This is a genomic window from Streptomyces abikoensis (assembly GCF_014648775.1).
GTDB classification, from domain to species: domain Bacteria; phylum Actinomycetota; class Actinomycetes; order Streptomycetales; family Streptomycetaceae; genus Streptomyces; species Streptomyces abikoensis.
The window spans coordinates 1,031,643-1,088,165 of sequence record NZ_BMRT01000001.1; the positions used below are offsets into that span (position 1 = coordinate 1,031,643).

50 protein-coding genes (1 of these 50 cut by a window edge) are annotated in these 56,523 nt (G+C 73.4%); 23 read left to right on the forward strand and 27 right to left on the reverse strand.

The window, feature by feature from the left end; all coding sequences use genetic code 11:
* Positions 1-188: 188 nt before the first annotated feature.
* Positions 189-845, forward strand: coding sequence for a phosphatidylserine decarboxylase (locus IE096_RS04440; RefSeq protein ID WP_126916711.1), 657 nt, complete (start codon positions 189-191; stop codon positions 843-845).
* A complete protein-coding gene (pssA, locus tag IE096_RS04445; protein WP_189448556.1) occupies positions 832-1,692 on the forward strand; it encodes a CDP-diacylglycerol--serine O-phosphatidyltransferase in 861 nt (286 codons plus the stop codon). The genes IE096_RS04440 and pssA overlap by 14 nt, the downstream gene beginning before the upstream one ends.
* Before the next feature lie 161 nt (positions 1,693-1,853).
* On the opposite strand, the gene IE096_RS04450 is transcribed toward pssA, so the two are convergent.
* From IE096_RS04450 to uppS, 4 genes are all read right to left on the reverse strand, one after another.
* On the reverse strand, positions 1,854-2,975 hold the full coding sequence (locus IE096_RS04450) for a glycerate kinase (RefSeq protein WP_189448558.1): 1,122 nt from the start codon (positions 2,973-2,975) through the stop codon (positions 1,854-1,856).
* Positions 2,976-3,042: 67 nt separating this feature from the next.
* A complete protein-coding gene (locus IE096_RS04455) occupies positions 3,043-4,062 on the reverse strand; it encodes an aromatic ring-hydroxylating oxygenase subunit alpha (RefSeq protein ID WP_189448559.1) in 1,020 nt (339 codons plus the stop codon).
* Between the two features lie 46 nt (positions 4,063-4,108).
* Positions 4,109-5,149, reverse strand: coding sequence for a terpene synthase family protein (locus IE096_RS04460; protein WP_189448561.1), 1,041 nt, complete (start codon positions 5,147-5,149; stop codon positions 4,109-4,111).
* 216 nt (positions 5,150-5,365) lie between these two features.
* Positions 5,366-6,100, reverse strand: a complete 735-nt coding sequence (gene uppS, locus IE096_RS04465; RefSeq protein ID WP_189448563.1) for a polyprenyl diphosphate synthase — start codon at positions 6,098-6,100, stop codon at positions 5,366-5,368.
* A gap of 255 nt (positions 6,101-6,355) precedes the next feature.
* Here uppS and IE096_RS04470 point away from each other — a divergent pair, with 255 nt between their 5' ends.
* Together IE096_RS04470 and IE096_RS04475 are read left to right on the forward strand one after the other, a co-directional pair.
* Positions 6,356-8,038 carry a BCCT family transporter gene (locus tag IE096_RS04470; RefSeq protein ID WP_189448564.1) on the forward strand — a complete coding sequence of 561 codons (1,683 nt, stop codon included), beginning with the start codon at positions 6,356-6,358 and terminating at the stop codon, positions 8,036-8,038.
* A gap of 72 nt (positions 8,039-8,110) precedes the next feature.
* The gene (locus IE096_RS04475; protein ID WP_189448566.1) at positions 8,111-8,851 is read left to right on the forward strand and encodes an SIR2 family NAD-dependent protein deacylase; all 741 of its coding nucleotides are present in this window, start codon (positions 8,111-8,113) and stop codon (positions 8,849-8,851) included.
* Positions 8,852-8,948: 97 nt separating this feature from the next.
* On the opposite strand, the gene IE096_RS04480 is transcribed toward IE096_RS04475, so the two are convergent.
* Positions 8,949-9,461, reverse strand: a complete 513-nt coding sequence (locus tag IE096_RS04480) for a methylated-DNA--[protein]-cysteine S-methyltransferase (protein ID WP_189448568.1) — start codon at positions 9,459-9,461, stop codon at positions 8,949-8,951.
* A 25-nt stretch (positions 9,462-9,486) separates the two neighbouring features.
* Positions 9,487-10,968: a DNA-3-methyladenine glycosylase 2 family protein gene (locus tag IE096_RS04485; protein WP_189448569.1), complete on the reverse strand. Its 1,482-nt coding sequence runs from the start codon at positions 10,966-10,968 to the stop codon at positions 9,487-9,489.
* A 125-nt stretch (positions 10,969-11,093) separates the two neighbouring features.
* Here IE096_RS04485 and IE096_RS04490 point away from each other — a divergent pair, with 125 nt between their 5' ends.
* The 5 genes from IE096_RS04490 to IE096_RS04510 all read left to right on the forward strand — a co-directional run bounded on the left by IE096_RS04490 (position 11,094) and on the right by IE096_RS04510 (position 14,947).
* The gene (locus IE096_RS04490) at positions 11,094-11,327 is read left to right on the forward strand and encodes a helix-turn-helix domain-containing protein (RefSeq protein ID WP_189449723.1); all 234 of its coding nucleotides are present in this window, start codon (positions 11,094-11,096) and stop codon (positions 11,325-11,327) included.
* 6 nt (positions 11,328-11,333) lie between these two features.
* Positions 11,334-11,939, forward strand: a complete 606-nt coding sequence (locus IE096_RS04495; protein ID WP_189448571.1) for a Clp protease N-terminal domain-containing protein — start codon at positions 11,334-11,336, stop codon at positions 11,937-11,939.
* 84 nt (positions 11,940-12,023) lie between these two features.
* Positions 12,024-12,614 carry a hypothetical protein gene (locus IE096_RS04500; protein WP_189448573.1) on the forward strand — a complete coding sequence of 197 codons (591 nt, stop codon included), beginning with the start codon at positions 12,024-12,026 and terminating at the stop codon, positions 12,612-12,614.
* Position 12,615: 1 nt separating this feature from the next.
* Positions 12,616-14,139: a class I adenylate-forming enzyme family protein gene (locus tag IE096_RS04505; protein WP_189448574.1), complete on the forward strand. Its 1,524-nt coding sequence runs from the start codon at positions 12,616-12,618 to the stop codon at positions 14,137-14,139.
* A complete protein-coding gene (locus tag IE096_RS04510; protein ID WP_189448576.1) occupies positions 14,126-14,947 on the forward strand; it encodes an SDR family NAD(P)-dependent oxidoreductase in 822 nt (273 codons plus the stop codon). Before IE096_RS04505 ends, IE096_RS04510 begins: the two co-directional genes overlap by 14 nt.
* Positions 14,948-14,994: 47 nt before the next feature.
* Here IE096_RS04510 and IE096_RS04515 read toward each other — a convergent pair whose 3' ends face one another.
* From IE096_RS04515 to IE096_RS04525, 3 genes are all read right to left on the reverse strand, one after another.
* The gene (locus IE096_RS04515; protein WP_189449590.1) at positions 14,995-16,401 is read right to left on the reverse strand and encodes a phytoene desaturase family protein; all 1,407 of its coding nucleotides are present in this window, start codon (positions 16,399-16,401) and stop codon (positions 14,995-14,997) included.
* A 34-nt stretch (positions 16,402-16,435) separates the two neighbouring features.
* On the reverse strand, positions 16,436-17,284 hold the full coding sequence (locus IE096_RS04520; protein WP_189448577.1) for an inositol monophosphatase family protein: 849 nt from the start codon (positions 17,282-17,284) through the stop codon (positions 16,436-16,438).
* Positions 17,285-17,361: 77 nt separating this feature from the next.
* A complete protein-coding gene (locus IE096_RS04525) occupies positions 17,362-19,110 on the reverse strand; it encodes a gamma-glutamyltransferase family protein (RefSeq protein WP_189449591.1) in 1,749 nt (582 codons plus the stop codon).
* Between the two features lie 159 nt (positions 19,111-19,269).
* Between IE096_RS04525 and lplAB the strand changes: the two genes are divergently transcribed.
* On the forward strand, positions 19,270-20,325 hold the full coding sequence (lplAB, locus tag IE096_RS04530) for a lipoate-protein ligase LplAB (RefSeq protein ID WP_189449592.1): 1,056 nt from the start codon (positions 19,270-19,272) through the stop codon (positions 20,323-20,325).
* 42 nt (positions 20,326-20,367) lie between these two features.
* Here lplAB and IE096_RS04535 read toward each other — a convergent pair whose 3' ends face one another.
* From IE096_RS04535 to IE096_RS04555, 5 genes are all read right to left on the reverse strand, one after another.
* Positions 20,368-21,918: an RICIN domain-containing protein gene (locus IE096_RS04535; RefSeq protein ID WP_189448579.1), complete on the reverse strand. Its 1,551-nt coding sequence runs from the start codon at positions 21,916-21,918 to the stop codon at positions 20,368-20,370.
* A gap of 175 nt (positions 21,919-22,093) precedes the next feature.
* Positions 22,094-23,095 (reverse strand): TIGR03842 family LLM class F420-dependent oxidoreductase, encoded by a 1,002-nt coding sequence (locus tag IE096_RS04540; protein WP_189448581.1) that lies wholly within the window; start codon positions 23,093-23,095, stop codon positions 22,094-22,096.
* A gap of 21 nt (positions 23,096-23,116) precedes the next feature.
* Complete coding sequence (hydA, locus tag IE096_RS04545; RefSeq protein WP_189448583.1) at positions 23,117-24,517, reverse strand: dihydropyrimidinase; 1,401 nt, start codon at positions 24,515-24,517, stop codon at positions 23,117-23,119.
* Positions 24,514-25,830, reverse strand: a complete 1,317-nt coding sequence (locus IE096_RS04550) for an aspartate aminotransferase family protein (RefSeq protein WP_189448584.1) — start codon at positions 25,828-25,830, stop codon at positions 24,514-24,516. The genes hydA and IE096_RS04550 overlap by 4 nt, the downstream gene beginning before the upstream one ends.
* Positions 25,827-26,669, reverse strand: a complete 843-nt coding sequence (locus IE096_RS04555) for a nitrilase-related carbon-nitrogen hydrolase (RefSeq protein WP_189448586.1) — start codon at positions 26,667-26,669, stop codon at positions 25,827-25,829. The genes IE096_RS04550 and IE096_RS04555 overlap by 4 nt, the downstream gene beginning before the upstream one ends.
* 173 nt (positions 26,670-26,842) lie before the next feature.
* Here IE096_RS04555 and IE096_RS04560 point away from each other — a divergent pair, with 173 nt between their 5' ends.
* A complete protein-coding gene (locus tag IE096_RS04560; RefSeq protein WP_189448587.1) occupies positions 26,843-27,406 on the forward strand; it encodes an isochorismatase family protein in 564 nt (187 codons plus the stop codon).
* 21 nt (positions 27,407-27,427) lie between these two features.
* On the opposite strand, the gene IE096_RS04565 is transcribed toward IE096_RS04560, so the two are convergent.
* The 7 genes from IE096_RS04565 to IE096_RS04595 all read right to left on the reverse strand — a co-directional run bounded on the left by IE096_RS04565 (position 27,428) and on the right by IE096_RS04595 (position 36,523).
* The gene (locus IE096_RS04565) at positions 27,428-28,501 is read right to left on the reverse strand and encodes a ligand-gated ion channel (protein WP_189448589.1); all 1,074 of its coding nucleotides are present in this window, start codon (positions 28,499-28,501) and stop codon (positions 27,428-27,430) included.
* A 78-nt stretch (positions 28,502-28,579) separates the two neighbouring features.
* Positions 28,580-30,439, reverse strand: coding sequence for a gamma-glutamyltransferase (ggt, locus tag IE096_RS04570; RefSeq protein WP_189448591.1), 1,860 nt, complete (start codon positions 30,437-30,439; stop codon positions 28,580-28,582).
* A gap of 358 nt (positions 30,440-30,797) precedes the next feature.
* The gene (locus IE096_RS04575) at positions 30,798-31,694 is read right to left on the reverse strand and encodes an SGNH/GDSL hydrolase family protein (RefSeq protein WP_189448592.1); all 897 of its coding nucleotides are present in this window, start codon (positions 31,692-31,694) and stop codon (positions 30,798-30,800) included.
* Between the two features lie 98 nt (positions 31,695-31,792).
* The gene (locus IE096_RS04580; protein WP_308430314.1) at positions 31,793-33,265 is read right to left on the reverse strand and encodes an ABC transporter ATP-binding protein; all 1,473 of its coding nucleotides are present in this window, start codon (positions 33,263-33,265) and stop codon (positions 31,793-31,795) included.
* Positions 33,262-34,062 (reverse strand): ABC transporter permease, encoded by an 801-nt coding sequence (locus tag IE096_RS04585; protein ID WP_189448594.1) that lies wholly within the window; start codon positions 34,060-34,062, stop codon positions 33,262-33,264. The genes IE096_RS04580 and IE096_RS04585 overlap by 4 nt, the downstream gene beginning before the upstream one ends.
* Complete coding sequence (locus IE096_RS04590; RefSeq protein WP_229819907.1) at positions 34,059-35,000, reverse strand: ABC transporter permease; 942 nt, start codon at positions 34,998-35,000, stop codon at positions 34,059-34,061. The genes IE096_RS04585 and IE096_RS04590 overlap by 4 nt, the downstream gene beginning before the upstream one ends.
* Complete coding sequence (locus IE096_RS04595; RefSeq protein WP_189449595.1) at positions 34,997-36,523, reverse strand: ABC transporter substrate-binding protein; 1,527 nt, start codon at positions 36,521-36,523, stop codon at positions 34,997-34,999. Before IE096_RS04595 ends, IE096_RS04590 begins: the two co-directional genes overlap by 4 nt.
* A 379-nt stretch (positions 36,524-36,902) precedes the next feature.
* On the opposite strand from IE096_RS04595, the gene IE096_RS04600 reads away from it, so the two are divergent.
* Genes IE096_RS04600 through IE096_RS04620 form a run of 5 tightly spaced genes read left to right on the forward strand, consistent with a single transcriptional unit; the run spans position 36,903 to position 42,906 of the window.
* Complete coding sequence (locus IE096_RS04600; protein ID WP_189448596.1) at positions 36,903-37,934, forward strand: TauD/TfdA family dioxygenase; 1,032 nt, start codon at positions 36,903-36,905, stop codon at positions 37,932-37,934.
* 33 nt (positions 37,935-37,967) lie between these two features.
* On the forward strand, positions 37,968-38,990 hold the full coding sequence (locus tag IE096_RS04605; protein WP_189448598.1) for an ornithine cyclodeaminase family protein: 1,023 nt from the start codon (positions 37,968-37,970) through the stop codon (positions 38,988-38,990).
* 11 nt (positions 38,991-39,001) lie between these two features.
* Positions 39,002-40,369 (forward strand): type III PLP-dependent enzyme domain-containing protein, encoded by a 1,368-nt coding sequence (locus IE096_RS04610; RefSeq protein WP_189449596.1) that lies wholly within the window; start codon positions 39,002-39,004, stop codon positions 40,367-40,369.
* Positions 40,370-40,414: 45 nt separating this feature from the next.
* Complete coding sequence (locus tag IE096_RS04615) at positions 40,415-41,479, forward strand: cysteine synthase family protein (RefSeq protein ID WP_189448599.1); 1,065 nt, start codon at positions 40,415-40,417, stop codon at positions 41,477-41,479.
* On the forward strand, positions 41,479-42,906 hold the full coding sequence (locus IE096_RS04620) for an MATE family efflux transporter (protein WP_189448601.1): 1,428 nt from the start codon (positions 41,479-41,481) through the stop codon (positions 42,904-42,906). Before IE096_RS04615 ends, IE096_RS04620 begins: the two co-directional genes overlap by 1 nt.
* A gap of 55 nt (positions 42,907-42,961) precedes the next feature.
* On the opposite strand, the gene IE096_RS04625 is transcribed toward IE096_RS04620, so the two are convergent.
* The gene (locus IE096_RS04625) at positions 42,962-43,891 is read right to left on the reverse strand and encodes a ScbA/BarX family gamma-butyrolactone biosynthesis protein (protein ID WP_229819909.1); all 930 of its coding nucleotides are present in this window, start codon (positions 43,889-43,891) and stop codon (positions 42,962-42,964) included.
* Between the two features lie 139 nt (positions 43,892-44,030).
* Between IE096_RS04625 and IE096_RS04630 the strand changes: the two genes are divergently transcribed.
* Both IE096_RS04630 and IE096_RS04635 read left to right on the forward strand, forming a co-directional pair.
* Entirely contained in the window at positions 44,031-44,660 is a 630-nt protein-coding gene (locus IE096_RS04630; RefSeq protein WP_189448604.1) for a ScbR family autoregulator-binding transcription factor, read from the forward strand.
* Positions 44,657-45,586 carry an NAD-dependent epimerase/dehydratase family protein gene (locus tag IE096_RS04635; protein ID WP_189448606.1) on the forward strand — a complete coding sequence of 310 codons (930 nt, stop codon included), beginning with the start codon at positions 44,657-44,659 and terminating at the stop codon, positions 45,584-45,586. The genes IE096_RS04630 and IE096_RS04635 overlap by 4 nt, the downstream gene beginning before the upstream one ends.
* A 155-nt stretch (positions 45,587-45,741) precedes the next feature.
* Here IE096_RS04635 and IE096_RS31765 read toward each other — a convergent pair whose 3' ends face one another.
* Positions 45,742-46,323, reverse strand: a complete 582-nt coding sequence (locus IE096_RS31765; RefSeq protein WP_189448608.1) for a TetR family transcriptional regulator — start codon at positions 46,321-46,323, stop codon at positions 45,742-45,744.
* Between the two features lie 240 nt (positions 46,324-46,563).
* On the opposite strand from IE096_RS31765, the gene IE096_RS04645 reads away from it, so the two are divergent.
* On the forward strand, positions 46,564-47,790 hold the full coding sequence (locus IE096_RS04645) for an IS701 family transposase (RefSeq protein ID WP_229819910.1): 1,227 nt from the start codon (positions 46,564-46,566) through the stop codon (positions 47,788-47,790).
* Between the two features lie 136 nt (positions 47,791-47,926).
* Here the strand turns inward: IE096_RS04645 and IE096_RS04650 are convergent, their stop codons facing one another.
* From IE096_RS04650 to IE096_RS04665, 4 genes are read right to left on the reverse strand one after another with little or no spacing between them, the layout of a single operon-like run.
* Positions 47,927-49,159: an ATP-grasp domain-containing protein gene (locus IE096_RS04650; RefSeq protein ID WP_189448609.1), complete on the reverse strand. Its 1,233-nt coding sequence runs from the start codon at positions 49,157-49,159 to the stop codon at positions 47,927-47,929.
* Positions 49,160-49,192: 33 nt separating this feature from the next.
* The gene (locus IE096_RS04655; RefSeq protein WP_189448611.1) at positions 49,193-50,161 is read right to left on the reverse strand and encodes a PLP-dependent cysteine synthase family protein; all 969 of its coding nucleotides are present in this window, start codon (positions 50,159-50,161) and stop codon (positions 49,193-49,195) included.
* A gap of 49 nt (positions 50,162-50,210) precedes the next feature.
* On the reverse strand, positions 50,211-50,819 hold the full coding sequence (epsC, locus tag IE096_RS04660; protein WP_189448612.1) for a serine O-acetyltransferase EpsC: 609 nt from the start codon (positions 50,817-50,819) through the stop codon (positions 50,211-50,213).
* A gap of 5 nt (positions 50,820-50,824) precedes the next feature.
* Positions 50,825-52,165 carry an MFS transporter gene (locus IE096_RS04665; protein WP_189448615.1) on the reverse strand — a complete coding sequence of 447 codons (1,341 nt, stop codon included), beginning with the start codon at positions 52,163-52,165 and terminating at the stop codon, positions 50,825-50,827.
* Between the two features lie 452 nt (positions 52,166-52,617).
* Between IE096_RS04665 and IE096_RS04670 the strand changes: the two genes are divergently transcribed.
* The 4 genes from IE096_RS04670 to asnB all read left to right on the forward strand — a co-directional run.
* Positions 52,618-53,496, forward strand: a complete 879-nt coding sequence (locus IE096_RS04670; RefSeq protein ID WP_189448616.1) for a TauD/TfdA dioxygenase family protein — start codon at positions 52,618-52,620, stop codon at positions 53,494-53,496.
* Positions 53,493-54,281 carry an HpcH/HpaI aldolase family protein gene (locus IE096_RS04675; protein WP_189448618.1) on the forward strand — a complete coding sequence of 263 codons (789 nt, stop codon included), beginning with the start codon at positions 53,493-53,495 and terminating at the stop codon, positions 54,279-54,281. Before IE096_RS04670 ends, IE096_RS04675 begins: the two co-directional genes overlap by 4 nt.
* A gap of 76 nt (positions 54,282-54,357) precedes the next feature.
* On the forward strand, positions 54,358-55,323 hold the full coding sequence (locus IE096_RS04680; protein WP_189448619.1) for a PLP-dependent cysteine synthase family protein: 966 nt from the start codon (positions 54,358-54,360) through the stop codon (positions 55,321-55,323).
* A gap of 90 nt (positions 55,324-55,413) precedes the next feature.
* Positions 55,414-56,523, forward strand: the 5' portion of a protein-coding gene (gene asnB, locus IE096_RS04685) for an asparagine synthase (glutamine-hydrolyzing) (protein WP_189448621.1). Its footprint extends 714 nt past the window's final position; only the first 1,110 of its 1,824 coding nucleotides appear in the window; the start codon lies at positions 55,414-55,416; the stop codon falls past the right edge of the window.

Here is a 56,523-nt window from a genome sequence, read left to right on the forward strand (position 1 = left end):
CGGGGATTAAGTCCCATTTACGGTGAGATGGCGGTGATGGTGCAGAGAAGAAGATCACACCCTGTAGTCGCGGTTCGGCCATCGACTGGCCCTGGCGCTTAGCCAGTTGCCGCCCGCAACCGATAGCATCCCCGGAAAGCCGCCGTCCCCCGATCGTTATGCGGCACCCTCCGCTACGAAGGTCACCCATGCCCCACAGCTCTTCCTCTGCACCTCGCGACAGCCTCCGCGGTGTTCGCCTCGCGCGCGGAGCATCGCCGTGGCTCCTGCCGACCGTCGCCACGGCGGCCGTCAGCCTCACCAAGGCCCGCCGCTCCGGACGCTGGGCTGCGCTGGCCGTACCCACCACTGCTCTCGCGGCCGGCATGCTGTGGTTCTTCCGCGACCCCGATCGTGAGATCGGCCAGGGCCGGGTGATCTCCCCGGCCGACGGCGTGGTGCAGAGCATCATGCCCTGGAAGGACGGACGAACCCGCGTCGCGATCTTCATGAGCCCGCTCAACGTCCACGTCAACCGCGCGCCGCTGGCCGGCACGGTGACGTCGGTCGAGCACATCCCGGGCGGATTCGTGCCGGCCTTCAACAAGGAGAGCGAGAACAACGAGCGTGTCGTCTGGCACTTCGACACGGAGCTCGGTGACATCGAGATGGTCCAGATCGCCGGTGCCGTGGCCCGCCGCATCGTCCCCTACGTGGGGGCGGACACCAAGGTGGAGCAGGGCGATCGGATCGGCCTGATCCGCTTCGGTTCGCGCGTCGACGTCTACCTCCCCGAGGGCGTCGAGGTCGCGGTCGAGGTCGGCCAGGCGACCACGGCAGGGGTGACACGTCTTGACCGTGATTGATCCGGACACACAGGCCGCCTGGGTTCCCGAGGCGGAGGCCGAGGACACGGACCCCATGCCGCTGTCCACCCGGCTGTCGATAGCGGACACCCTCACCCTGGGCAACGCGATCTGCGGCTTCATGGCGGTGTACTTCACCACCACCGGCGTCCTCATCCCCCACCTCACGGGGAACGAGGACGGCGGCATGGCCCGCCACAGCGCGGCCACGGCCGTGATACTGATGCTGCTGGCGTCCGTCTTCGACCTCTTCGACGGGCTCGTGGCGCGCAAGCTGCGCAGCTCGGCGATGGGCGCGGAGCTGGACAACCTGTCCGACCTGATCAGCTTCGGCCTGGCGCCCGCGTACTTCGTGGTCGTCTGGGGCATGGTCGCCGACGACGCCCACCAGCGGGTCTCGGCGGTCGCCGCGATCGTGGTGCTGCTCGCGGTCGTCCTGCGGCTGGCGCGCTTCTCGTGCGTGCCGATGCGAGACGGCATCTTCCAGGGCATGCCGAGCCCCTTCGGGGCGCTCACGGTCGTCTCGATCGTGCTGCTGGAGCTGCCCTTCGTGCCGACGCTGCTCGCGATCATGGGTGTGGCGTGGCTGATGGTCAGCCGGGTCGAGTACCCCAAGCCGCGCGGGCCGCTGGCGGTGGCCATGCTCAGCTGGATCGTGCTCAGCATGGGCCTGCTGGCCGCGTGGGCGTTCGACGCGCCCGGCGGTGAGCTCCTCCTCCAGACGGGCTGCGCGCTCCAGGTGGTCCTGGGTGCGGTGATCCCGCTGTTCGCGACGGCGCGGCGGGTGAACACGTTCCGCGACAACCGGCGCGAGGCGCGCGAGGCGGAAGCCACTCAGCTCCGCTGAGTGGAAATGGAACGACGGCGGTGGGGCCGGGCGATCTGCCCGGCCCCACCGCCGTTTCGGCGTTCCCGGCCCCGCTGCGCGGGGCCATCTCCCACCCGCCCACCCGTTGCCCCGCAAAGCGATGCTGGGCAACGGGTGGGCGGGTGGGAAGGGCTCTGGCCTCAGCCGAGGTAGTCGCGGGTGACGCGCTCGGCCAGGCGCTCCAGCAGCGGCCCCGCATGGGCCACGCACCGAGCCGGGTCCGGCTCCAGCTCGGTGAGCGCATAGGCCCGCTGGATGCCCACGCCCGCGAGGGCGGCGGCATCCAAAGAGAGCCGCCCGCACACGGCCACCACCGGCGTCCCGGCCGCCGCCCGTGCCACCCCCACCGGCGCCTTGCCGTGCAGCGTCTGCTCGTCGAGCGAACCCTCCCCCGTGATGACGAGGTCCGCTTCCGCCACCGCCGCGCGGAACCCCAGCACGTCGAGCATCACCTGGATGCCGGGCCGGAAGGCCGCCCCCAGCCCGGCCAGGGCGCCGTAGCCGAGCCCGCCGGCCGCCCCGGCGCCCGGCGCGGCCGCGTGGCGGCCGCCGTCCAGCAGCCGCGCGTAGCGGGCGAGGGCCGCGTCCAGCGCGGCGACGTCCGCCGCGCTCGCCCCCTTCTGGGGTCCGTACACCGCCGCCGCCCCGCGCGGGCCGGTGAGCGGGTTGTCGACGTCGCTCGCGAGCACGATCCGGGTCGCGGCCAGGCGGGGGTCCAGCCCGGACAGGTCGGCGCGGTCGAGCGCGGCGAGGGCGCCGCCCCCGGGGCCGAGGGGGCGCCCGTCCGCGTCGAGGAAGCGCGCCCCGAGCGCGGCGAGCATGCCCGCCCCGCCGTCGGTGGTGGCGCTTCCGCCGACCCCGAGCACGACGGTGCGGGCGCCTGCGTCGAGGGCGGCCCGGACGAGCTCGCCCGTGCCGTACGTGGTCGCGGTGAGCGGCGCGAGGCGCCCGGGCGGCAGCAGTCGCAGCCCGGACGCCTCGGCCATCTCGACCACGGCGGTGCCGCCGTCGCCGCTCAGGGCGTACGCGGCCGTGACCGGCCGCCCCGAGGGCCCGGTCACCGTCGCCTCGCGGCGCCCGTAGCCGGCCGCCAGGGCGGCGGCGACCGTCCCGTCGCCGCCGTCCGCGACCGGCAGCGCCACGGGCACCACCCCCGGCGCCGCCCGCCGCAGCCCGGCGGCCACGTGCCGGGCCACCTCCACGGCGGTCAGCGATCCCTTGAACTTGTCCGCGGCGATCAGTACACGTGTCGGTTCCGCCACCGTGCCGTCCTCGCTTCCCCGGCCCGGAGGCCGTACGGGTCGTCGCGCCGCGGCGACCCTACCGGGGTCAGGAGGTGGCGGGAATCTCCTGGGGATAGAACTGGCGCGCCCAGTGCCGGAAGGAGCCGATGGGGCCGTCGGCGTCGTTCAGCTTGGGGTGGCGCACATACCTCTTGTGGTGCCAGACGGGCAGGTCGACCTCCACATCGTGGACGGTCCACCAGTTCATGCCCACGCTCAGGGCCCGCTCGAGGAAGCGGTGCAGCGGCGCGGGAAGGTGGGGGACCGGATCGGTGGCGACGTACGCCGCCGACCAGAAACGCATGCGCCCCGGTGCGAGCGGAGTGGCCAGCACCCATGCGTACGCGTTCATCCTCAGGCGCGCGAACTCGAACGTGACGAGCGCGCCGCCCACCCCCAGGAGTTGGCACGTGGCCTCCTGCTGCATGGGATAGCGGAGGAGATCCCGCCCGAAGCGGAACGTAAGGGAGTAGAAAGGGCCGTCGCTCTTGGGCTCGGACACCACGTCGACGTAATGGAGGCCGTGGAGTTCGCGCAGATGGCCGTAGTCGACAAGGTTCTCCAGGACGTCCTGCGGCTGGCCCGCCACGTCGATCGTCCGGAACGTGCAGGGTGTCGAGGAGGCGGGGAATTCAGGGAGCTCCCAGGTCGGTGGCGTACCGTCCGGGGAATGCCAGAGCCACACGATGCCTTGTTTCTCGCAGACCGGCAGGAGGTTCAGGGACAGCCTCGGCGGCGTCCCGTAAGGCGTGCGGGCGCAGGTCCCGTCCGGCGCGAAGCCGAATCGGTGGAACGGGCACACCAGGAGATCGTCCTCGACGGTGCTGCCGGCCCCCAGGTGGGCACCGAGGTGCGGGCAGTACGGGTTGGTCGCCTTCAGCGCACCGGAGCGGGTCCGGTACACCACCACGTCGGCTCCCATGAACCGGCAGGTGCGGACGTCTCCCGGCCGCCATTCGCTGGAGAATCCCACACAGAACCATCCCGACGGGTACGGGAGGGACTCCTCGTGATTCTCGTTCGCCGCGAGTGCCGGGTATTTCGACTTGTAGTTGCGCACACGCATGACCAGCTCCATCCACTCGATGTCTGGCGATTTCGGTACCGGCGGTTCAGGGGGTGATGAAACCGGATGTGCGCCGGTAGCGGAGAGTGGTCTCCTGCCAGCGGAAATATCCGGAGGTGCCCTCCTTCAGCATCCGCACGCCACGCAGAACGGGCTCCTTCGCCCGGGAATGCGGGTCCTCCGGCAGATCCACCAGTTCCTGCAGGCGCTCCGCGACTCTCACGAAGTCCCGCATGCGTTGCTCGACCATGTGCGCCGCCTGATAGGCGGCATCCTGCAATGACAGGCCGCGGGCCTCGCGCAGCACCAGGACCAGATTGTGGGGGTTCCGGTAGAGCAGATCCTTGCGGACGGTGAACGTGTCGTTGGACCACAGCCACAGTTCGCTGGCGAAAGCCCGCAATTCGCCGTAGAGACCGTGTCGCAGTGAGTCGGGGACATCCACGCCCTGCAGTCCCTCCAACATGTCGATGGAGCACCGCGTGGCCCCGTTCACCCGGCGCAGCCGCAGATAGGAATTCAGGTCGGGGATCGCCTCGGCGGCCCGGTTCCTCGTCTCGTCCGACATGGCGCGCAGGTATATGCGGACCGACACCGGGAATCGGCGGCGCACGCTCTCGGGGGCACGCGCGTGGAGCTCCCGCCAGATGTCCGCCAGGGCACGCGCCAACGGAAGGGTGAAGGAGTCGTCGGGCGGCCCGGGCGGCTCCGTCAGGGCCCGGTCGACCTGGACGAGGGCCGCGCGGAACGCGATGGGGTCACGGCCCAGCGGTCCGTCGTCGAAGATGTCGTCCCAGAGGAACAGCCAAATGATCCATTTCGCCAGGATGACCGCTCCTTCGCGGTCCAGGCGCGGGCACCAGAGCGCGGAGAACATGCCGCACTGCATGTCGGTCAGGCGCTGGACAGCCGCCGGCGTACGGTCCAGACCGTACTCGTGCGCCCACTGGACGGCCGCCTTTTCCGCGTACTCGTGATGAGGGCTGAGCACGACGGGAAATGGGATCTCGTATCGAGGGACCCGATATTCCTTGAGGGCCAGTTGATCGCTCTCAAACGATTCGGAAAACAGCAGGGACTTGCTCACACGTCTCCCCTTCCGACCGAAATCCGAACTCCGTTGACCGGCTTGGCGCATGATTCTTTGCTGCCCTCACCGTGCGCCTCACAAACGACGAGCAGTCACGTCCGAGCGCGCACTGGGGCGCGGAGCGCATCCGTGACGGACCAGCAAGATCAATGACCGGGGACGCGCCCCTTCGCATCACTCAGGCGCCTTTGCGCCGTCCACCGTGGCGAGACCTCACAACCCGTGCCGTCGATCCCTGTCCGCATAGGCCGCGATTGCCTCGCCGAAATGACGATGGTCGAAATCCGGCCAGTAGACCGGCGTGAAGTAGAACTCCGCGTATGCCGTCTGCCACGGCATGAATCCGGACAGCCGGCTCTCCCCGGACGTCCGGATCAAAAGATCGACATCCGGCTGTCCCGCGGTGGACAGGAAGTCCGCCAGCCGCTGCTCAGTGAGCCTCCCGACGAGCGAGCCCTCGGCGTAGGCGCTGATGAGCGCCTGAGCCGCAGCGACGATTTCCCGCCGCCCGTCGTACGCGACCGCCACCGTCAGCCGGGCTCCCGGCGCCATGGCGGAATCCCGCTCCACGGCCCGGAGCGCCGCCGCCTGCTCCTGGTGCGGGAGATGCTCAAGGGATCCGACGATCCTGATCGACCAGCGCCCCTCCGCGGCGATCCGTTCCAACCCCTCGGTGATCGCCTCCACGATCTGGTCGACGACCTTGGGCTCCCGGCAGAGGTTGTCCTGGGACAGCGCCCAGGTCGTGACGCACGGGATGCCCGCCTCCTCGCACCAGCCCAGCAGCTCGCGCACCCGGTCGGCCCCCGCCCGGTAGGCGTCGGCCAGAGGCAGACCGTGCCGCTCCGCCCAACGGCGGTTGCCGTCGAGGATGACCGCCAGATGCCGGGGCACCTTGCCCACGTGGCCGTGCGGGCGGGAAGACCAAGGATGCGTTTCGGGCAGCATGACCGCTCCCCCAGCTCGAACATCGGATGGCTTATTTCTCTTTTCATCCTGACATCGCACGAACAGGGCGCCAGGGCGCGGCAGCAGGGCGCATGGACGCAGGCCCGGCGTACCGCACACCCCGCTGGGAACCCGTAGGGGCCGGGGGGCTCACGCGCGTCGCACGCGCTCTTGGGGTAACCGCCGCACTCCCCCCGGGCCCGGGCGGCGTGCCAGCGTCACCGATCGGGGCGTTCCCGGCCATAGTGGGGCGTCATGAGCACCGAGCACACGGAGCGCGCGGAGGCCCCGGACGCGCCCCTCGTCGCCATCGGCATGGCCGCGGTCCTGGCCGTCGTGGCCTGGGCCGCGCTGGCCGGGAAATCCTTCGACCGGGTCTCGACCTCGGCCCTGGGCTGGGTGCTGTCCAATTTCGCCTGGCTGTTCGTGATCGCGGCCGATGTGTTCCTCGCGCTGTGCGTGGTGATCGCCTTCAGCCGCTATGGCCGGATCCGGCTGGGCGCGGACGACTCGACGCCCGAGTTCGGCAACCTGGCGTGGATCGCGATGATGTTCAGCGCCGGCATGGGCATCGGGCTGATGTTCTACGGCGTCGGCGAGCCGCTCCAGCACTTCGTCTCCCCGCCCCCGGGCAGCGGGGTGAGCACCGACTCCCCCGCCGCCGCGCGCACGGCCCTGGAGTACTCGTTCTTCCACTGGACGCTCCACCCGTGGGCCATCTACGGCACGGCCGGGCTCGCGCTCGCCTACGCCGGCTTCCGCAAAGGACGGGGCAACCGGCTCAGTTCGGTGTTCGTCCCCCTGCTCGGCAAGGAGCGGGCGGACGGCTGGCCGGGGCGGGTCGTCGACCTCCTCGCGGTCTTCGCGACCGTCTTCGGCACCGCGACCAGCCTGGGCCTGGGCGCCCTCCAGGTGTCCAAGGGGCTGAACATCACGGCCGGGGTGAAGGACACCACGGGCCTCGAACTCGTCATCATCGCGGTGCTGTCGGCCGCCTTCGTCCTCTCCGCCTTCTCCGGGCTCCACAAGGGCGTCAAATGGCTCAGCACGCTCAACATCGTGCTCGCCGCCGTCCTGATGCTCTTCGTCTTCCTGCTCGGGCCGACCGTGTTCGTCCTCAACACGGTCCCGGCCGCCACGGGCGGCTACCTCCACGACCTGCTCACGCTCGCCACCCGTACCGGCGCCTTCACCGACTCCCAGTGGCTGGGCGCCTGGACGATCTTCTACTGGGCGTGGTGGCTGTCGTGGGCGCCGTTCGTCGGCACGTTCATCGCCCGGATCTCCCACGGCCGGACGGTCCGCCAGTTCCTCGTCGGGGTACTGCTGGTGCCCAGCGGGGCGACGGTGGTGTGGTTCTGCGTCATGGGCGGCAGCGCGCTGCGCCTGGACCTGACCGGGGCCGCCGACATGGCGGGCACGGTCAAGGAGGGCGCGGAGGCCTCCCTGTTCGCCCTGCTGGACACCCTGCCGCTGGCCACGCTCACCTCGTGGATCGCGATGGCGCTGGTCATGACGTACTTCATCACCAGCGCGGACTCCGCGTCCCTGGTGATGGGCTCGCTCTCCAGCCGGGGCGCCCTCCATCCGCGCACCTGGCTGGTGGTGGTGTGGGGCGTGCTGATGGCCGCGGTGGCGGCGGTACTGCTGGTGGCGGGCGGGCTGAAGTCCCTCCAGTCGGCGACGATCCTGGTGGCGCTGCCCTTCGTGCTGGTGATGCTTGCCGTGTGCTGGGCGCTGCTGTCCGAACTACGGACGGACCCGGGCGCCGGACCCGCGCCGCACCACGCCCTCCACGGGCTGCGGGACGCCCTGCGGACGATGGTCGGCGAAGCCGTCACCGAGCGGGGCCCGGTGCGCCACCACCGGCTGCGCCGGCTCGCGGAGAGCACGCGGGACCGGGACGAGGAGGGGCCGGGCGGAACCGGGTCCTCCTGACCAGGGCGTCGGGGCGTCGCGGCACCGAAAAACCCGCGTGCCGCCGCGACCCGGCGCACGTACGCTCACGCCATGACAAACGCACGGCCTCTCGTGGCGATCCTCAGCGGCGCCGGCATCTCCACCGACTCCGGCATCCCCGACTACCGGGGACCGAACGGCCTGTGGCGGCGGGACCCGGAGGCCGAGAAGCTCGTCACGTACGAGTACTACATGGCGGATCCCGAGATCCGCCGCCGGTCCTGGCAGATGCGGCGGGACGCGCCGACGCTGACCGCCCGGCCGAACGCCGCGCACGAGGCGGTGGTCCGCCTGGAGCGGTCCGGCACCCCCGTGCGCGTCATCACGCAGAACGTCGACGGACTGCACCAGATGGCGGGCATGCCGGAGCGCAAGGTCCTCGAACTGCACGGCACGGCGCGGGCGGTGGTGTGCACCCGGTGCCACGCGCGGTCCGGCATGACGGAGGCGCTGGAACGGGTCGCGGCCGGCGACCCCGACCCGGCGTGCGAGGCATGCGGCGGGATCCTGAAGTCGGCGACGGTCATGTTCGGCGAGGGCCTGGACCCGGAGGTGCTGGGCCAGGCGGTGGCCGTCGCCAAGGCCTGCGAGGTGTTCATCGCGGTCGGTACGACCCTCAAGGTGCACCCCGCCGCCTCCCTCGCCGGTCTCGCGGCCGACCACGGTGCCCGGCTGATCATCGTCAACGCCGAGCCCACGCCGTACGACGACCGCGCCGACGAGATCGTGCGCGAGCCGATCGGCACCGCGTTGCCGGCGCTGCTGGCCCGGCTGGGCGGTACCGCCCCGTAGGGGGCGCGGGGCAGGGCTGATATGCGGCTACCGCCGCGCGGGCGCGACAAGCCCCCACCGGCCCGCGGGCATCCGGACCGTGATTCTGGCGGACCGCTCAAAACAGCCTTCCGGGGGCACCCTCGTGGGCCAACAGCCGCCGCTTGCGCTCCAGCCCACCGCCATACCCCGTCAGATCTCCGCTCGCGCCGACGACCCGATGGCAGGGGACGATGATGCCCACGGGGTTCTTCCCGTTGGCGAGGCCGACGGCCCGGGCGGCGCCCGGGGCGCCGAGGCGCTCGGCGAGCTCGCCGTAGGAGACGGTCCGCCCGTAGGGGATCCGCCGCAGCTCCTCCCAGACGCGGCGCTGGAAGGGCGTGCCCTCCAGGCGCAGGGGGAGGTCGAATCCGGTGCGTTCGCCCGCGAAGTACGCGGTCAGCTGGCGGATCGCCTCGGGGAACGGCCCGTCGGCGTCGAGGGGTTCGTCCTCCCGGTCGCCGAAGCTCTCCTGGGGAGGGCGGTGGCGCTGGCCGGTCATGTAGAGGCCGGAGAGGACGCCGTCGGTGGCGACGAGCGTCAGGGGGCCGTAGGGGCTGTCAATGACGGTGTGGACGCGGACGTAGGTCATGGGAGGTCTCCTCGCGGGCGGGGCGTCAGACGGGCATGCGGGTGGTGGCGTGGTCGTCGGCCGACCACAGGTACTGGACGGCGTAGGCGCGCCAGGGCCGCCAGGCCGCGGCGTGCCGGGTCAGCGCGGCGGGAGTCGCGGGCAGTCCGGTCCGGGCGGCCGCGCGGCGTACGCCGAGGTCGGTGGCGGGGAAGGCGTCGGGGTCGCCGAGGGCGCGCATCGCGATGATCTCCGCCGTCCAGGGCCCGATGCCCGGCAGCGCGGCGAGCCGCGCGCGGGCGCGCGAGCGGTCGCCGCCGACGCCGAGGGCGAGTTCGCCGTCGGCGAGCTCCCGGACGGTGCGGACGAGGCAGGCCCGGCGGCCGGCGGGCATGGCCAGGGCGGCGGGGTCGAGGGCGGCGAGCGCCTCGGTGGACGGGAAGAGGTGGGTGAGCCCGGCGCCGGGGCCGCCCTCGGGCGGGGTGACGGGTTCGCCGTGCGCGGCGACGAGCCGTGCGGCGAGGGTGCGGGCGGCGGCCGTCGACACCTGCTGGCCCAGCACGGCCCGTACGGCGAACTCCTCGCCGTCCACCGTGCGCGGGACGCGCCGGCCGGGGGCGGCGTCGACGAGGGGCGCGAGCGCCGGGTCGGCGCGCAGCCGTTCGTCGACGGCCTCGGGGTCGGCGTCGAGGTCGAGCAGTCCCCGGCAGCGGCTGATGGCGCCGGCCAGGTCGCGCAGGTCGGTGAGGGCGAGCCGGCAGTCGATGTGGCCGGACCGGGGGGCGAGCGCGACCGTGCCCGGCCCGTGGGGGAGGCGCAGGGTGCGGTGGTACGCGCCGTCGCGCCACTCCTCCACGCCGGGGACGGCGGTGGCGGCGAGCATCCCGAAGAGGTTGTCGGGGCACAGGGGCGCCCGGAAGGGCAGGCGCAGCGCCAGGGTGCCGGGGGTGGCGGGGCCCCGGCCGCGCGCGGCGCGGGCGCGCAGGTCGCTGGGGGTGAGCGCGAAGACCTCGCGGACGGTCTCGTTGAAGGTGCGCAGGGCGGAGAACCCGGCGGCGAAGGCGACGTCGGCCATGGGCAGGTCGCTGGTCTCGATCAGGACGCGTGCGGTCTGGGCGCGCTGGGCCCGGGCGAGGGCGAGGGGTCCGGCGCCGAGCTCGGCGAGCAGCCGTCGTTCTATCTGGCGGGTGCTGTAGCCGAGGCGGGCGGCGAGGCCGCCGACGCCTTCGCGGTCGACCGTGCCGTCGGCGATGAGGCGCATGGCGCGGGCGACGAGGTCGGCGCGTTCGTTCCACTGCGGCGAACCGGGGGCGGCGTCGGGCCGGCAGCGTTTGCAGGCGCGGAAGCCGGCCTGCTGGGCGGCGGCCGCGCTGGGGTAGAAGGTCATGTTCCGTTCCTTCGGCGGCACTACGGGGCAGCTGGGGCGGCAGTAGACGCGTGTGGTGAGGACGGCGGTGAAGAACCAGCCGTCGAAGCGCGCGTCCTTGGAGTGGACGGCCCGTACGCAGCGGTCGAAGTCGGTGTGCATGTCTCCAGGGTCGATCTTCCAAGGGCCCCGGTGCTCGCGGAAATCCGACATCGAGGTCGCCGGGCCGACGGGCCCTTCTGTCAATAGTGGTTGACAGTCACCTCTTGTCATCCTAGGTTGACAGCATGGCCGGAACCGAAGCGACGGAAGCCAACGACGCGGTGGGCACCACCGAAGCCGCGATGAGCCCGGACCCCCGGGTGGGGCTGCGTGCCGTCGCCGCACTGCGGCGGCTGGTGGAGCGGCTGGAGGCCCTGCAGGTCGACAGCGCGCGGCGGCAGGGCTGGTCCTGGGAGGAGATCGGGAGCGCCCTCGGGGTCAGCAGGCAGGCGGTCCACAAGAAGCACGCCAGGAGGTAGACAGACATGTTCGAACGATTCACCAAGGACGCGCGCACCGTGGTCGTCGAGGCCCAGGAGGAGGCGCGCGCGCTGGGGCACACGCGGATCGGCACGGAACACCTACTGCTGGCGATCACCTGCAGCACGGGGGCGCCGGTCGGTACCACGCTGGCCCGCTTCGGCGTCACCGCCGAGAGCTGCCGCGCCGCCTTCGACCCGGCACCGGGCGCCTCGGACGGCCACTTCGACGAGGACGACGCGGAGGCGCTGCGCGCCTTCGGCATCGACCTCGACGCGGTGCGCGACCAGGCGGAGCGGGCGTTCGGCCCCGGCGCGCTGGACGCGCCGCCGCCGGCACTCGAACCGGCGGGCCGGCGGCTGTTCGGGCTGGGCCGCAACCCCGCCGGACTCGTGGGCCACATCCCCTTCGAGCCCCGCGCCAAGAAGGTACTGGAGAGGTCGCTGCGCGAGGCGCGGACGCTGAGGAGCGATCACATCGGCCTGGAACACGTCCTGCTGGGCGTGCTCGGCTGCGACGACGGGGCGACGGCGGCCTACTTCCGCCGCCTCGGCGTGGACCCCGCGGCGCTGCGCGCCGGGGTGCTGGCCGACCTGGGCCAGGCGGCGTAGGCCGGGCGGAGGCGCCGGGTCACGGCTTTTACGGTTCCCGGTAGTTGCCAATTGGATCAATCAGTCGTTGGGCCGGTCGTGCCGATGACTGACGCGCGGTGGGCCGCGCGGACCGAGCCGTTGCTCCCGGACCGTACTTCACACGCGACCTCGGATTTCCGGTCGCCCGTCACCCGCATACTGCTGGCCAGCGACGGCCTGACCACCGTTCTGCTCCAGGCACTCACACAAGCGGCCCTCACACCGCGGGTGGACGGTGTCGAGACGACGCCGGGAAGGCAGGTGGAGGCGGCCGCGCGCGGGCTGTTGGCCCTGGCGGCGGACGACGAGTGCCTGGTGCGCCGCACCCGCCTGGTCAGCCGTGACGGGGAGGTGGTGTCGGTCAACATCGTGGTGGCGCGGGCCGGTAAGGACCAACGGGTCGACGCGGCGATGCGGGATCGGACCCGGCCCATCGGGTTCGCGTTCGCCGCGGCGGGCCTGCCGATGAGCCGCCGGATCAACCGGACCGGCCTGACGCGATGGCCGCAGACGCCGGCCACGCACTGCGCTTTCAAGGACTACACCCTGAACGCCGCCGACAAGCCGTGGGCCTATATCCGCGAGCTGTTCAGCCCCCGTGTCGTTCCGCCCGGGACACGGACCGAGGCGGCGACAGCCGGAGGGCGTGCCTGAGATGTTCCGTGACGCACTGATCGACGCGCTCTCCGCGAACGACGCCGGCATCGCCGTCCTCGACGGGACCGCGGCCCATTCCTATGCCGAGTTGGACGACTGGTCCTCCTCACTGGCCGCCACGCTGCGCCCGCTGGCGGACACCCCGGAGGACTGCGCCGCGGTGCTCCTGCCCAACGGCGGTTCCTGGATCGCCGCGTATCTCGCCGTCCACAAGGCGGGCATGGCGGTGGCACCGGTGAACGCCGTGCTCACCGAGCACGAGATCGCCCGCGTGCTGGAGCACGTCCGCCCCCGGGCGGTGCTGACCGGCCCGGAACAGGCGGACGGCGTCGAGGAACTGTGCACCGGGCGGGGGCTGCGCGTGCACGTGATCACGGTGCCGCCGGAACGACCGGTCGCACGCGGTCCACGCGGAGCGGCAGGAGACGTGAGGCAACGCTCCGAGGCGGACGCCCCTTGCATGGTCATGCACACATCGGGATCGACGGGTGCCTGCCGTCCTCTGGTCCAGACAGGACGGGCGCTCCACCTCGCGACCGGCTTCTGGCACCGCCGGCACCGCGCCCCCGATGACGTGGTGGCCGTCCCCATCCCCCTCGCGCACGCCTACGGCCATCTCGCGGCGGTCTCGACCCTGCTGGCGGGGGCGACGCTGCTGGTCTCCTCCCGTGCCTTCGAGCCGACCCGGTGGCTGGAGGAGCTGGCCGCCCGCGACGTCACCGTCGTCGAAGCGGTGCCGACCGTCTACCGCGGGCTGCTGGAGGCCTCCGACGGGCGGTGGCGGCCGGCCGCTCTGCGGCGCTGCCTGAGCGCGGGGCAGCAGACGCCCGCCGGCCTGCGCGAGGACTGGCACCGGCGCACCGGCGTCGAGTTGCTGCAGAGCTGGGGGATGACCGAACTCGGCGGCCCGGGACTGAGCCCCACCACGGATTCCTGCCGGGACAGTGCCGGCGTCCCCGTCCCGGGCCTGGAAGTCCGCGTCGTCGACCACCGCGCATCCGGCCGACCGGCGCCGGCCGGCACGGCCGGCGAGCTGTGGGTGCGAGGCGCCCAGGTCACCCCCGGCCGCCGGACCGGCTCCCGGCAGGTGATCCCCGTCACCGACGACGACGGCTGGCTGCGCACCGGCGACTTGGTGCTCCGCGACGAACACGGCTGCGTCCGCGTCGTCGGACGCTCCAAGGACACCATCATGACCGGCGGGTACAGCGTGGAGCCCGCCGAGGTCGAGGACGTCCTGCGTACTCACCCCCGGGTCGAGGACGCCGCCGTGATCGCCCGTGCGGATCACCGGCGCGGCGAGGTCCCTCATGCCGTGGTCGTTCCCGGGCCCGGCGGCCGGCCGGACGCCGAGGAACTTCTCGTGCACTGCCGCCGTCTGCTCGCCCGGTACAAGGTGCCCCGCTCCGTCGACTTCGCCGAGCGGCTGCCCCTTTCGGCCACCGGCAAACTTGACCGTGCCGCGTTGCGCGAGCGCTACGGCGTACCCGAGCAGGAGGACATGTCCCATGCCGCCGTATGACGGGACCAGCACACGCGTTGCCGATGGTGACCCGCCCGTCGTCGTCATCACCGGTGCCACCGGCGGGCTCGGGGCGGCCATCGCCACCGCCTGTGCCGAACGGGGTTTCCGGCTGGCCGTCGTCGCGCGCACCCGCCCGGCGCTGGAGCGCCTCGCCACCGCGCTGCCCACGCGACCTGGCCGTCCGGTCACACCGGTGTGCGCCGATGTCAGCGACATGGCGGCGGCCGCCGCCGCCATACGGCGGATCCATTCCGACCTCGGCCGCGTCGACGTCCTCATCGACAACGCCGGCGTGGAAGGCCCCATCGGCCTCACCTGGGAGATCCCGGTCGAACAGTGGTGGGAGGCGGTGCGCGTCAACACACTGAGCACCTTCGCCACCGTGCACGCCGTGCTTCCGCTGATGATCCGTCACGGTGGCGGCCGTGTCATCAGCATCAGCAGCGCGGCGGGACGGCACCGCTGGCCCACGCTGTCGTCCTACTCCGTCGCCAAGGCCGCTGGCATCACGTTCATCGAGAACATCGCCAGCGAGGCCCGCCCTCACAACGTCCTGGCCTTCAGCCTCCACCCGGGGCTCGTGGCGACCGGACTCACCACGAGCGCGCTCACCGAGATCGACTCGGCCGACCCCTGGCGCCGCCGCCGCGCCCGCTGGATCCGTGCGGAGATCGAGGCCGGGCGGTCCGTTCCGCTCCCCCGGGCGGTCGGCGCCGTCCTCGAACTGGCCACGGGCCCGGCCGCGGCGCTGTCGGGCCGCTACCTGACGGTCGAGGACGTCCACGGCGCGGTCCGGCAGGGGTGAACCGACAGGGGGGACCCCCACCCCTGTCGGTCACGCGAAGAGCCCGCTCACGCGAAGAGCCTGCGCCAGACCGCTCGTGCCGCGTGGTGGCCGGACATGCCGTGGACGCCCGGGCCCGGCGGGGTGGCCGAGGAGCACAGGAAGACGGCCGGGTGCGCGGTGGCGTAGGGGACGCGCGCGAGCCTGGGGCGCAGCAGCAGCCGCAGGCCCGCCACCGATCCCGTGGCGATGTCGCCGCCGACGTAGTTGGCGTTGCGCGCCGCGAGCTCGGGCGGCCCGGCCGTGGCGCGGGCGAGGACGCGGTCGCGGAAACCGGGGGCGAAGCGCTCGATCTGTCGCTCTATCACCTCCGTCGCGTCGCCCTCCCAGCCGTTGGGCACGTGCCCGTACGCCCAGAAGGTGTGCTTGCCCTCGGGCGCGCGCGTGGGGTCGATGATGCTGGGCTGGGCGGTGATGAGGAAGGGGACGGACGGGTCGTCGCCCTCGACGGCGGCCCGCAGGGCCTCCCCGATCTCGCCGAAGGTGGGGCCGACATGGACGGTGCCGGCCCGCCGGGCGGGCTCGGCCGTCCAGGGCACGGGCCCGTCCAGCGCGTAGTCGATCTTGAAGACGCTGGGTCCGTAGCGGAACTTCCGGTAGGCGTCGCCGAGTCCCGCGATCCGGGCGAGCGCGGTGGGCGAGGTGTCGAAGACGAACGCCCGGGCGGGCGGCAGGTCGTCGAGGTGCTTGACCTCGAAGCCCGTGTGGATGACGCCGCCCAGCTCGCGCAGGTACGAGCCGAGGGCGTCGGCGATGGACTGCGAGCCGCCGCGCGGCACGGGCCAGCCGCCCTCGTGGGCGGCGAGCGCGAAGATCAGGGCCATGCCGCCGGTGCCGAAGCCGCTGAGCGGGGCGATGCCGTGGGCGGCGAGCCCGGCGAGGAGGCCCCGGGCCTTCTCGTCGTGGAAGCGGGTCCTGGCCAGCAGCCCGGCGGACTGCCCGGCGACCAGCCCGAAACGGGCGTAGGTGACCGGGTCGCGGGGCAGCCCGTCCCACTGGGTGCGCAGGAAGTCGGCGGCCACCGTGTCCCAGCGGCCGCGGAAGGGCGCCATGAGCCGGCGGTAGCGGCCGGCGTCGCGCGGGCCGAGCGAGGCGGCGGTCTCGCCGACGCTCCGGGAGAGCACGGCGGCCGTCCCGTCGGGGAAGGGGTGCGCCAGCGGCAGCTCGGGGTGGATCCACTCCAGGCCGTGGAGGTCCAGTGGCATGCCGGCGAAGGCGGGCGAGCGGACGGCGAGGGGGTGGACGGCCGAGCACGGGTCGTGCCGGAAGCCCGGCAGGGTCAGCTCCTCGGTGCGGGCCCCGCCCCCGATGGCGTCGGCGGCCTCGAAGACCTCGACGGCGAGGCCCCGCCGGGCGAGTTCGACGGCGGCGGTCAGCCCGTTGGGCCCCGCCCCCACGACGACGGCGTCGAGCATGGTGGCCACCGGAATCCCCTCGTCTCCTTGGGTATCAGCCGGCGGACGCCAGCAGCCCCAGGATATGCCGCAGCGTCTTCTCGTCCCGCGCGGCGCTGAGGGGAAGCGCGTTGCCGCCGGTGATCCGGAACGGCTCGCCCGCGACCGTGGCGCTCGCCCCGCCGGCCTCGGCGACCAGCAGCAGTCCGGCCGCGTGGTCCCAGGCGTTCTCCCATGTGAAAGCCAGCGAATCCAGCGTGCCGCGGGCCACCGCCAGGTACTCCAGGCCTGCCGAGCCGCAGGGGCGAGGGGCGACGCCGTCGGTGAGCAGCGTCGCGAGGACGCGCTTCTCCTCGTCGGTGGTGAAGTCGTAGTGCGAGATCGCCACGGTCAGCTCGCGGCCCGGCTCGGGGGAACCGGAGCGCAGCGGTACGCCGTTGAGGACCGCTCCCCCGCCGCGCCGGGCGACGGCCAGCTCGTCGAGCGCGGGGGCGTACGTCCAGGAGGCCAGCAGCTCGCCGCGGTGGGCGAGGCAGACGAGGGTGGCGAAGCCGGGGTCGCCGTGGACGAACTGGCGGGTGCCGTCGACGGGGTCGACGATCCACACCGGGGCGTCCCCGCCGAGGGCGCCGAGCACGGACGGGTCGGCGTGCACGGCCTCCTCGCCGACCACCACCGAGCCGGGCAGGAGGGCGGTGAGGGCGTGGGTGAGCTGTTCCTCGGCGAGCCGGTCGGCGACGGTGACGAGGTCGTGCGGGCCGTTCTTCTCCACGATCTCGTCCGCGGCGAGCTGCCGGAAGCGCGGCAGGATCTCGGTGGCGGCCGCCTTGCGGACCGCCTCCTCGACCTCTCCGAGATCGCCTTCGAGGAACGTGGCGAGGGACTTTTCGATCGTCTGAACCATATGAACATCGAACCACGCGGCACCGACGACCGGTGGTGTGGCGATGGCCTCACCATGACGTTCGCATGAACGCCTGGTCAGCGTCCCACCGCGTACCCCTGCATCCCGCGCGGGTTGGCGGCCGCCGACAGCACGCCCGTCTCCGGGTCGCGGGCGACCGCGCACAGCCGGCCCTCCGACCACGGCCCGCCGACCGTGACCGCGTGCCCCCGGCGGCGCAGCTCTGTGATGGCGCTCTCCCCGAGCCGCGATTCGACGGTGACGGCGCCGGGGCGGGCCGTCCGGGGGTGGAAGGAGCCGGGGAAGCTCTCCTGGTGCCAGTTGGGGGCGTCGATGGCGCCCTGGAGGTCCGGCCCGCCGCGCACCTCGGGGCGCAGGGCGAGGGCGAGGAAGAAGTGCAGTTGCCACTGGTCCTGCTGGTCGCCGCCGGGGGTGCCGAAGGCCAGGACGGGTTCGCCGCCGCGCAGGGCCAGCGACGGGGTGAGCGTGGTGCGCGGCCGGCGGCCGGGCGTGAGGCTGTTGGGCAGGCCCTCCTCCAGCCAGGCCATCTGGAGCCGGGTGCCGAGGGGGAAGCCGAGCTCGGGCACGACGGGGTTGGACTGGAGCCAGCCGCCGCTGGGCGTCGCGGAGATCATGTTGCCCCAGCGGTCGACGACGTCGAGGTGGCAGGTGTCCCCGGAGGTGGCGCCGTCGGCGCCGACGGTGGGCTCCCCGCCGCCCGCGTGGAGGGCCGGCGGGGCCTCGCCCTCGGGGAGCCGGGCGAGCCGTGGCACGCGTCCGCCGGGGCTGCCGGGGCGCAGCTCGTACGAGGCTGTGGCGCCGATGAGCTTCCGGCGCTCGGCGTTGTAGGCGTCCGACAGCAGCGCGTCCAGCGGTACGTCGCCGGTGGCGTCGCCGTACCAGGCCTCGCGGTCGGCCATGGCGAGCTTGCCGCCCTCGATGAGGGTGTGGACGTATTCGGGCGTGCCGGGGGCGGGGAGGTCCTCGGGGAGGAGGGCCAGTTGCTGGAGGAGGACGGGGCCCTGTGACCAGGGGCCGGCCTTGCAGACGGTCCAGCCCCGCCAGTCGAAGGTGACGGGGTCCTCGTAGCCGGCGTGGTGGCGGGCGAGGTCGTCGCCGGTGAGGGTGCCCGTGTGGCGTTCCCCGGAGGTGTCCAGGGTGGGGCGGGCGGCGGCCCGGACGAGCGCCTCGGCGATGAAGCCCTCGCGCCAGATCCGGCGGGCGGCGTCGATCCGTGTCTCGCGGCCGGGGCCGGCCGCCTCCGCCTCGGCGAGGAGCCGGCGCCAGGTGGCGGCGAGGGCGGGGTTGCGGAAGAGGACGCCGGGGGCCGGGGGTCTGCCGCCGGGCAGGTAGAGGGCGGCGGAGGACGCCCACTCCGGTTCGGTCTCGAACAGCCTTTGGACGGTGGCCACGGTCGCCCCGACCCGTTCGACGGGCGCGTGGCCGTGCTCGGCGTAGCCGATCGCGTGGCCGAGCACCTCGCGGAGGGACTTGGTGCCGTGGTCGCGCAGGAGCAGCATCCAGGCGTCGAAGGCGCCGGGCACGGCCGCCGCGAGGGGGCCGGTGCCGGGGACGAGCTCCAGGCCGAGCGAGGTGTAGTGCGCCACGCTCGCCCCGGCGGGGGCCGGCCCCTGGCCGCACAGCACCCGCACCGGTCCCCCGGCGGGGGCGAGCAGCGCGGGCACCTCACCGGCCGGCCCGTTGAGGTGCGGCTCGACGACGTGGAGGACGAACCCGGCGGCCACGGCGGCGTCGAAGGCGTTGCCGCCGCCCTCCAGGACGGCCATCGCGCACTGGGAGGCCAGCCAGTGGGTGGAGGACACCATGCCGAAGGTGCCCTGGAGGGTGGGCCGGGTGGTGAACGTGGGGAACGTCGGACTCACAGCCCCCAGCTAGGCAGACGGCGGACGGGCGCACAAGAGTTACGGTGGATTCCGCCGTCGGCCGGGTGGCCGATGGCCGGGAACGAGCGGGAGGACGCGGCCGTGCACGGCGAATACAAGGTTCCGGGCGGAAAACTCGTCGTCGTGGACCTGGCGGTCGAGGACGGCTCGCTGCGCGACGTCCGGGTGGCCGGGGACTTCTTCCTGGAGCCCGACGAGGCGCTGCTCGACATCAACCGCGCCCTGGAGGGCGCGCCGGCCGACACCCCCGCCCCGGAGCTCGCCGCCCGCATCGACGCGGCGCTGCCCGAGGGCACGGTGATGTTCGGCTTCTCCTCCGAGGCCGTGGGCGTGGCGGTGCGGCGGGCGCTGGCACAGGCCACCGATTGGCATCACTACGACTGGCAGCTGATCCACGACGGCCCCCAGTCCCCCGCCCTGCACATGGCGCTGGACGAGGTCCTCACCGCCGAGGTCGCGGCGGGCCGGCGGCCGCCGACGCTGCGGGTGTGGGAGTGGGCGTCCCCGGCCGTGATCATCGGCAGCTTCCAGTCGCTGCGGAACGAGGTGGACCCGGAGGGCGCGGAGCGCCACGGGATGACGGTGGTGCGCCGGATCAGCGGCGGCGGCGCCATGTTCGTCGAGCCCGGCAACACGATCACGTACTCGCTGTGCGTGCCGGACGCGCTCGTGCAGGGCCTGTCCTTCGCCGACAGCTACGCCTACCTCGACGACTGGGTCCTCGCCGCGCTTGAGGGCATGGGCGTCAAGGCCTGGTACCAGCCGCTCAACGACATCGCCACGGAGGCGGGCAAGATCGCGGGGGCCGCGCAGAAGCGGGTGGTGTCCGGCGACGGCGCGGTGCTCCACCACGTGACGATGGCGTACGACATCGACGCGGACAAGATGCTCGACGTGCTGCGCATCGGCAAGGAGAAGCTCTCCGACAAGGGGACGAAGTCCGCGAAGAAGCGGGTGGATCCGCTGCGGCGGCAGACGGGTCTGGCGCGGGACGCCGTGATCGAGCGCATGGTGGAGACGTTCCGGGGGCGGTACGGGCTCGCCGACGGGGCCGTCACGCCGGAGGAGATGGCGCGGGCGGAGGAGCTGGCCGCGACGAAGTTCTCCTCGGAGGAGTGGACGGCGCGCGTGCCGTAGGGGTGGTGCGGGCCCCCGCCGATGACGGCGGGGGCCCAACGGTCAGCACTCGATGACGCCCTTGGCGATGCCCTTGAACGCGCCGGTGAGCATGCCGATGGCGACTCCTTCGGGGCCGGTCAGGGCACCCGTGACACCTCCGACGACGATGCTGGTGCCGATCTTCTTGGCCATGCACTTGTCGTGCTCGTCGCTGTTCTTGGCGGCGGGGGCGGCCATGAGGGACTTCACCGCCGCCGTCACCTCGGGAGTGGCGGAGGTGCCCAGGGAGAAGGTCGGGGGCGAGATCGTGCCGGTGACGGTGTCGCCGGTGACGCCTTCGATGGTCTGGGTGACGGTGTTGCCGTTCACCGCGAGACCGACCTTGTGGGTCGTGCCGTCGGTGTCCGTGACGGTGCCGGGCTGCACCGTCGCGATCGTGCCGCCGTTGGCGTCACTGACCCGGACACCGCCGTTGTGGGCGGTCAGCTTGGCGCCTTCGGGCACGTCCACGGTGGCCGTCGCGGTCCTCGCGAGGGCGGCGGGCTTGACGTCGGTGCCGCCGGTGCCGCTGCCGGGCGCGTCCGCGCTGGTGCGGGCGACGTACATCGTGGAGCCGGCCGCCGAGTTGATGACGGGGACGGTCACCGTCGCGTCGGCGGTCCACGGCTGGTTGTCGGTGTTGAAGGTCCAGGTGCCGGTGACCTTCTTGCCGACGGCGGCGAAGTCGACCCAGCCGTAGTTCTTGGCCGGGACGTCGATCGCGATGCCGTTCACGGTCGTCTCGTCGGACTGGTAGGTCTGCGTCGCGGTGAGCTGGTTGCTGATCAGCGCCTGGACGGGGACGGAGACACCACCGGAGACGCCGACGGAGGTCGACACGCCGGCGGAGAACGACTGTGCCCAGCCGGAGTGGTAGATCGTGGTGAAGACCTGCTTCATGGTGCCGCTGGTGTCGTTGTACCAGACCGACGAGGCGGGCTGACGGGGCAGGACCTCGGGCTTCCCCTCGGACTTCTGCGTCCACGAACAGGTGGAGGTCTTCTTGGAGCACAGGTCGGTGTAGTAGTCGAGGGCGAGCTGCCTCGCCTCGGCCGCCTTCGCCGCCGGCACCGTCCACTCCTGGCTCGCGCTGCCGTTGCAGATGTTGGGCTGGGCGAGGATGCCCCACAGGTGGAGGCCGCCCCGGTTGTCCATGCACCACTCGGTGCCGCTCTTGTCGTCGCGGCGGACGATGCCGAACGCGTTGGGCTTCCCGTCGACGGGGCGGAAGTGCCACTGCTCGCCGTCCTTGCCACAGGACTGCTGGACGGCGGGCTGGGTGGAGTGGACGCACTTCCCGGAGGAGGTGCTGGCGATGTTGAACGTGCCGGGGTCGCCGAGCTTGATCAGCCGCCAGTTCGTGTAGTTGGTGCCGCCGGGGGTGACGGATATCTGGTTTCCGTCGTTGTTGCCCGTCGCGTTGAGGGTGCCGTCGGTGTTGGTGAAGGTGTAGGCGTCGGTCGCGGCGGCGGCCGCGGGAGTCGCGGTGACGGCGAGGACGGGTACGAGGAGGGTCAGGGCGGCGGCCGGCGCGGTGAGAAGTCTCGCGGCTCTCTTCAGGGCTCGGTTCATGATCGCTTTCTGTGGTGAATCCGTGTCGTTTCTGTGGCGCTCCTGTCGCGTTCGGTGAGCGTAGGGGGAAACAGGCCGGAATGACGGATTCCGTCCGGAACTCGGCTCAGTGATCTAGGACACCTCCCTCACCGGTGAGAGAGGTGTCCGTCGGGGCGGGCGGGGCCGGGGCCGGCTACCCCAGCGCCGGGATCAGATGCTCCCCGTACGCGTCGATCGTCTCCTCCTTCGCGTCGTGCATCGCGTAGAGGGCGAACTGGTCGACGCCCAGCTCCCTGAGCCGCTCCAGGCGTTCGCGGTGGGCGGCCACCGGGCCGAGGACGCAGAAGCGGTCGACGATCTCGTCGGGGACGAAGTCCGTCGAGGGGTTGCCGGCGCGGCCGTGGTGGCTGTAGTCGTAGCCGGAGCGGCGCTCGATGTAGTCGGTGAGGTCGTCGGGGACGGCGCCGGAGTGGGTGCCGTAGCGGGTGACGAGGTCGGCGACGTGGTTGCCGACCATGCCGCCGAACCAGCGGCACTGTTCGCGCGCGTGGGCGAGGTCGTCGCCGACGTAGGCGGGGGCGGCGACGCAGACGGTGACGGAGGACGGGTCGCGGCCCGCGTCGGCGGCCGCGGCGCGCACGGCCTTGACCATCCATTCGGTGAGGAAGGGGTCGGCGAGCTGGAGGATGAAGCCGTCGGCCTCGCGGCCCGCCAGGGCGAGGGCCTTGGGCCCGTAGGCGGCCATCCACACGGGCAGCCGGCCGTCGCGGACCCAGGGGATCCGCAGCGTCTTCCCGCCGCCGACGTCGGCCTCGCGCCCCTCCGCGAGGTCGCGGATGACGCGCATCGACTCGCTCAGCGTGGCGAGGGTGTTGGGCTTGCGCCCGGCCACCCGCATCGCGGAGTCGCCCCGGCCGATGCCGCAGACGGTGCGGTTGCCGTACATGTCGTTGAGGGTGGCGAAGGTGGAGGCGGTCACCTCGGGGGTGCGGGTGGAGGGGTTGGTGACCATGGGACCGACGATGAGGCTGTCGGTGTGTTCCAGGATGCGGCTGTAGATGACGAAGGGCTCCTGCCAGAGCACGGCGGAGTCGAACGTCCAGCCGTAGCGGAAGCCCGCGCCCTCGGCGCGTCTCATGAGGTCGACGACGGCGGTGGCGGGCGGGTCGGTCTGGAGGACGAGGCCGAAGTCCACGTGCGGGGTGCTCCTTACACGTTACGGGAGGTACTGGCAGGTGGTGCGGGGCACGTAGCGGCCGTGGCCCGCCCGGCCGGTGAACTTCCGTCGGTCGATGACGGTTTCGCCGCGCGAGAGGACGGTCTCCACCTGCCCGGTGATCTGTTTGCCCTCGTAGGCCGAGTAGTCGACGTTCATGTGGTGGGTGGACGCGGAGAGCGTCTGCCGCGCGTGGGGGTCGTAGACGACGATGTCGGCGTCGGCGCCGGGGGCGATGGTGCCCTTGTGCGGGGCGAGGCCGAACATCCGGGCGGGCGCGGCGCAGGCGATCTCGATCCAGCGGCGGCGGGAGATGTGGCCGTCGACGACGGCCTGGTGGAGGAGGTCCATGCGGTTCTCCACGCCGGGCAGCCCGTTGGGGATCTTCGAGAAGTCGCCCCGGCCCAGCTCCTTCTGGCCGGAGAAGCAGAAGGGGCAGTGGTCGGTGGAGACGACCTGGAGGTCGTCGGTGCGCAGCCCGCGCCAGAGCGCGGCCTGGTGCTCGCGCGGCCGAAGCGGCGTGGAGCAGACGTACTTGGCGCCCTCGAAGCCCGGTTCGGCGAGGTTGTCGGTGGAGAGGAAGAGGTACTGCGGGCAGGTCTCGCCGAAGACCGGGAGGCCCTTGTCGCGGGCCTGGGCGAGCTCGGCGACGGCCTCCTCGGCCGAGACGTGCACGACGTACAGGGGGCTGCCGGCGACCCGGGCGAGCTGGATCGCCCGGTGGGTGGCCTCGGCCTCCAGCAGGGCCCTGCGGACCTCGCCGTGGTAGCGCGGATCGGTCTTCCCCGCCGCCAGGGCCTGTTCGACTAGGACGTCGATGGCGATGCCGTTCTCGGCGTGCATCATGATCAGCCCGCCGTTGCCGGCGGCCCGCTGCATCGCGCGCAGGATCTGCCCGTCGTCGCTGTAGAAGACGCCCGGGTAGGCCATGAACAGCTTGAAGGACGTCACGCCCTCCCCCACCAGCAGGTCCATCTCCTTGAGCGAGCTCTCGTGCACATCGGAGAGGATCATGTGGAAGGCGTAGTCGACGGCGCACCGGCCCTCCGCCTTGGCGTGCCAGGCGTCCAGGCCCTCGCGCAGGGCCTGGCCCTTCGACTGGACGGCGAAGTCGACGACCGTCGTCGTGCCGCCCCAGGCGGCGGCGCGGGTGCCGGTCTCGAAGGTGTCCGAGGAGGAGGTGCCGCCGAAGGGGAGCTCGAAGTGGGTGTGGGCGTCGACGCCGCCGGGGATGACGTACTTCCCCGTGGCGTCGATGACCCGGTCGGCTCTCCGGCTCCGGGCGTACGCGCTGTCCGGGGCGGCCAGCGCGACGACCTTGCCGTCCTCGATCAGGACGTCCGCGGTGATCTCGTCGGCGGCGGTGATCACGAGTCCGCCGCTGACGATCGTGGTGGTCATGGCGTCTCCTCGGCGGCGAGGTCCTGTTGCGCGCGCCGCAGCGCCTCTTCCAGGATCGCGGCGCCCTCCTCGGCCTCCGCGACGGTGAGCGTCATGGGCGGGGCGATGCGCAGGGTGTTGCCCTCGCGGCCGCCCTTGCCGATCAACAGGCCGAGATCCCGGGCGTGTTCGAGGGTACGGGCGGCGGCGCGGGGGGACGGCGAGCCGTCGCGCCCGACGAGTTCGACGCCGGCCATCAGCCCCCGGCCGCGCACCTCGTGGACGACCGTCAGGCCGGCGCCGATGGCGCGCAGCCGCTCCAGGAGGAGGCCGCCGACGCGGCGGGCGTTGCCCTGGAGGTCGTGCTCGATCAGATAGGTGAGGTTGGCGAGGCCGGCGGCCATGGTGACGGGGCTGCCGCCGAAGGTGGAGATGGAGTTGGCCTCCAGGCAGTTCATGACGTCGGCGCGGGCGACGACGCCACCGATGGACATGCCGTTGCCGATGCCCTTGGCGAAGGTCAGGAGATCGGGCGGGCCGCTCGCGGCGTGCGCCTGCCAGCCCCAGAAGTGGTCGCCGGTGCGGCCCCAGCCGGTCTGCACCTCGTCGGTGATCCACAGGATGCCGTGCCGCCCCAGGACCTCGCGGAAGGCCGCGTAGAGCCCGTCGGGCGGCGCGGTGAAGCCGCCGACGCCCTGGACGGGCTCGGCGATCAGCGCGGCGACGGTGCCGTGCGCCTGGCCGAGCACGTCCTCCAGGTCCGCGACGCACGCCTCGATGAACTGTCCGTCGTTCAGGTGGGCGTACGGCCCGCGGCCGCGGACGCCGCCGTGGACGTAGAGCGTCTGCAGCGGCGAGAGGCTGGTGGGCGACCAGCTGGTGTTCCCGGTGACGCCGACCGTGGAGAAGGAACGGCCGTGGTAGCTGTTGCGCATCGCCAGGATCTGGTTGGAGCCCCGGTACGTGGTGGCCAGCAGCAGCGCCGCGTCGTTCGCCTCGGTGCCGGAGGTGGTGAAGAAGACGCGGGCGTCGGGGATGCCGGACAGGCTCGCGACGCGCTCGGCGAGCTCGACCATGTGCCGGTCGAGGTAGAGGGTGGAGGTGTGGAGGATGCGGCCGGCCTGCTCGCTCACGGCCTTGGTGACCTCGGGGAGGGCATGGGCGGTCATCGTGGTGAGGATGCCGCCGAAGAAGTCGAGGTAGCGCTTTCCGGAGGCGTCCCAGACGTGCCGGCCCTCGCCGTGGGTGAGCTCCAGCGGCTCGTCGTAGTAGAGGGCGAGCCAGGAGGGCATCACGGCGCGGTGCCGGTCGTGGAGCGGGGCGGCGGGGCTCATGGGCGCACCAGCCCGTCGTAGGCGTCGGGGCGGCGGTCCCGGTAGAAGGCCCACTGCCGGCGCACCTGGTCGATCACGTCGAAGTCCAGGTCGCGGACGAGCAGTTCCTCCTTGGTGTCGCTGGCCGGCTCGCCGACGAGCTGCCCGCGCGGGTCGACGAAGTAGGAGGTGCCGTAGAAGTCGTTGTCCCCGTACTCCTCCTGGCCCACGCGGTTGATGGCGGCGACGAAGTACTCGTTGGCGACGGCCGCAGCGGGCTGTTCGAGCCGCCACAGGTGGCCGGAGAGGCCCCGGGAGGTGGCGGAGGGGTTGTAGACGAGCTGCGCGCCGGCCAGGCCGAGGGCGCGCCAGCCCTCGGGGAAGTGCCGGTCGTAGCAGATGTAGACGCCGATCCGGCCGACGGCCGTGTCGAAGACGGGCCAGCCGAGGTTGCCGGGCCGGAAGTAGTACTTCTCCCAGAAGCCCTTGATCTGGGGGATGTGGTGCTTGCGGTACTTGCCGAGACAGGTGCCGTCGGCGTCGATGACGGCGGCGGTGTTGTAGTAGAAGCCGGAACCCTCGACCTCGAAGACCGGCACGACGATCACCATGCCGGTCTCGCGGGCGAGATCGCTCATCCGGCGGACGGTGGGGCCGTCCGGGACGGGCTCGGCCCAGCGGTAGTGCTCGCTCTCCTGCACCTGGCAGAAGTAGGGGGCGTTGAAGACTTCCTGGAAACCGATCACCTTGGCGCCCTGCGCGGCGGCGGCGCGGGCGTGCTCCTCGTGCTTGGCGATCATCGACTCGGTATCGCCGGTCCAGGTCGCCTGGACCAGTGCCGCACGGACAACGTTGGCCATGAGCTGCTCCTCAGCCGGGGCTTCGAACAGGCTGCGTACGCGGAAGATCCGCGTGTGCATGCGACCGTAGGTGCCGTCACTCCCCGTGGCAAGACCATCGCGCATGTCCCGCGCTCGCGGCAGATTAGACAGGAATCCTTGCAAGGCTTCCTGTCTTTCTTTAGGGTGGCCGCATGACAGCCACCACGCTCGACCCCACGACCGCCCTCGTCCTCGTCGACCTCCAGAAGGGCATCGTCGCCCTGCCCACCACCGACCCCGCCCCCACGGCCGCCGCCGTCGTCGCGCGCGCCGCGCGCCTCGCCGCCGCCTTCCGCGAGCGCGGGCTGCCGGTCGTCCTCGTGCGGGTCGTCGGCGCCGCGCCCGGCCGCTCCGAGGCCCCGCTGCGCCCCGGCCGGCCCCCGGCCGACTTCGCCGAGCTCGTGCCCGGGATCGGCCGCCAGGAGACCGACATCGTCGTCACCAAGCACACCTGGGGCGCCTTCCACGCCACCGACCTGGACCTCCAGCTGCGCCGCAGGGGCGTCACCCAGGTCGTGCTCGCGGGCATCGCCACGGGCGCGGGCGTCGAGTCCACCGCCCGCGCGGCCCACGAGCACGGCTACCACGTGACCGTCGCGACGGACGCCGTCACCGACCCGGACCCCGAGGTGCACCGCTTCTCCGTGACGAAGGTCCTCCCGCGCCTGGCCGAGACGGACACCACGGACAACATCCTCGCGCTGCTGGGCGGTTGACCGCGAGCCGCCGCCAGCGCGTCACCCCACGTGCGCGGCGTACAGCACCAGCGCGGCGGCGATGAGGGCGTACCCCGCCAGACCGATCCAGGCACCGCGGTGGTGGATCCGCTCGGCCCGCACCGGATCGCCGCCCCGGACCGTCCAGCGCCAGGACAGCACGGTGGCCACCACCGCCAGCAGGACGTAGACGAGCGTCAGCAGGTGCAGCGCGTCGATGAGCGTCAGCCCGACCGTGCTCGTGACGACCTGACTGACCTGCTGGAGATTCAGCATCACCACGAAGAGACCGCCGCCCAGCAGCGCCAGCCTGCTCTGCATCGAATCCAGCCGCTCGGCCATGCCCAGCTCCTTGCCGTGCGTGGGCAGCAGGAACGCGGCGGTCGCGAGCAGCACCATGAGGTAGAGCGGCCCGGTCAGCCGCCAGAAGGCCGTGGGGTCGTCGCGCAGCAGATCCATCTCGACGACCAGCCTGCTGCGGGTGCTGCCCTGGCCCCGGGGAAGCGTGGCGTCCCCGAAGTTCGTGGGGAAGTGCTGCTCCACGGAGGTCAGATGGAGGCCGGTGAGCTTCCATCCGTCGGGGGCGATCCCCTCGTTCGCGCCCGAGTCCGCGTTGTCGGGGGTGAAACGGAACTTGTCGATCGTCTTGCGGGACGTGATGTTGATCGTGATCCGGTGCCGGTCGAAGGGGAAGGCGCGCAGGTCCCAGTCCTGCCGGAAGACGCCCTGGATCCGCACCAGGTCCCGGAACATGCCGCCCTCCTCCGTCACCGCGGGATCGCTCTTCTCGGCGTTGGTGGAGTTGGTGAACGCCACATCGGGCAGCGGGTCCAGCTCGCGCTTGGGACAGACGCTCCACACCGTCAGCCGCGCCGAGAAGGCGTTCTTGGAGGGATCGAGATCGTAGAGATCGCTGAGATAGGCGCCGACCCGGCAGGTCGGGGCCGCCTCCGCCGAAGTCGCTTTCGCTGTGGCCGCTTTCGCCCAAGTCGTGCTCTCCGGGGCCGCGTCCGCGGTGCCGGCTGCCGACAGCCACACCGCGAACGCGCCGATCAGTACCGCCAGGACCCGTGTCAACCGCCGTCGTCCACTCATGACATCAGTGATCGTGGCCCGGCGGCGGCCGCCCCAATCCAGCGCGGGAAGGCACGGCCCCCGCGCGCGGAGGGGTCGTCAGCGCACCGGCGGCTTCCCCTCGGGCCTCACCACCAGCGCCGAGCCGCCCCCGCGCCGGGTCTTCTCGGCCGCGGCCAGCCAGCGCCCGTCGGGCAGCCGCTGGACGCCGGTGGCGGCGCCGATCTCCGGATTGAGCTTGAACACATGGCCCTTGGCCTCCAGCCGGCCCCGCAGCGGGCTGTCCCACAGCCCCGGCTCCAGCTCGGTCGCCGCCGCGTTGCGCTGGCTGGCGCGGGGTGCGGCGATGGCGTCACCGAGCGGCATGCCGCGGTCCACGTGGTTGAGGAGCGTCTGGAGCACGGTCGTGATGATGGTGGCGCCGCCGGGCGAACCGAGGGCGAAGGCGGGCCTGCCGTGCTCCAGGACGATCGTGGGCGACAGGGACGAGCGCGGGCGCTTGCCCGGACCGGGCAGGTTGGGGTCGTGGACGCCGGGGCTGACGGGGACGAAGGAGAAGTCGGTCAGCTCGTTGTTCAGCAGGAAGCCGCGTCCCGGCACGGTGATGCCGCTGCCGCCCGTCTGCTCCAGCGTCAGGGTGTAGGCGACGACGTTGCCCCACTTGTCGGCGACCGTCAGATGGGAGGTGTTCTCCCCCTCGTACGGTGTGGGGGCGGCCCGGCCGCCCGTCGCGCAGGCCCGGCCCGGGCGGCGCGGGTCGCCGGGCGCCAGGGGGCTGGTCAGCACGGCGCCGTCCTTGATCAGGCAGGCGCGCGAGTCGGCGAAGCGCTGGGAGAGCAGGCCCTGGACGGGCACCGACTCGAAGGCGGGGTCGCCGACCCAGCGGTTGCGGTCGGCGAAGGCGATCCGGCTCGCCTCGATGTAGCGGTGGAGGTACGTCTGCTGGTCGAGCCGCTTCAGCTCGGAGTTCTCCAGGATGTTGAGGGCCTCGCCGACCGTCGTCCCGCCGGAGGAGGAGGGGGCGATGCTGTAGACGTCCAGGCCCCGGTAGGAGACGCGGGTGGGCTCCTGCTTGCGCGCGCCGTACGCGCGGAGGTCCCGCTCCGTCAGGTCGCCGGGCCGCGCGACGCGTCCGGAGGCCGGGTCGACGGGCGGCTTGCGCACGGTCCGCACCAGGTCGCGCCCCAGCGCGCCCCGGTAGAGGGCGGCCACGCCCTGATCGGCCAGCAGGCCGTAGGTGCGGGCGAGGTCGGGGTTGCGCAGCGTCGAGCCGACGGCCGGGGGCTTGCCGCCGGGCAGGAAGATCTTGGCGGTGGCGGGGAAGTCCTTGAAGCGGTCGTAGTTGTCGGCGGTCTGCTTGCGGAACGTCTCGTCGACGGTGAAACCGTCCCGGGCCAGCCGCCGGGCGGGGTCGAGGACCTGCCCGAGGCTCCGGCTGCCCCAGGAGCGCAGGGCCGTGTCCCAGGTGGCGGGGGTGCCGGGGGTGCCGACGCTCAGGCCACTGGTGACGGCGTCGGCGAAGGGCAGCGGGTGGCCCTTCTCCAGGAACAGGTCCTTGGTCGCGCTGAGCGGGGCGCGCTCGCGGCCGTCGATGGTGCGGACCTGGCGGGACTTGGCGTCGTAGTAGACGAAGTAGCCACCTCCGCCGATGCCGGCGGAGTAGGGCTCGGTGACGCCGAGGGCGGCGGCCGTGGCCACCGCCGCGTCGACGGCGTTGCCGCCCTTGCGCAGCACCTCGACGCCGGCGGCGGAGGCGTCGGCGTCGACGCTGGCCACGGCGCCGCCGTAGCCGACGGCGACGGGGGTCTTGGCGGGTGTGCGGGATGCCTCGCCGGCGGGGGCCGGGGATGCGGCGGACGCGGTGGGTGCCGCCAGGGCCCCGGCGACGAGCGCGGCGGTGGCGACCAGAACGGGCAGGACGGTCAGGCTCCGGCGGGGGTTCGGTCTGGCGAGGGCCATATGTGCCTCCGTGACGGACGAACGGGCCCCGGAGCCTACTCGCGGAGCGCGGCCGCCGACAGGGCACTTGGCCTGTCAGCACCGCTGACCGGAGCGGGAGCCGCCCCGGAGCGGGGCTGGCTCCCGCCCGGAGCGGGCGCGGCCCGGGCAGGCGGACACGGCCCGGACCAGGGCCTGTCCGGCGGATCTTCGTCAGGCGGCACCACGGTGCCCCGTAAGGGGCGCGGGGAACTGCGCGACAAGCCACGACGCGCCCGCGGATGGAGTGCCGTGCGTCGACTGCGGGCCGCCGGTGGCCGATCGCGCAGTTCCCCGCGCCCCTTACGGGGCGCCGCATGATCCGCCGGCCGCAAAGGCGCTAGCCGCGTACGGCCCCGTAGACGGCATCCGCCATGGCCGCCTCGCCCTTGGCGTTGGGGTGGAAGGGCGCGGCCGGGCTCTCGGGGGTGGCGCCCTCGATCCAGCGGTCCGCCGCCGGGACGCACACGTCGTGGCCGACGGTCGGGCCGTAGGTGTCGACGTAGCGGACGTGCGCCGCGCGCGCCTGCTGCTGGAGCATCGTGTTCAGGCGCTTCTCGGTGTCCCGCAGATAGGGCGCGTCACCGGCGGCGATCGGCACGGACGGGAAGCAGCTCGTGCCGTTGTCCGGCATGATCGACGGGTAGCCGACGAGGGCGACCTTGGCGTAGGGGGCGCGCTCGTGAACGGCCTTCAGCACCTTGGCGATCTTCGGCGCGGCGTCGTTGATCCGCTGGGCGAGCAGGTCGGAGCCGTCGGCGGCGGTGTACTGCTTCTTGCAGGGGGCGCCGGCGGGGTCGGTCGGGGACAGGGCGGCGCAGCTGCCGATGATGGTGCCGAAGCCGATGTCGTTGCCGCCGATGCCGACCGTCACGAGGCGGGTCTGCTTGCCGAGGGCGTCCAGCTGGGGCCCGGCCGCCCCCGCCTGGGTGTTCCACATGTCGTCGGTCGTCGCACCGCTGCAGCTGACGTCCCGGAAGGACGTCTGGCCCAGCTTGGCGGCGGTCAGCGCGGGGTAGTTGACGCTGGAGCGCGCGCAGTCCCCGCCGGTCTGCTCGGGGATGCCGGGGCCCGAGGTGTACGAGTCACCGAGCGCGACGTAGCGCGCGCCGCCGGCCTGGGCGGCCGTGGTGGCCGCCGCCGCGGGGCCGGCCGCCCCGGCCGTCAGGACCGAGGCCGCGCCGAGCGCCGCGAGCGCCTTTCCGTACCGCGCGCCTCGTTCTCGCACCTGTGCCACGAGTACTCCAAAAAGGGTGTGAAGGGGCCGATTTCCTACTGACCAACCAGTCAGTAACTGATCAGTGCGAGCAAGATTCCCGATCCGGTTACCGTCTGTCAATCCGACGAGACGCGTCCGTCCTCCAGGAAGTGGACGGTGTCGGCGTACGCGGCGACGACGTGCGGTTCGTGGCTGACCAGGGCGAGGGCCAGCCCGCGCTCGGCCCTGAGCCGGGCGAGCAGATCCATGACCGCGACGGCCGTGGCGGGGTCCAGGGCGGAGGTGACCTCGTCGCAGAGGAGCACGTCGGGGCGCGCGGCCAGGGCGCGCGCGATGGACGCGCGCTGGCGCTGCCCGCCGGAGAGCTCGTGGGGGTGGCGCCGCGCGAACTCGGGCGGCAGGCCGACGTCCCGCAGGAGCTCGGCCACGCGCTCGGCGGTGTCCTTCCGGGGGACGATCCGGTGCAGCCGCAGCGGGCGGGCGAGCGACGCGCCGATGGTCCGGGCGGGGTTGAGGGCGCCGAGCGGGTTCTGCGGCACGAGCTGGATCCGGCGGCGCTGGTCGCGCCCCCGCGCGCGGACGCCGGTGGGCAGGGGCGCGCCGTCGAGGGTGAGCTCCCCGGCGTCGGCGGGCCGCAGGCCCGCGAGGACGCGCAGCAGGGTGGTCTTGCCGGATCCGGAGGGGCCGACGATGGCGGCGGCGGTGCCGGGTGCGACAGCGAAATCCACGCTGTCGAGGGCGTGTCGGTGCGGGGTTGCGCTGTCGCGCGCGGCGAAGGTCACCCGGATGCCCCGAGCCGCGAGCCCGCGCCCGGGCGCCGATGGGGGCGCATGCGCAGGCGTATGCGCGGGCGCGGGCGGGGCGGTGAGGGTGTCCGTGCCGAGGTCGACGACGTCGTCGGCGCAGCGCGCGACGAGTTCGGGGTCGTGGCAGGCGAGGGCGACGGCGATGCGGCGGTGGGTGGCGACGTGCCGCAGGAGGTCGGCGATCTCGTCGCGGAGCGCGGGGTCGAGCCCGGCGGTGGGTTCGTCCAGGAGCAGGACGTCGGGGGTGCGGGCGAGGGCACGGGCGAGGGCGACGCGGCGCTGCTGGCCGCCGGAGAGGGCGGTGGGACGGCGGTCGGGCAGCCCGTCGTCGAGGGGCAGCCGGCATTCCGCCAGCAGTCCCCTCACGTCGGCGGGGCGCGCGCCGGTGGCGAGCTCGGCGACGAGGTCGCGAACCCGCATCCGGGGGTTGAGCCCGGAGCCGGGGTCCTGACCGACGAACGCGAGGCGATGGCGCCGCAGTTCGCGCAGCCGTGCGGGCGGCAGGGCGAACACGTCCTCCCCGAGGACGCGCACGTCCCCGCGCGCCACGCGCGCCCCCGGCGGCAGGTCGCCGAGGACGGCCCGGAGCAGGGTCGTCTTACCGGACCCGGAAGGCCCGGTCAGCACGGTGATCCGCCCCCGGCGCAAGGTGAGCCCGGCGGAAGCCAGCAACAAGGGGCCGCCGGGAACGCCGACTTCGAGCCCGGTGACGGTGACGAGCGGGGCTTCGCCGCCGTCCGTACCCGGCCCGCCGGGATCCGGCCCCTGTGAGTGCATCGTCATCGCGCCGCCACCTTCCCGCCGCGTCGCGGGGCAAGGGCCTCCGTGGCGAGGCTCGTGGCCGTCGCCACCGCCGCGATCGCGATCGCCGGGGCGAGCGTGGCCCACGGGTTGAGGAGGATCCCCGGCGCGTTCTCGCGGATCATCAGGGCCCAGTCGGCCTCCGGTGGTTGTGGGCCGAGCTGGAGGAAGCCGGCCATGGAGATGACGTAGACCGCTTCGACGAAGCGCAGGCCGAACAGGGCCAGGATCGTGGCCCGCAGGTTGGGCAGGATCTCGTGGAGCGCGACGCGCCACAGGCGTTCGCCGCTCGCGACGGACGCCTCGACGAATCCCGCGCCGGCCAGCGGCGCGGCCGCCGCGGCGACGACCCGCACGGCGTAGGGAGTGCCCAGTACGACGGCGGCGGTCGTGACGGCCAGGCGCCGGCCGCCGGGCCAGGCGAGGGCGAGGAGCATGAGGCCGAGGACCGGGGGCACGAGGATGACCAGGTCGGCGGCGCGTTCGACGACCGCGCCCAGGCGGGGGCCGAGCACCGCGAGGCAGCCCAGCACGGCGGCGAGGAGGGTGACGGTCACGGCCACGGCCAGCGCGCCGGCGATGAGGGCGTCGCCGCCGTGGAGGAGCCGGCTCAGGACGTCCCGGCCCAGTTGGTCGCCGCCGAGGGCCGCGCCGTCGCCGGGCCGGGCGTAGGGGGCGGTGACGGGGGTGTCCAGGGGGTGCGGGGCCAGGAGTGGGCCGCTCAGGGCCAGGAGGGCCAGGGCGGCGGCGGGCAGGGCGCGGAGTCCGGGGGCGCTCATGGGCGGGCTCCTACGGTGCGGGCGCGGACGAGGTCGGCGAGGAGGAGCACGCCGGTGATGACGGCGGCGGCGCAGGCGACGACCCCGGCGATGACGGGCGTGTCGCGGTCGGCGACGGCTCCGGCCAGGACGGTGCCGATGCCCGGGTAGTTGAAGAGGGTCTCGACGACGACGGCCCCGCCGAGCAGCATGCCGGTGGACGTGGCGAAGCCGGTGGCGACGGCGGGCAGGGCGCCGGGCAGCGCGTGGCGCAGCAGCACCCGGTGAGCGGGCAGCCCGTCGAGGACGGCGGCCTCGACGTGGGGGGTGGCGGCCTGGTCGGCGAGGGCCGCGCGGACGACGCGGGTGTTCCAGCCGGTCTGGGGCAGGGTGAGGGCGAGGACGGGCATGACGAGCATCGTCCAGTCGGCGGGTCCGCCGTCCGCGCCGGTGAGGGTGGCGGCGGGGAGCCAGCCCGTCCACAGCGAGAACACGAGCAGCAGGCCGACGGAGACGACGAATTCGGGGAGGGCGAAGGCGACGGTGGCGGTGACGTCGACGATCCGGTCGACGGGGCCGCCGGGCCGGGCGGCGGCCAGGCAGCCGAGGGTCAGCGACAGCAGGACCGTGAGGACGAGCGCGGTGCCGCCCAGCAGGAGGGTGTTGGGGAAGGGCGCGGACAGCAGGTCGGTGACGTGCTGTCCGCGCGCGGAGGTGCCGAGGTCGCCGGTGGGCAGGGCGGTGATCCAGTCCCGGAAGCGTTCGGGGAGGGGCCGGTCCAGGCCGAGCAGGTGCCGTCGTGCGGCGAGCCCGGCGGCGGTCTCGCCGCGGTCGGAGGTGGCCGAGGCGGCGTCGCCCGGCAGCAGTTCGGTCGCGGCGAAGACGGCGGCGAGGAGGGCGACGAGCAGGAGGAGCCGACGGCCCAGAAGGACCGCCACCCGGGGTATGCCGGAGGTCACCGGGCGAGCCAGGCGTTCTCGAGCTGGACGCGCCCGTAGCCCGGAAGCGTGGGCAGGCCGCGTACCTTCGCGGCGGCCAGGTCGATGCCGTCGGCCATGCCCCACAGCAGGTAGCCGGAGCGGTCGTGCTCGATCCGCTGGAGCTCGCGCAGCTTCCGCCCGCGCTCGGCCGCGTCCTTGGTGGCGAGGACCTCGCGGTAGGCGGCGTCGAAGTCCTTGTCGGAGAAGTTCGCCTCGTTCTGTCCGGCGCCGGTGACGAGGGTCTTGGAGGCGAAGAAGACGACGGAGTCGTTGGTGCCCCAGTAGTTGGTGTAGAAGTCGCCCTTGAGCCAGGTCCGGTCGTAGAAGGTGCCGGACTCCTGCTTGACGACCTCGACCCTGATCCCGGCCTCGCGGGCCTGGGCGGCGAAGAGGGTGGCGGACTCGGCGAGGCCGGCGACGTCCTCGGTGGTGACGAGCTCGTAGGTCCTGCCGAGGTCGAAGTCCGCCTCCTTCAGCAGCCGTTTCGCCTTGTCCAGGTCGCGGGCACGCTGGGGGAGGTCCTTGGCGTAGGCGGGGTCGGCGGTGCCGAGGACGTCGTTGGCGACGGTGCCGTAGCCGGAGAGCGTCTGTTCGACCATGGCCGGGCGGTCCACGACGAGCTTGAACGCCTCGCGGACCCGGGGGTCGGCGAAGGGGCTGCCCTCGGAGGTGCGCATGACGAGGGGCAGGGCCATGTCGTCGGGGCGTCGGACGACCTGGATGTCCTTGCGGGCGGCGGCCGTGCGGCCGGCGACGGCTCCGGCGTTGGAGGCGAGGTCGATCTGGCCCGCCAGCACGGCGTTGGCCATGGCCTGGGGGCTCTCGAACATGGTCACTTCGATGGCGTCGAGGAGGACCGTGCCGCCGTGCCAGTGCTCGTTGCGCACGAGGCGGGCGTTGCCGTTGCGGTACCAGTCGAGGACGAACGGGCCGGTGCCGGGCGCCTTGGCCAGGTCTTTGCCGGCGGTGTCCTTCTTCAGGACGAAGGTGGAGAGCCGGGTGAGCAGGGGGAGTTCGGCGTTGGCGTAGTCGGAGACGAGGACGACGGTGTCCTTGCCGTCGGCCGTGATGTTCCCCGCCTGGATGCCGGGCAGCCGGGCGGCGCCGGCGGGGGTGCCCCGCAGTCTGCGCAGGGACCAGACGACGTCGTCGGCGGTGACGGGGGTGCCGTCGTGGAAGGCGGCGCCCTTGGCGAGGGTGAAGCGCCATGTCCGCAGATCGTCGGACGGGGTCCAGGAGGCGGCGAGGCGGCCGACCGTGTTGCTCTTCGCGCCGGGGGCGGTGAGCGTGTCGTACACGAGGGCGATGACGAGATAGTCGCTCTCGTTGCCCTGATTTCCGTGCGGGTCGCGGGTGATGGCGGACGCCCGGCCCAGCGCGCCGACGCGCAGGGTGCCGCCGGGGCGCGGCTGGTTTCCGGCGCCGGTGGAGGCCGTACCGCCGCCGTCCTGGCAGGCGGTGAGCAGTGCGGCCGAGCCCAGGGCCGCTCCGGCCAGCAGCATCTGGCGCCTGGTGAAGTCCACGTCGTCCTCGATCCGGCAGATGGGGGGTCAGTTCCGAGCTACTTAGGTTTGCCTACCCTAACCAAACCTGCCACCGCAAACCCGGCTGGTCGATGCATGGATTTCGGCCAGGGCGCCAACCCCCTTGATTCCAGGGCCCATCACCCGGAAGGCGGACCAAACGGATAACCTGCGAGTTAGGTTTGCCTTACCTAACTTCTAACGGTACGTTCTGGCCAGTCCCCGACGCCACGGGCCGGCGGCCCCCACCCTCCGCCGCTCCCCTCCCCTGCCCGCAGCGCTCCGCCGCGCCATGCCCACCAGGCCCGCGTCGCCCCTTCGGACTCACACACCCCGCTACGGAACGGAAGATCGCGCCATGAGCACGGGAACCGCACCCGCACCCGGCCCTGCCCCCGCCCCCGTCCGTCTGCTCGACGACGCCTCGGCCGACGAACTGCACCGCGCCGCCGACGAGATCCTCACCGCCTTCGGCACCTCCGCCACCTCCCCCGCCCTCCTGCGGCGCGTCCGGGAGTCCGCCGCCGCCCTCGGCCCCGCGATCCGGCACCAGTGCCGGCCCGTGGACACCGACGCCGGCTTGTTCGTCCTGCGCGGCCTGCGCGTGGACGACGCCCGGATCGGTGACACGCCGGAGAGCTGGCGCACCGCCGGCGACGCCGGCGCCCACCACGACATCGCCCTGCTCCTGCTGGCCACCGTCATGGGCGACCCCATCGCCTGGGAGGGCCAGCAGGAGGGCCGCTTCGTCCACAACATCGTCCCGGCCCCCGGGCACGAGCGGGAGCAGACCGGGGCCAGCAGCAGCGTGCTCCTCAGCCCGCACACCGAGGACGCCTTCCACCCCGGCCGGGCGCATCTGCTGATGCTCACCTGCATGCGCAACCACGACGCCATCGCCACCACCGCGGCCAGCGTCCGCCGGACGCGCCTGGACGACGCCACCGTCGAGGAGCTCACCCGGCCGGTGCTGCCGATCCTGCCCGACGACGCCTACGCCGAGGCCCAGGGCTTCGCCGGGGAGCCACCGCGCGTCCCCGCCCTGTGGCGCGCCCCGGACGGCCTCACCCTGCGCTTCGACCCGGCCTACACCCCGCTGGCCGAGGCCACCCCCGAGTACCGGGCCGCCTACCGGCGGCTGGAGGACGAACTCGCCCGCGTCTCCGTGGCCGTGAGCCTCTCCCCCGGCGATGTGCTCGTCGTCGACAACGACCTCGTCGTCCACGGCCGGGTGCCCTTCACCGCCCGCTACGACGGGACCGACCGCTGGCTCAAGCGCGCCTCGGTCCGCGTTCCCGGCCGCCGCACCCGCCCGGCCGCCGAGGCCGACGAGCACGGCTACGGACAGGCCGCGATCGAAGCGCACGCCGCCGAGACCCCCGCCGCCTGACCAGGCCCCACCCGGAACCGAAAGGAACCGCCCATGACGGACCCCGCCCCGGCCCACGACTCCGCCCGAATACGCGACGACAGGACCCTGACCGTCCTGTCCACCAGCGACGTGTCGGGCATCGACATCACCCCCGCCGACGTCCTCGCCACCGTGGAGAACGCCTACCGCACCCTCGCCGCCGGCCGCTCCGACAACCCGCGCAAGCTCACCGTCAAGCCCGGCGACGGCCACGCCGTCGCCTACGCGATGCTCGGCCGCGACGGCTCCCGCGACGTCGTCGCCGTCAAGACCTCCTACAAGCACGGCCTCCACGGCCCCCGCGACGCGCAGCACTACTACACCGCCCTCACCCTCTACGACGACGTCACCGGGCTGCCCCTGGCGATGATGGACTGCGGCCGCGTCGGCGCCCTGCGCACCCCCGCCGTCTCCGCGCTGCTGGCCCGCGAGTGCGCGCCGCCCGGGGCGCGTACCGCGCTGGTGATCGGCACCGGCACCCAGGGCCGGCTGGCCCTGCCGTTCCTGCTGACGGCACTGCCGGGCCTGGAGCGGCTGATGCTCCACGGCACCCACCCCGACGGCATCACCGCCGTGCGCCGCCAGTTGCGCGCGTACTTCCCCGGCCGGGACGTGGAGATCGTCACCGACCTGCGGGAGGCCGCCGGGGCCGCCGACGTCGTCGTCGCCACCGCGGGCCCCCACACCCCCGCCGCCGTGGAGGCGTCCTGGCTGCGGCCCGGCGCCCTGACCGTCCTCGTCGGCCACGGCCTGGCCCCCTCCACCCTCCACGAGGCCGACCGCGTGGTGGCCACCAGCGAGGCCCAGATGCGCGTCACCGGCACCGACATGGGCGACGCCGACGGCGAACTCCCGGCCGTCGACGCCGAGTTCCCGGCCGTCCTCGCCGGGGACGTCCCCGGGCGCACCGCGCCCGACCAGCGGATCTTCGCCTACAACAGCGGCCTCGTCGTCACCGACATCGCGCTCGGCCACCGGTTCGCCCAACTCGCCCTCACCCAGGGCCTGGGAACGCGGGTGCCGCTGTGGCAGTGACAACCACCGCAGTGACGACGAGCCGGGCGGCGGCCGCCCCGCCGCTGCCCGCCCACCCGGACCCCCAGGCGTCGGCGGTCCTCGCGAGCGGGCTGCTCCAGGAGCTCTCCTACGCCTTCGACGGGCCGTTCCACTTCCTCCTCCCGGACCGCTTCGACACCAACCTCGCCGCCTTCCGCGCCGCTCTCGCCGAGGCCGGCGTGGCGGGCCGGGTGTACTACGCGAAGAAGGCCAACAAGGCGGCCGTGTGGGTCGAACGCTGCGCGGCGACGGGCGCGGGCGTGGACGTCGCCTCCGCCGGGGAGCTGCGCGAGGCCCTCGCCCACGGCGTGCGCGGCGAGGACATCACGGTCACCGGCCCCGCCAAGCACGAGCAGTTGCTGCGCGTCGCCGTGCTCCAGGGCGCCCTCGTCGCCGTCGACTCCCCCGGCGAGCTGGAGCGCGTCCTGGCCCTGACCGGCGGCACGGCCCGCCCGGCCCGGGTGCTGCTGCGCCGGCTGCCGCCGGAGCAGCCGCACAGCCGGTTCGGGCTCGACGACGAGGAGACGGCCGCCGCCCTGCGCCGCTGCGCGGCGGCCGGCCCGGCCGTGAGCATGGAGGGCTTCAGCTTCCATCTGTCCGGGTACGCCCTGCGGCCCCGCGCCGACCTGGCCGGCCGGCTCGTCGACGAGTGCCGGGCGGCGCGGGCCCTGGGCCTGCGCGCCGACCGGATCAGCGTCGGCGGCGGCTTCGCCGTCGACTACGCCGCCGCCGACGACTGGCACGGCTTCCTCGCCGAGCAGCGGCCCGAGCACTACCACGCGGGCAAGGCGTTCACGGCGGGCGACTTCTACCCGTACCACTCCCCGCTCGCCGGGGCGGACGTCCTGCGGGCCGTCCTGGCCACCACCCCCGAGGGGCACTCCGCGAGCCTCGCCCGGCTGCTCCGCGAGGCGGGCGTGACCCTGATGCTGGAGCCGGGCCGCGCCCTGCTGGACCGGGCGGGCGCGACCGTCTTCCGGGTGCGGGGCGTCAAGGAGCGGGACGGCTACGCCGTCCTCACCGTGGACGGCAGCAGCCTCAGCCTCTCGGAACAGTGGTTCAACAGCGAGTACCTGCCGGATCCCGTGCTGCTCACCGAGACCGGCCCGGCCCGGGGCCCCGCCGTCGTCGCGGCGTGCGTGGGCGGGGCGACGTGCCTGGAGTCCGACATGGTCACCTGGCGCAAGGTGCCCCTGCCCGCGCGACCCCGGGAGGGCGATCTGCTGGTCTACCCGAACACGGCCGGCTACCAGATGGACTCCAACGAGTCGCCCTTCCACGACCTTCCGCTGCCCCCCAAGGTCGTCGTCGACCGTACGGCGGGACGGCCCCGCTGGCGCCTCGACCGCCACGCCTGACCCCGCCCCCCGTCACGCCCCAGCCCGACAGGAGCCCCTGATCCCATGAACGCGGCACTCACCGCCCGCCCCGCGCCGGTCCCCCCGCCCGCCGCGCCCGCCCGGCCCGCCGTGGTCACCCGTGTCTCCGAACTCATCGGCCACACCCCGCTCCTGGAGCTCTGCCGCACCCAGGACGGCAGCCGGCTGCTGCTGAAACTGGAGATGTTCAACCCCATGGGCACCGCCAAGATCCGGATGGCCCGGCAGATGGTGCTGGACGCCGAGGCCCGGGGCGAACTGCCCCCGGGCGGCCGGATCGTCGAGTCCACCTCCGGCAACACCGGGCTCGGCCTGGCCGTCATGGCAGCCGAGCGCGGCTACGCCTTCACCGCCGTCGTCGACCACCACGCCAGCGCCGACAAGCTCCGCGCGATGCGCGCGCTGGGCACCGAGCTCGTGTACGTCACCGACGACGGAACGGACGAACTGGCCACCGCCGCCCGGGAGGAGCTCGCCGAGAGCCTCGCCCGTGGACGCGACGACACGGTCTTCACGGAGCAGCACAACAACCCCAGCAACGGCGTCGGTTACGCGGCCGTCGCCCATGAGCTCCACGACGCCCTCGACGGCCGCGTGGACGTGCTCGTCGCCGCCGTCGGCACCGGCGGGGCCCTGTGCGGCACCGCCCGTGAGCTGCGCCGACTCGTCCCCGGGGTGCGGACGGTCGGGGTGGAGCCCAAGGGGTCCATCGCCTTCGGCGGGCCCGCCCACGACTACCACCAGTCGGGCACCGGCACGCCCGAGGGCGCCGGGATCGGCGCGCTCGTGGACTTCTCGCTCATCGACGAGGGCGTCAAGGTCGGTGACGTCGAGGCGTTCGCCACCTGCCGCGCGGTGGCCCGCACCGGACTGCTCATCGGCGGCTCCGCCGGCGGCGTCGTCCACGAGGCGCTGCGCCGGCTGCCCTCGCTGCCGCCGGGCAGCACGATGGTCGCGCTGGTCAACGACGGTGGCGAGAAGTACCTGGACACCGTCTTCGACGACGGCTGGATGGCCGCCCGCGACCTCCTCGACCCGGTCGTGGAACGCGAGGTCGGCGACCTCCTCGGCACCCTGCGCGGCCACTGATGCCCTCGGTGCCCGCCGCCCTGCCCCGGCTGCTGCGCGACAGCCGGGCCCTGGCGGTGCTCGCCGTCCCGCTCGTCCTCACCCAGCTCGCGCAGGTCGCGCTCACCACGACCGACACCGTGATGATGGGCCTGCTCGGCACCGGGGAGCTGGCGGCGGGCGGCCTCGCGATCGTCGTCTTCAACCAGGTGCGCACCATGGGTGTCGGCCTGGTGACCTCCGTCGGCAACCGCGTCGCGGCGGCTGCCGCGCGCGCCGGGACGTCCCCCGGGCGGGCCGCCGCCCCGGGGCCGGACGACGAGGTCGCCGCCGTCGCCCGGGCCGGGCTGGCGGTGGCGACGCTCGCCGGTGCCGCCGGGGCCGTCCTGATGGTCGCCATCGGCCAGTGCCTGTCCCTGCTGGGACAGGACGGGGACGTCGCCCACCGGGCCCGTGCGCTGCTGGTGGCCCTCGCGCCGGGGCTGCTGCCGTGCCTGTGGTTCCAGGCGGTGCGCCAGTTCACGGTCGGCATGCGGCGGCCGCAGGCGCTGCTGCGGATCACGCTGGCGTCCGTGGCCGTCAACGCGGGGCTCGACTGGGTGCTGATCCACGGCACCTGGGGGCTGCCCCGGCTGGGGCTGACCGGCATCGGCGTGGCGACGTCGCTGGTGCACCTGCTGTCCTTCCTCGCCCTGTACGCCTCGACGCGCCGGGACCCGGTGCTCGGCCCGCGCCTGAGCGCCCGGGTCCTGGGCGCGGACCGCGCCACCGTGCGGCGGCTGATCGGGCTGGGCGTGCCGATCGCGGCCACCTACGGCTCGGAGGCGGGGTTCTTCTCGCTGACGGCGCTGATGGCCGGTTCCTTCGGCAGTGCCGCGCTCGCCGCGCACACGGCCGTCAACCAGCTCGTCTCCATCGTCTTCCAGGTCGCCGTGGGGCTCTCCCACGCCGCCTCGATCAACGTCAGCCGCGAGCTGGCCCTGGGGGACGTCGCCGCGGCGCGGCGCCTCCGGACCACCGCGCTGGCCTGCGCCGCCGCCGTCATGGCGGTGGTCGGCGGCTGCTATCTGGCCTTCCCCGAGGCGGTGTTGCGGCCGTTCCTCGACTCCGGCGCGGCGGGGGACGGCGACGCGCTGTCCATCGCGACCGGGCTGCTCGCGGTCGTCGCCGTCCTGCAGTTCTTCGACTGCGCGCAGAACATCGGCGTCGGCCTGCTGCGCGGCCTGGACGACACCAAGGGCGGCTTCCGGGCCACGCTCGTCGGCTACTGGCTCGTGGGGCTGCCCGCCTCGCTCCTCCTCGGGTACGTGGCGGACCTGCGCGCCCTCGGTCTGTGGCTCGGGCTGCTGGCGGGCCTCGCCACGACCGCGGCGCTGCTGCTGCGCCGCTACGCGGCGGGCCTGCGCGCCCGGAGCGGGGCGGTCACGGAGGCGGTGCCCACGGGCTGACCCCACGCCGGTCCCGGTGAGGGCGGTTCGCGTCCGCCCTCACCGGGACCGTGCCTCAGACGCCGGCCCGGCCGGCCGTGCTCGTGACGACCGCGGAGAACGCCTCGCGGTCGTTCTGGCGTGCCGTGACCCGGGTGCGGGTGAGGGCGTCGTCGTCCTGCGGGAGGACGGTGGCCTCGATCCAGCAGGGGCTGTCGAACTCCACGTACTGGCTGAAGACGGTTTCCAGGCCCAGGACGGCGCCGTGGTCCGGGCCCGTGGCGGCGAGCGCGGCCTGGCGGGCGGCCTCGAGCAGCAGCATGCCGGGGGCGTGGTCGACGGGGTGGTCGAAGAGCACCGGGTGGCTGGGGTCCACGCGCAGCTGCCAGACGCCGTCGGCGTCGGTGGGCGAGAGGACCACGTCGTGGAAGCGGTCGCGGCCGACGCGCACCGGCGCCAGGGGCGGGGCCAGCGGCACGGCCCGGGAGACGACGGACGGGTCGCCGTACTCGCCGCGCAGCCGCCGGTAGACGGCCGGGGCGTGGCTGGTGAAACGGGCCCGGGCGGTGCCCAGGGGCGCGCCGTCGCGGAGCGCGGTGACGTCCATCACCAGGGCGGAGAAGCGGCCCTGACGGCGTTTGACGTCGCTGCACGCGATCCGCAGTTCTATCTCGGCCGGGGTGGCGGCCACGGCCGTCGCGGCCGGGTCGAGCTCGTAGCGGAAGTGGTCCCAGATCAGGTGGTGGCCGAACGGTGTGTCGTAGGCCAGGTGGGACAGCAGGGGGATGGTCTGCCGCACGGTCTCGGCGAAGAGGAGCGGGTCGTAGCGGCCGTCGACCGGGGTGTAGAAGCTGTGGGTCCGGGGCCACTGGGCGCCGATCGTGAAGGTGTCCTCGGCGACGCGCTCCCATCCGGTGAGGAGGACCTCGGCCATGGCCGCCTTGTGGACGTACTGCCGGGGCACACAGGTGGTCAGGCCGTGCGACGCGGAGGGGATGGAGCTCAAAACAGGGGCTTGCTGAACCAGATCGTGCATAACCGACTTCCCGGACGCTCTAACGCTGCTGCTGCTCTGTCTCTGACGCTGGAGCCGTAAGATAAAGGGTGTTCGTTTTGTTTGTCGAGAGATCACAGGGAGTCACCTCATGGCGAGGCCCAGACAGGACCGCGCGGTGAGGACCCGCGCGGCCATCCTCCACGCGGCCGCGGAGGTCTTCGACGAGCTCGGGTTCAGCGGCGCCAGCGTCAGCAAGATCATCGCCCGGGCGGACGCCACCCAGGGCGCGATGTACTTCCACTTCAAGTCCAAGGAGGACCTCGCCCGGGCGGTCATGAACGAGCAGGGCGAGGGCATCGTGATGCCCGAGGGCGAGGCCGGCCTCCAGCACCTGATCGACATCACCCTCCACCTGGCGACCGAGCTCCAGAGCAATGTGCTGCTGCGCGCCGGCGTCCGCCTCGCCGTCGAGCAGGGCGAGTTCGGCGTCCAGGACGACACCGCCTACCAGGAATGGGCCGCCCGCTTCCACGAGCAGCTGGTCGCCGCCAGGGGCCGGGGCGAGCTCCTGCCCGAGGTGGACGAACGGGAGCTGGCCTGGGTCCTGGTGAGCTGCTACACCGGCACCCAGCTCTTCTCCCAGGTCTCCACCAACCGCGCCGACCTGCCCGAGCGCGTGGCCCTGTTGTGGCGCTACCTGCTGCCCGGCGTCGCCACGCCGGAGGCCCGCGCGCGGCTCGTCACCAGCCCCGGCGCGGCCGGGACGGCCCGCCGGTGAGCGGGCCGCTGGTCGCGCTGACCGGCGCCACGGGGTTCATCGGTTCCGCCGCGCTGCGCGAACTCGGCTTGCGGGGCGTGCGCGTGCGCGCGCTGACGCGCCGCCCCGGCCCGGACGCGGACCCGCTCGTCGAGTGGTTCCCCGGCGACCTGACCGACCCCGGCTCGCTGCGGGGACTGTGCGAGGGGGCCGACGCCCTGCTCCACCTGGCCTCCTGCGTCTCCCCGGACGAGGGCCTGTGCGAGGCGGTCAACCACCGGGGCGCCGTCGCGCTGGCCGCCGAGGCCCGCCGGGCGGCGGTGCCCCGCGTCGTCGCCCTGTCGACGGCGGCCGTCTACGGCCCGGGTCCGCACCACGGGCCGGACGTCGACGCGATCCGGCCCGCGCCCACGTCGCCCGCGAGCCGCACCCGGCTGGCGGGCGAGGCGCCGATGCTCGAGTGCGGGGCGGTCGTCCTGCGCCCGGGGCTGGTGCTGGGCGAGGGCGACCGCTGGGTGGTGCCGGCCCTGGCCGAGCTGCTGCGCCGGGTGCCCGCGCGCTGGGACGGCGGGCGCGGCCTGCTGTCGGCCGTGGACGTCACCGATCTGGCGCGGCTCGTCGCGGAGCTGACGTGCGGGCCGAACGCCGTACCGGCGGGCGTCCACCACGCCAGCCACCCGGTCCCGGTGCGCAACGGCGACCTGATGGACGCGCTCGCCGAGCACGCCGTCCTGCCGCGCGCCGAGGCCGACTGGCCGTGGCGACGCTGCCTGGAGAGCCTGCGGGAGAACCCCGGGCGCATGAGCGAGCGTCAGTTCGCGCTGCTCGCCCGCGACCACTGGTACGCGAGCGCGGAGATATGGCGGGCGGCGAACTGCCCACCGGGCCCGGGCGTCCTCGCCCGCCTGGCGGAGGCGGCGCCGTGGTACCGGCGGCACCTCCGGTAGCGCCCCGAAGGGGCGCGGGGCAGTTGTCGATATGCGGCTCCGCCGCGTGGGCGCGACCAGCAGCACCTGGCGCCCCGAAGGGGCGCGGGGAACTGCGCGATCAGCCACGACGCACCCGCAGATGACGCGGAGCGCACCCGCGCGGAGCGCGCCCCTCAGCCGCGCACCGGGAGGAGGACCAGGTCCCAGATCCGGGCGAGCTGACCACCGACGTCCACCGCCGGGCGCCCGGCGTCCGCGGCGGAGGCGCGGATCTGCGCCTCCGCGCCCACGATCAGATGGCTGACCAGGTCCGCCACCACCTCGGGCCGCGCCACCGGCGGCAGCACGCCGGACGACCGGGCGCGCTCGATCAGCGCGTGCGCGGCCGGCCGCCACGCGGAGGTCCAGGCCCGGCCCCCGGCGCGCTCACGGGTGAGCCGGGCCGCCGAGCGGACCGTCGGCTCCTCCTCCATCAGCGCGGCCAGCGCCAGGGTGAGCGCCACCAGGCCGTCCACCGGGTCGCCGGCCGGCGTCAGCGCGTCGCGCACCCGGGCCTCCGTCAGGATCCAGCCCTCCTCCTGCACGGCGTCGGCGAGTTCGCCCTTGGTGGCGAAGTGGAAGGTCAGCGCCCCCATGGACATCTCGGCCGCCGCGCGGATCTGGGACAGGGACGTGCCCTCGTAGCCGTTGCGGTCGAAGGCGCGGGCCGCGGCCCGGACGAGCGCCGAACGGGTCCGTACGGCGCGCTCCTGCATGACCATGCTCCCTCCAGACATTCACCGCCATGCGCCATGCGACCGCGCCATTGCGGAACGACGGCTTCAACTTGCCGGTGGAAGACCGGCGTTCAACCACCTTACGGCCATGATCGTCACGCTCGGCACTCCCTCCCGGTTCCGAACGTCACACCGCCGGGGTTTTGAAAACAAAGCGATCGTTCTCTATTCTTTCGCTCGCGGCGGGGATCTGCCGTCCGCGTCAGAAGGGACCGTGCGATGGCTGTGCACCATTCGACCCGCCCGTTCACCCCGGGCACCGCTCCACTCGTCTCCTTCGCCGAAGAGGTCTTCGGCTACCTGCCCCGCGCCGACCAGCGGCGCTGGGCCCACGCCTATCTGGAGGGGCTGCTCGCCACCCCGGGCAAGAAGACGGTCCGCCGCCTGGCGGCCGCCGTCTCCGCCTCGCCCACCGCCTCGCAGTCGCTGCACCAGTTCGTCAACGCCAGCCCGTGGGACTGGGGCCCGGCCCTGCGCTCGCTCGCCCACTGGACCCTGCGGCGGACCGTCCCCCGGGCCTGGACGATCGGCACGGTGGTCGTCCCCAAGCGGGGCGAGAGCTCGGTGGGCGTCCACCGCCGCTTCGACCCCGCCTCGGGCCGCACCGTCAACTGCCAGTTCGGCGTGGGGATCTTCCTGTCCACCGACACCGAGCCGGTGCCGCTCGGCTGGCGGATCCTGCTGCCCTCCCGCTGGACCGACGACGACACCCTGCGCGAGCGGGCCCGCATACCGGAGTCCAGCGTGGGCGACCGGCCCGCCTCGGCGCAGGTGCTCGACCTGGTCCACACGCTCCACTCCCGGACCGCCGCCACCCCGCTGCCCGTCGTCGCCGACATGAGCTCCTGCACGGAGGCGGCCTCGCTGGTCCGCGGACTCGACCGCGCCGGCTGCGACTTCGTCGTCGCCGTGCCCCCCGCCCTGGCCGTGCTGCCCGGCGGACGCCCGCGCGGCGACGGCCAGGACGCGCCCGTCCCCGTGCGGCGGCTGGTCTACCAGGGCGACGGCTTCGGCGAGACCCCCGTCCCCCTGGGCATCCCCGGCGCGATCCCGGCCGGGCAGCCGCGACGGCTGCTCAACACCCTGGTCCGGCTGCCGGAGCGACCCGGCGTCCGGACGGCCACGACGACGCCCCCGGCGTACCGGGCGTTTGCCCGCCGCGTCCCCGGCCGGCAGGCCGACGAGCCCGTGTGGATCACCAACCTCACCCGGCACTCCGCCGAGGAGCTCGTGGCCCTCACCGGGCACCACGCCCGGACGACCGGCGCCCTGCGCACCCTGGAGGACGACTTCGGGCTGCGGGACTTCGAGGGCCGGTCCTTCCCCGGCTGGCACCACCACATGACGCTGGTCTCCGCCGCCTTCGCCTACAGCCGGCTGGCCGACGCGGCCGCCGCGGCCGACGCGCGCGTGGACCGGCCGCTGGCCGCCGTCCGGTCGGCCTGACCCGTCGCGCGGCCCCGGCGGACCACCGCCCGGGCCCGGCCGCCGGTCCCGAGCGCGACCGGCCGCGCCACGACCGGCCGCGTCACGGCCGACGGAGCGCGCCACGCCCGTGCGCGCCACGCCCGTGCGCGTCCGCTCAGCGGACGTCGAGCCCCGCGAGGAACCACTCCTCCAGCGCCCGTATCCGCGCTTCGCACTCCGCGCGGTCCGCGCCCGCCACCACGAAGGCGGCCAGGAAGTCCCCGGAGTGCCAGGCCTCCTCCATCCGGTCCCCCGGCGCCGCGAAGTACTGGTGCTTCACCACCCCTTCGGGCATCCCCGCCGGGTCGGGCAACCGGTGGACCGTGCCGGGCCGCCGCGTGAACAGCAGCTGACCACCGACGCGCTCCGGCTTCCCGCCCCCCTCGTACGGGAAGTCCAGCCCCAGCTGACGGCGGACCGGCGGCTCGGCCGGGTCGAAGCCGAACATCGCCCGGTGGACGTCCCGGACACCCGCGCCACCGGCGCGGCAGGCCGCCTCGCACAGCACCAGCTCGTCGTCCGGGGTGTGGAACACCTCGATGTGGAAGGCGAAGTGCTCGCTGCCGCCGAACTCCGCCAGCAGCCGCTCGCCGAAGGCCGTCAGCCGGTGGCGCAGCGGGTCGTCGGCGTCCAGGGCGATGTCCATGCGCCCCTCGCGCTGGGTGTAGTCGGCCAGGACGTAGGTGTAGCGCGAGGGCCACATGGTGACGACGCGACCGTCGAGGACCACGCCGTCGATGTGGCACATGCCGCCCTCGACGAACGCCTCGACCAGCCAGGTGGGTTCCTCGCCCGGCGCGGCGAGGTGGCCGCCCGCGAGCCAGCCGGTGACCTCGTCGGCGGTGCGCAGCACGGCCAGGTCGATGGAGCCGGCGCCGCGCCGGGGCTTGACCACCACGGGCAGGCCGTGGGCGGCGACGAAGTCCGTGAGGTCCTGGGGGGCGGCCAGGAGCGCGTGGTCGGCGACGGGGATGCCGGCGCGGACGGCGGCGCGCTTCATCTCCCACTTGTCGCGGTAGGGCACGACCTCCTCGGGGCGCGGGCCGGGCAGGCCGTAGCGCACCCGCAGGTGGGCGGCGCGCTCCAGGTCGTTCTCCTGGCAGGCGACGATGTCGGTCACGCCGTAGCGCTCGACGAGCTCGGCGGCCCGCTCGGCGACGCGGGGGCTGGTGTCGTAGCCGGGCAGCGCCTCGGCGTGGACGAAGGGCGCGGCGGTGGGCAGTTCCTCGCCGTGCACGGCCAGTTGTTCGCTGGAGGCGAGGACGACGACGTCGGCGTCGTAGCCCTCCAGCCACTGCTCGTAGGGGTTGGCGCGGAACGATCCGCGGTGGAGGACCAGGGCGGTCATACGGTCACCTCGTGACGGTCGGTACGGGGGCTTTCAGGACTCGTTCCAGAGGCTGACGTAGCGCTCACCGGTGTCCGGCAGCACGGTGACGATGGTCTTCCCCGCGTACTGGGGGAGCCGGGCCAGGTGGGCGGCGGCGTGCACGGCGGCGCCGGAGGAGACGCCGACGAAGAGGCCCTGCCGGGTGGCCAGGGCCTTCGCCGCGGCCAGCGCGTCGTCGTCGCCGCAGGTCAGCACGTGGTCGATGAGCGATTCGTCGGTGGTGGGCGCGACGAAGCCGCCGTTGAGGCCGGGGATGCGGTGCTGGCCGCCGAAGCCCCGGGAGAGGACGGGCGAGCCCTCCGGCTCCACGGCGACGACCTCGATCGCGGGGTTGCGCTCCTTGAGGTAGCGGGCGCAGCCGGTGATGGTGCCGCCGGTGCCGACGCCGGCGACGAGCACGTCCACCGTGCCGGCGGTGTCGGCCCAGATCTCCGGGCCGGTGGTCTCGTAGTGGGCCAGGACGTTGTCGTCGTTCTCGTGCTGGCGGGAGTACCAGCAGCCGGGCGTCTCCGCGTGGATCTCCTCGGCCTTGGCGATGGCGCCGGCGAAGCCGTCCTCGCTGGGCGTCTGCACGACCTCGGCGCCCAGCGCCTTCAGCAGGCCCACGCGTTCGGGGGTGGCGCTGTCGGGCAGGACGACGACGCAGCGGTAGCCGCGGGCGGCGGCGAGGGCGGCCAGCGCGATGCCGGTGTTGCCGGAGGTGGACTCCAGGACCGTGCCGCCCGGGACGAGCTCGCCGCGCTCCTCGGCGCCGAGGATCATGCGCAGCGCGGGCCGGTCCTTGCTGCTGGAGAAGGGGTTGACAGACTCCAGCTTGGCGAGGACCTCGACGGACGGGTCCGCGCCCTCCGGGTACAGCCGGACGAGGGGGGTGCCCCCGATGAGGTCCTCCAGGCCGTCGGCGACGCGGCGGGTGCCGGTCGTCGTGGGGCCGGGCTGGGTGGTGGCGGCAGCGGCCATGGGTGAATCTCCTACGGGAGGCGTGGTGGGTGGGGGGCGGCGGCGCGGTTCACCAGGAGCCGGCCGAGGCGAGCAGGCGTACGGGGTCGGTGGCCGGGGTGACGTCGCCGCCCGGGGTGCGGATCACGGACGGGGGCGCGTAGACGCGGGCGTCGGCCGGGATGTCCTTGGTGACCGTGGCCATCGCGCCGATCAGCGCGCCGTCGCCGACGGTCACCGGGCCGAGCACGGTGGCGTTGGCGCCGAGGATGACGCCGTCGCCGACGACGGGGTGCCGGCGCTCGCCGTCGGGGCGGGCGTTGTCGTTCCACCAGCCGACGGCCCCCAGGGTGACCTGGTGGAAGATGGTCACGTCGTCGCCGATGACGGCGGTCTCCCCGATGACGACGCCGCAGCCGTGGTCGATGAAGACCCGGCGGCCGAGGACGGCACCGGGGTGGATCTCCACCCCGGTGCGCCGGCGGGCGCCGTGGGCGACGAGCCGGGCGGCCAGGCGCAGGCCGCGCCGGTGGAGCCGGTGGGCGACCCGGTGGGCCCACAGCGCGGGCAGCGCCGCGTGCAGTACGCCCTCCCGGCGGTTGCGGATGGACGGATCGCGCTCGACGACGACGTCGAGGTCCTCGCGCAGCGTCCGCAGCAGTCCGGGCTCGGTGGGCATGGGACTCAACTCCTCCTGGTACGACGGGTGGGCGATGCGGCCGCGCCGGGCACCGTCCCCGCGGGCTCCGCGGCCGGCTCCGCGCTGCCGGGCTCCGCGCTCCCCGGTTCGGGGGCGGGCCGGACGGCGTGGGCGGGCAGGCGCGGCTCCAGCCGCAGCATGGCGAGGCTGCCGAGCAGCACCCCGCCGGCCAGCAGCAGCCAGGTCAGGTTCGCGGAGACGGCCAGCAGGGTGGTGAACAGGGCCGGGGCGGCCGCCTTGGCGACCGACCAGGACAGGTAGTAGACGGCCAGGTAGCGGCCCCGCAGGGCGTCCGGCGCGGCATCGGTGGACAGGGCGCCGGAGGACGGGCTGTGCAGCAGCTCGCCTCCGGTGTAGAGCACGGTGGTCAGCAGCAGCCCGGACACCAGGACGACGCCGCCGTCCAGGGCGGACAGCATCGCGAAGCCCAGGAAGGACGCGGCGAAGACCACGCCGCCCATCGCGGAGACGCGGGTGCGCCGCCACTTGGACGTCCAGGAGTTGACCGGGACCTGCGCCAGCGCCACCAGCACGGTGTTCACGGTGAACAGCAGGCCGGGCAGGGACGCGGAGGCGTGGAGCGTCTGGGTGGTGTAGACGGGCAGGATGACGCTGAGCGAGGAGTAGCAGAAGGCCAGCGGCACGGTCGCCAGCGTCAGCCCCAGGTAGGGCCGGTCGCGCAGGACGGCACCGTACCCCCCGGCGGCCTTCCCGTCCGCCTCCGTGGTGGTGGCGGTGGCCGGGACGCGCCCGGAGGGCAGGCCGGCGATCAGCACGGCCGCCAGCGCGAGGCCCGCGCCGCTGCCCAGGACGACCGCGTGGTACGCCCAGTCCGCGTCGGCGGCCAGCGCGAGGCTGGCCAGCAGGCCGCCCACGCCGAAGCCGGCGTTGCGCAGGCTCGACTGGGTGGCGATCATGCGCTGCCGCTCGGCGCCCTGGGCGAGTTCGGATATCAGGGCCTGGATGGAGGCCTGGAACGAACGGTCCCCGACGGCGACGAGGGTGGCGGCGGCCAGCAGTTGCCACCACTGGTGGACGAACGGATAGCAGACGAACCCCACGGCGCGCACGGCGAATCCGACGGCCACCACGGTACGGGCCCCCAGCCGGTCGACCAGTGCCCCGAAGAACGGGCTCACGGCCAGCCCCACCAGGGCGGCGACGGTCAGGGCGCCGCCCACCTGGCCCAGCGGCAGCCCCGCGACCCGGTGGAAGTACAGCAGGGACACCGGGACGTACATGCCGCCGCCGACGGCCTCGGCCGACACGGCGGCCAGATAACGGTAGCGGGGGAACGTGCCCTTGCCTGGGCGTGTGGGGCTCACGGGAACTCCTTGGTTGCCGGCGGAGTTCACCGACTCCGCGCGCTGCTGCCGAACAGAGGGCAATTCTCGCTTGGGCGAATGGAGCCAACCACGCGGGGCCGGGAGCGGCAACATCCGGATAGCGGCCCATGACGACTTCAGCGACTTGCCGAAGTCGTGGACTTGCCCAAGTCGCGGCCCCACTTCGGCAAGTCGCTGAAGTCGTAGGCAAGAACGCACCGAGCCCTTGCCGCCCCTCTGACCGGCATGGTTGGCTCCAACTCGCCAGGGACGGCCCGCATTGCGAGCGAAGCCGCTTTCGCCGCGGAAGGTGGCGGTCCCGGTATTTCGTGAAGCCACGGGCCGCTGTTGGGATCCGAATTCCCCGGAAGGTGCCCGGCGGTGACAGTCGAATTCCTGCCTCCCAGTGGTGCCGGCCGGCAGTGCCGTCGCGCCCCCGAAAGGAATGAATGGTGTCCAGCTTTGAAATCCGCAAGGTCGGCGGCCGGATCGGTGCCGAGGTCCTCGGCGTCGACCTCGGCACCGGCCTGACGGACTCGGTGTTCGCCCAGATCCACGAGGCCTTCCTGGAGCACAAGGTCCTCTTCTTCCGGGACCAGGACATCACCGACGAGGCGCAGCTGGAGTTCGCGGGCCGCTTCGGCCCGCTCACCCAGAAGCACCCCATGATGCGGACGGTCGACGGCGCCCCGCAGGTCATCCCGATCGACGGCGAGGACCAGCGCGCCAACCACTGGCACACGGACATCAGCTTCACGCAGGCCCCGTCGCTGGGCACCACCCTGCGCGCCATGGTGCTCCCGCCCTACGGCGGCGACACGATGGTCGCCAACGGCGCCGCCGGCTACAAGGACCTGCCCAAGGAGCTCCGCGAGATCGCCGACAAGCTGTGGGCGGTGCACACCAACCGCGCCGAGCAGCCGAAGCTGGGCACCGAGCGCGGCGAGGAGGTGCGCAAGGCGTTCATGGCCAAGCGCTTCGAGGCCGCCCACCCGGTGGTCCGCGTCCACCCCGAGTCCGGTGAACCGAGCCTGTTCCTGGGCGGCTTCGCCCAGCGCCTCGTCGGCATGACCCAGCGCGAGTCCCAGGCCCTCATCGACGTCCTCCAGGGCTACGTCCGCCGCCCGGAGAACACCGCCCGCTGGACCTGGCGCGTCGGCGACGTCCTGATCTTCGACAACCGCGCCACGCAGCACTACGCGATCAACGACTACGACGACCACAAGCGCGTCCTGCACCGCGTGTCCATCACCGGCGACGTGCCCGTGGGCCTCGACGGCCGCACCAGCTACGTCATCGAGAACGGCGTCGAGGACGGTGAGGGCGCGTGACCACCACCGAGCGCCACGACCCGGCCACGTTCGCCGCGCGGCTGCGCCGCCGCGAACGCCTGCTGGGCTACTGGATCGCCTGTGACAACCCGGCGGGCACCGAGCGCATCGCCGGCGTCGGTTACGACTACATCGGCGTCGACGGCCAGCACGGTGTGATGCACCGGGCGGGCTGGCAGACGGCCATGCTCGCCGTGGACGCCCGGCAGGTCTCCGCCGGTGTCCTGCGCGTCCCCTCCGTCGACCCGATCGCCATCGGCACGGCCCTGGACTCGGGGGCGCGCGGCGTGGTGGTGCCGATGGTCAACACCGCCGAGGAGGCCTCGATCGCGGCCCGCGCCTGCCGGCACCACCCCCGGGGCACCCGCAGCCTGGGCGGCCCGGTCCGCGGCGAGCTGCGGATGGGCTCGGTGCCCGCCGAGGTCGACGAGGCCGTCGCCTGCATCGTGATGATCGAGACGGCCGCCGCGCTGGAGAACCTGGAAGCGATCTGCGCGACGCCCGAGCTGGACGCCGTCTACGTCGGCCCCGCCGACCTGTCCGTGGCCCTGGGCGCCAAGTTCTTCGGCGACCCGGACGTCGCGGAGGCCCTGGAGGACGCGCTGAAGCGGATCACCGACGCCGCCGAGCGCGCGGGCATCGCCTGTGGCATCCACGTCCTCAAGGGTGCCGACGCCAAGCGCCGGCTGGCCGAGGGGTTCACCTTCGCCACGGTCTCCAGCGACATCACCCACCTCCAGGAGGCCGCCGTCACCCACCTCGCCGCCGCCCGCGGCGAGGCCTGACGGACCGCCCCGGTCGCGTCCGCCGGCCGCACCGAAGACGAACTGCGATGACACTGCGATGAAAGCTGGAGCTTTGATGACAGGGAACGCGCCCTCCCCCGCCCCCGCCCGGGCCGCGCGCCGGATCGTCCGGTCGGCGGAGGAGCTCGTCGGCGACACCCCGCTGATGGAGGTCCGCCTCCCGGGCGTGCCGGAGTCCGCCCGGCTCCTGGCGAAGCTGGAGATGTTCAACCCGCTGTCCAACGTCAAGGACCGCCCCGCGCTCTACATGATGCGCGAGGCCGAGCGGTCGGGCGTGCTGGCCGCCGAGGGCGGCACGGTCATCGAGTGCTCCTCCGGCAGCACGGGCATCTCGATCGCGGCGCTCAGCGCCCAGCGCGGCCATCGCTGCATCATCGTGATGCCGGACAACGCGACCGAGGAACGCCGCCAGATCCTCCGGGAGTTCGGCGCGGAGATCGTCCTCGTCCCCCACCAGGACGGGCTGCTGCCCGCCTGGCGGTACGCCGAGGAGCTCCAGCGCTCCATCCCCGGCTCCTGGCTGGCCCACCAGGACGAGAACCCGGCCAACCTCCGCGCCCACTACGAGACCACGGGCCCGGAGATCTGGGAGGCCACCGGTGGCGACGTCGACGTGCTGGTGTGCGGCGTCGGCACCGGCGGCACCCTGATGGGCGTGGCCCGCTACCTCAAGGAGCGCCGCGACGTCCACGTGGTGGCGGTGGAGCCGGCCCGTTCGGCGATCCTCTCCGGCGGGGAGGCCGGGCCCCACGGCATTCCCGGCATCGGGGCCGGCTACGTCTCCGACATCATGGACCTCGAACTGATCGACGAGGTCGTCGCGGTGCCGGACGACGCCGCCGCCGACACCACCCACGAGGTCAACAGGGCCACCGGCCTGCTGGCCGGCATCTCCTCGGGCGCCGCCGCGTACGCGGCCCGGCTCCTCGCCCAGCGGGAGCGCTGGGCGGGCTCGACCATCGTCACCGTCTTCCCCGACACCGGGGAGCGCTACCTCTCGATGGCCCGCGACCAGGCCTGACGCCCGCACGGCACCCGGCGGCCGGGCGGCCCCCGCGCCTCGCCCGGCCGCGCACATCCTCTTGGCTCCACCCCGGAACGGACACCTCTTATGTGCCGCATCTACGGCTACTTCAACGCGATCGCGTCCCCCCACGAACTGAGAACGGTCGCCGCGCTCCAGCGGCACGGAGGCCCGGACAGCAGCGGCTCGGCCCGGGACGCCGGCTGGGGCATCGGCAACAACCGGCTGGCCATCGTCGACCTCGACGGCGGCGTCCAGCCCTACGGACGGCCCGGCCGCTACCAGGTCGTCTTCAACGGCGAGATCTACAACCACAACGAGCTGCGCGCCCGCCTGGAGGCGATGGGCCACACCTTCGCCGACCGCTGCGACGGCAGCATCATCCCGGCCCTGTACCGCGAGTACGGCCTGGACTTCACCGACCACCTCGACGGCATGTACGCCCTCGCCCTGGTCGACGAGCGCGGCGAGCGCCCCAAGCTGATCCTGGCCACCGACCACATCGGCATGAAGCCGCTGTACTACCGCTGGGACGCGGCCGAGCGCTCGATCCACTTCTCCTCCGAACTCCCCGCGCTGCTGGGCTTCTCCGGCGTCCCCGCCGGCCTGCGCTCCGAGGGTCTGGACGCCTACCTGGCGACCAAGACGCCCTTCGGCGAGGAGACGATGTTCGCCGGGATCCACGTGCTGCCGCCGTCCACCACGATGGTGATCGAGGCCGGCGAGACCCCCCGCGTCATCCACCGCCCGCAGCACCCCGACGCCACCCGGCAGACCGACGAGTCGGCCGCCGGCGAGCTGATCCAGGGCCGGCTGCGCACCGAGGTGAAGAGCCTCCTCAACGCGGACGTGCCCGTCGCCGTGATCACCTCCGGCGGCCTGGACTCCAGCCTGGTCACGGCGCTCGCCGCCGAGCACGGCCCGGTGGACTCCTTCAACATCGCCTACAAGGGCGACTGGCCGTTCGACGAGCGGCACTTCGCCCGCCAGGCGGCCGAGCGGGCCAACGCCACCTACCACCAGGTGGAGATCGACCCGGCGAGCTTCCCCTCGCTGCTGGAGGACGTGGTCTGGCACCTGGGGCAGCCCAACGCCGACCCCATCACGCTGAGCACCTTCTCCCTCTTCCGCGCCGTGCGCGACGCCGGCTTCAAGGTGGCGCTCACCGGTGACGCGGCCGACGAGATCTTCGGCGGC

Excerpts from the sequence above, each read along its gene's own strand:
- IE096_RS04500 (WP_189448573.1), top strand. The coding sequence starts at position 12,024 with ATGACTGACGCGCGGTGGGCCGCGCGGACCGAGCCGTTGCTCCCGGAC.
- IE096_RS04615 (WP_189448599.1), top strand. The coding sequence starts at position 40,415 with ATGAACGCGGCACTCACCGCCCGCCCCGCGCCGGTCCCCCCGCCCGCC.
- IE096_RS04485 (WP_189448569.1), bottom strand. The coding sequence starts at position 10,968 with ATGCACACCGACTTCGACCGCTGCGTACGGGCCGTCCACTCCAAGGAC.
- IE096_RS04440 (WP_126916711.1), top strand. The coding sequence starts at position 189 with ATGCCCCACAGCTCTTCCTCTGCACCTCGCGACAGCCTCCGCGGTGTT.
- IE096_RS04680 (WP_189448619.1), top strand. The coding sequence starts at position 54,358 with ATGACAGGGAACGCGCCCTCCCCCGCCCCCGCCCGGGCCGCGCGCCGG.
- IE096_RS04555 (WP_189448586.1), bottom strand. The coding sequence starts at position 26,669 with ATGGCCAACGTTGTCCGTGCGGCACTGGTCCAGGCGACCTGGACCGGC.
- hydA (WP_189448583.1), bottom strand. The coding sequence starts at position 24,517 with ATGACCACCACGATCGTCAGCGGCGGACTCGTGATCACCGCCGCCGAC.
- IE096_RS04470 (WP_189448564.1), top strand. The coding sequence starts at position 6,356 with ATGAGCACCGAGCACACGGAGCGCGCGGAGGCCCCGGACGCGCCCCTC.
- ggt (WP_189448591.1), bottom strand. The coding sequence starts at position 30,439 with ATGGCCCTCGCCAGACCGAACCCCCGCCGGAGCCTGACCGTCCTGCCC.
- IE096_RS04620 (WP_189448601.1), top strand. The coding sequence starts at position 41,479 with ATGCCCTCGGTGCCCGCCGCCCTGCCCCGGCTGCTGCGCGACAGCCGG.
- uppS (WP_189448563.1), bottom strand. The coding sequence starts at position 6,100 with ATGCTGCCCGAAACGCATCCTTGGTCTTCCCGCCCGCACGGCCACGTG.
- IE096_RS04490 (WP_189449723.1), top strand. The coding sequence starts at position 11,094 with ATGGCCGGAACCGAAGCGACGGAAGCCAACGACGCGGTGGGCACCACC.
- IE096_RS04560 (WP_189448587.1), top strand. The coding sequence starts at position 26,843 with ATGACAGCCACCACGCTCGACCCCACGACCGCCCTCGTCCTCGTCGAC.
- IE096_RS04535 (WP_189448579.1), bottom strand. The coding sequence starts at position 21,918 with ATGAACCGAGCCCTGAAGAGAGCCGCGAGACTTCTCACCGCGCCGGCC.
- IE096_RS04595 (WP_189449595.1), bottom strand. The coding sequence starts at position 36,523 with ATGCTGCTGGCCGGAGCGGCCCTGGGCTCGGCCGCACTGCTCACCGCC.
- IE096_RS04655 (WP_189448611.1), bottom strand. The coding sequence starts at position 50,161 with ATGGCCGCTGCCGCCACCACCCAGCCCGGCCCCACGACGACCGGCACC.
- IE096_RS04505 (WP_189448574.1), top strand. The coding sequence starts at position 12,616 with ATGTTCCGTGACGCACTGATCGACGCGCTCTCCGCGAACGACGCCGGC.
- IE096_RS04510 (WP_189448576.1), top strand. The coding sequence starts at position 14,126 with ATGCCGCCGTATGACGGGACCAGCACACGCGTTGCCGATGGTGACCCG.
- IE096_RS04565 (WP_189448589.1), bottom strand. The coding sequence starts at position 28,501 with ATGAGTGGACGACGGCGGTTGACACGGGTCCTGGCGGTACTGATCGGC.
- IE096_RS04605 (WP_189448598.1), top strand. The coding sequence starts at position 37,968 with ATGACGGACCCCGCCCCGGCCCACGACTCCGCCCGAATACGCGACGAC.
- IE096_RS04520 (WP_189448577.1), bottom strand. The coding sequence starts at position 17,284 with ATGGTTCAGACGATCGAAAAGTCCCTCGCCACGTTCCTCGAAGGCGAT.
- IE096_RS04580 (WP_308430314.1), bottom strand. The coding sequence starts at position 33,265 with ATGACGATGCACTCACAGGGGCCGGATCCCGGCGGGCCGGGTACGGAC.
- IE096_RS04550 (WP_189448584.1), bottom strand. The coding sequence starts at position 25,830 with ATGAGCCCCGCCGCCCCGCTCCACGACCGGCACCGCGCCGTGATGCCC.
- IE096_RS04585 (WP_189448594.1), bottom strand. The coding sequence starts at position 34,062 with ATGAGCGCCCCCGGACTCCGCGCCCTGCCCGCCGCCGCCCTGGCCCTC.
- IE096_RS04515 (WP_189449590.1), bottom strand. The coding sequence starts at position 16,401 with ATGCTCGACGCCGTCGTCGTGGGGGCGGGGCCCAACGGGCTGACCGCC.
- IE096_RS04650 (WP_189448609.1), bottom strand. The coding sequence starts at position 49,159 with ATGACCGCCCTGGTCCTCCACCGCGGATCGTTCCGCGCCAACCCCTAC.
- IE096_RS04455 (WP_189448559.1), bottom strand. The coding sequence starts at position 4,062 with ATGCGTGTGCGCAACTACAAGTCGAAATACCCGGCACTCGCGGCGAAC.
- epsC (WP_189448612.1), bottom strand. The coding sequence starts at position 50,819 with ATGCCCACCGAGCCCGGACTGCTGCGGACGCTGCGCGAGGACCTCGAC.
- IE096_RS04600 (WP_189448596.1), top strand. The coding sequence starts at position 36,903 with ATGAGCACGGGAACCGCACCCGCACCCGGCCCTGCCCCCGCCCCCGTC.
- IE096_RS04480 (WP_189448568.1), bottom strand. The coding sequence starts at position 9,461 with ATGACCTACGTCCGCGTCCACACCGTCATTGACAGCCCCTACGGCCCC.
- IE096_RS04525 (WP_189449591.1), bottom strand. The coding sequence starts at position 19,110 with ATGGTGTCCTCCACCCACTGGCTGGCCTCCCAGTGCGCGATGGCCGTC.
- IE096_RS04495 (WP_189448571.1), top strand. The coding sequence starts at position 11,334 with ATGTTCGAACGATTCACCAAGGACGCGCGCACCGTGGTCGTCGAGGCC.
- IE096_RS31765 (WP_189448608.1), bottom strand. The coding sequence starts at position 46,323 with ATGCAGGAGCGCGCCGTACGGACCCGTTCGGCGCTCGTCCGGGCCGCG.
- IE096_RS04630 (WP_189448604.1), top strand. The coding sequence starts at position 44,031 with ATGGCGAGGCCCAGACAGGACCGCGCGGTGAGGACCCGCGCGGCCATC.
- IE096_RS04475 (WP_189448566.1), top strand. The coding sequence starts at position 8,111 with ATGACAAACGCACGGCCTCTCGTGGCGATCCTCAGCGGCGCCGGCATC.
- IE096_RS04645 (WP_229819910.1), top strand. The coding sequence starts at position 46,564 with ATGGCTGTGCACCATTCGACCCGCCCGTTCACCCCGGGCACCGCTCCA.